The following is a 56,780-nucleotide window of genomic DNA, read 5'->3' as shown; positions in this document are numbered from 1 at the left end:
TCCGCGAACAGGTCGTCGAAAGTTTTCACGGTTCCAGGGTATCGGGTCGGCGGGGGTGGGGCTGTCCGCGGGGTGTGCGGGCGGGGTGGGGGTTCGGCGGTGCGGGGGTTCGGCGCGCGCGGTGGGCGAACTCGCCGATAAACGCCGGCTCGAGTGAGACACACCGCGAGCCGCTGTGTCTCGCTCGCCGTGGCGTTTATCGCGGGGCGGGCGCCGGCGGGGCGGGCGCTGCCGCGCCGCGCCGTCAGTGGCGGTGGCGGGCGGCCGAGGCGCGCAGCGACTGGATCGCACGGTCGGGGTCGTCGGCGCCGAACACCGCGGACCCCGCGACGAACGTGTCGGCCCCGGCCTCGGCGGCCTGGGCGATCGTCGATTCGCCGATGCCGCCGTCGACCTGCAACCAGACGCTCGATCCCCGGCGCTTCGCCTCGTCGGCGAGCGAGCGGAGCTTCGGCATGGTCTCGGGCATGAACGACTGCCCCCCGAAGCCCGGCTCGACGGTCATGATGAGGATCTGGTCGAACTCGTTCAGCGAATCGAAGAGGTTCTCGACCGGCGTCCCGGGCTTGACGGCCACCCCGGCGCGGGCGCCGATCGAGCGCAGCTGCCGGGCGAGGGCGACGGGTGAGGCCGCGGCCTCGAGGTGGAAGGTGACCGATGCCGCACCCAGCTCGGCGTACGCCGGAGCCCACCGGTCGGGGTCGTCGATCATCAGGTGCACGTCGAGCGGCACGGGGCTGGTCTCTTGGATGCGGCCCACCATCTGCGGTCCGAACGTGAGGTTCGGCACGAAGTGGTTGTCCATCACGTCGACGTGCACGAAGTCGGCGCCGGCGATGCGCGCGAGCTCGGCCTCCATGTTCACGAAGTCGGCGGCGAGGATGCTCGGGTTGATGCGCGGGGCGTCGGTAGGCACCCGACCATTATGGGCGCCTTCGCCGAACGCGTGAGTCGCCAGGAATTGTCGCTTCGCGCCGCTCGGAAGCGACAATCCTTGGCGACTCACGCCAGGGATGGGTCAGCGCTTGCGCAGCAGGGCGATCGACATCGCGTCGGTGCCGTGGCGGTGCGGCCACAGCTGGGCGCGCAGCGACCCGTCGGCCTGATCGGGCAGGTCGATCTCGTCGTCCGCGATCGCTCGGACCACCGCGCGGGCGTCGAGTTCTTCGGCCGCGTGGCCGAGTGCGCGCTTGACCTCGGCCAGCACGCCCGAGGTCTCGGCCAGGTGCGGCGAGCACGTGACATAGGCCACGACTCCCCCGGGCTTCAGCGCCTCGAAGGCCGCGAGCACGAGCTCCTGCTGCAGGGCGGTCAGGTCGGGCACGTCGGCCGGCGTCTTGCGCCAACGCGCTTCGGGGCGGCGCCGCAGGGCGCCGATGCCGGTGCACGGCGCGTCGACGAGGATGCGGTCGTACTCCCCCGGCATCCGGGCCGCGCGCTCGCGCCCGTCCTCTTCGCTCACCTCGACCTCGAGGGGCACGGATGCCACGGCCTGGCGAACCAGCCCCGCTCGAGCCGGGGTGATCTCGTTGGCGTCGAGCGTCGCCCCGTGGGCGAGGGCTTCGGCGGCGAGCAGCGCGGTCTTGCCGCCGGGGCCCGCGCACAGGTCGAGCCAGCGCTCGCCCTCGCGCACCGGAAGGGCGCGGCTGAGGGTGAGGGCGGCGAGCTGCGACCCTTCGTCCTGCACGCGGATCGTGCCGCCGGACGAACGGATGAGCCCCTCGGGGTCTCCCCCGCGGGTGGTGAAGGCGGTCGGGGCGTACGTGCCGGGTGTCGCGTCGTCGGGCACCTCGGCGAGGCCCGGCAGGGCGATCATCGCGACGCGCGGGGCGACGTTGTCGGCCTCGAGCAGCCCCTCGAGTTCGTCGGCGCGCCCCTCGGCGGTGAGGGCGCGGCGCAGGGCCCGCACGATCCACACCGGGTGCGAGGTGGTGAGCCCGATGCGCTCGTCGTCGCTGCGCGCGGCGGCCGAGATGGTCTGCATCCACTGCCCCGGATTGTCGCGTGAGACGCGGCGGAGCACCGCGTTGGCGAAGCCGGCGGCCCCTCGGCCCCCACCGTGCCGCCGCGCGAGCTCGACGGACTCGTTCACCGCGGCGTGCGAGGCGACGCGGGTCGACAGCAACTGGTGCACGCCCAGGCGGAGGGCGTCGAGGACGGCCGGGTCGATGCGGTCGACCGTGCGGTCGGCGGCCGCGGCGATGATGGCGTCGTAGGTGCCCCGGCGGCGAAGGGTGCCGTACGTCAGCTCGGTCGCGAGCCCGGCGTCCTTGGCATCCAGCTTCTGTCGGCCGATCGCGTGCGGCAGCAGCAGGTTGGCGTAGGCCTCGTCTGCTGAGACGGCGCGCAGCACCTCGTAGGCCACGGCACGGGCTCCCTGCACGGTCATGATCCGAGCTCCGGCTCGTCGGTGCGCAGGCCTCGGAACCAGTCGCTCGCGTTCATCGCTCCCTTTCCGGCGGGTTGCACGGTGTCGAGGCGCAGCGGCGTGGTCCCCGTGCCGACGACGACATCTTTTCCAGATGCCGCGACCCGGCCCGGCGGCACCGGCGGCGCATCGGAGGGGGCGGCGCGCAGCACCTTGAAGCGCGCTCCGTCGAAGGTGGTGTGCGCGCCGGGTTCGGGCGTGACCCCGGCGATCTGGTGCAGGAGGGTCTCGGCATCCCGGGTCAGGTCGAGGGCACCGTCGTCGAGGGTCAGCTTGGGGGCGAGGGTCGGCTCGCCCTGCTGCGGGGTCGCGACCGCCGAGCCGTCGGCGATGCCGTCGACCACGCCGGCCAGCAGCGGAGCGCCGATCTCGGCGAGGTCGTCGAGCACCGTGGCCGAGGTCGCCCCGGCGGGCACCTCGTAGCGCTCCTCGGCGAACACGTCTCCGGCGTCGAGCGCGGCGACGAGCTGGAACACGCTCGCGCCCGTGACCGCATCGCCCGCCATGAGCGCGCGCTGCACGGGAGCCGCACCGCGCCAGCGCGGGAGGAGCGAGAAGTGCAGATTGATCCAGCCGTGCGCGGGCGTCGACAGCAGCGGCTCGCGCACGAGTCCGCCGTACGCGACGATCACCCCGAGGTCGGGCTCGAGTTCCGCGATGCGGGCGGTCACCTCGGCGTCGAGACGGTCGGCCTTGAGGACCGGGATGCCGAGCTCTTCGGCGACCTGTGCAATCGGCGAGGGGGTCAGTAGGCGCTTGCGTCCCAGGGGTGCGTCGCTTCGGGTGATGACGGCGGTGATCTCGTGCGGACCTGCCGCCAGAGCGCGGAGCGACGGGACGGCGACGGCGGGTGTGCCGGCGAAGACGAGGCGCATGGGTCTCCTCAGACTCGGGGAAGCGGACGGGTGCGTGACCCGGTCACAGGTCGGGCTCGGGGATGTCGAGGCGGACTCTGAGCGTACTGCGCGGCCTGGGGCCGCGATCCTTGCGCGACTTGCGCGCGCGCAGGGCGTCGGCGATGACCCCGGCGCGCAGGGCCTCGGCCACGGCGCGACCGTGCGCGTAGTCGAAGCGCACCAGGGCGCGCGAGGTGGACGTGTCGGGGTCCGTCGACGTGTCGACGGGGCCGAGGATCGCCATCGGGTCGAGATCCAGGACGCTGTCCCGCAATGACTCCAGCAGGACATCGACGCTCCGGGCGTGTCCGTCGACGCTGGCGACGCGCACCGCCGGGGGCATTCGGAGGGGCGCGCGATCGACGAGTTCGGCACGGGCGTAGGCCGGCTGGGTCCAGGTCGCCAGAGCGCGCGCGACGGGACCTGCGACGCCCACGAGGTGAACCGGGGCGCCCGGGGCCGCCAGGGCGGCGGCGTTCGACCACCAGCGCAAGCAGTGCTCGCCGATGCGGAGGGCCTCGTTCTGCAGCATCCGGTCGCCGTCGAGCAGGATGACGGCGCGGTATCCGCCCCGGGCGAGGGGTTCGGCGCCCCGGGTGGCGATTACGAGCGCGGGGACGCCGTCGACCTCGGCGACGGGATGGGCGCCGTCGGCGACGATCACGCGCGTGTTCGGGAAGGCGCGACCGAGCTCGTCGGCCGTGCGCTCGCTTCCCGACGACGCCATGCGCAGTTTGGTCGACGAGCAGTGACCGCAGGCCCAGGCGTGGGCGCTACGACCGCACCAGGCGCAGACAGGCGTCGCGCCGGGACGGGCCGCCCGAAGGGGACCGGCGCAGTGCGGGCAGCGCGCGGGTCGACGGCAGTCGGCGCACACGAGCGAGGGAGCGTACCCCGGGCGGGCGACCTGCACCAGGACGGGACCGCTCTGCAACGCCTCGCGCGCGGCGGCGAACGCCGACGAGGGCACGCGCGACTGCCGCTGCTCGCCCTCGCGTGTGGCGCTCAGGACCACACGGGGGCTCGGCCGCCGCGTCTGCGGAATGTCGCGGACGTACCCGACGTCGACCAGGCGCTGCACGTCGGTCGTCCGCGTGTGTCCCGCGAAGAGCAGGGCGGAGCCCTCGATCTCTTGGCGCACGAGCGCGGCGTCGCGCGCGTGCACGCCCGGGGCGAGGGGCTCGGCCAGCAGGGTGTCGCCGTCGTCCCAGATCGCGACGAGACCGGTGTCGTGTGCGGGCGCGTAAACACCCGATCGGCGTCCGACGACGATGCAGGGCACCGGCGCGAGGGTGCGCAGGTACTGGGCGTAGCGTGCGGGACCGGACTGGTCGGAGTCGTCGCGCACGATGGCATCCGGGCTCACGAGCTCGCCCAGTGCGGCGAGGAGCTGTGCCTGGTCGCGGTAGTCGGGAACCACGAGGACGGCGCTGCGCCCGCGGGAGAGGGTGTGCACGGCGGCGGCGGCGAGAAGATCGGCCCACGCACCGCGTGGGAGCTCGGGATGCGGGTGGGGAGGGGCGTCGAGGGCGATCCGCTCCCCCGCGTCGAGAGCGGCCGCGAGACCCGCGTAGGGGGCGAGCAGGGCGGCGGCCCGTTCGGACGCCGCCGGGACGACCTCGTGCGCCGTGGGCGCGGGGGCCGCGGCCCAGGCCTTCTCGGCGCGCACCATGCGTTTGGGGACCGCCAGGCGCAGCACGTCGCTCACCGACCCCGCGGCCCGATCAGCGACGCGGCGCGCGAGGGCGTAGAGGCGTTCGGGCAGCACGGGCATGGGAGAGACGACCGCCTCGACCGCCGACAGCGGACGTTCGGTGCCGTCATCGGGCACGACCTCGATGACGAAGGCGTCCATCATGCGACCGGCCGAACGCAACGGCACCTTGACCCGCACGCCGGGTGCGATGTCGGCGACGAGCGGGTGCGGAACGGCGTAGTCGAACAGCCGATCGAGCTGCGGGACGGGCGACTCGAGCTGCACGCGCGCCACACGACGCTCGCTCACGTGATCCTCCCCAGGGTGCGGCGGCCGTCAGTGGCGCCGGGGCGCACTCCCCCACGCACTCTCAGAGCCCGGCAGCGGTACGCAGATCGTCGACGCGGTCGGTGCGCTCCCAGGTGAAGTCGGGCAGCTCTCGGCCGAAGTGGCCGTAGGTCGCCGTCTGCGCGTAGATCGGGCGCAGCAGGTCGAGCTGGTCGACGATCGCGGCCGGGCGCAGGTCGAACACGTCGCGGATCGCTTTGACGATCATGTCGTCGGCCACGTGCGCGGTGCCGAACGACTCGACGTACAGGCCGACCGGATTGGCCTTGCCGATCGCGTAGGCGATCTGCACCTCGAGGCGGTCCGCGAGACCCGCGGCGACGGCGTTCTTCGCGACCCAGCGCATGGCGTACGCGGCCGAGCGGTCGACCTTGGACGGGTCCTTGCCGCTGAACGCGCCGCCGCCGTGCCGCGAGGCGCCGCCGTAGGTGTCGATGATGATCTTGCGACCGGTGAGGCCGGCGTCGCCCTTGGGACCGCCGATGACGAAGGGGCCGGCCGGGTTGATGTAGTACTTCACGTCGGGCAGTTCGAGCCCCGTCTCGGCGAGCACCGGGTCGATGACCGCGGCCTGCACCTCGGCGCGCAGGTCTTCTTGCGAGATGTCGGGGTGGTGCTGCGTCGACAGCACGACGGAGTCGACCGTGCGGGGCACGTGCCCCTCGTAGCCAAGCGTGACCTGGGTCTTGCCGTCGGGACGCAGGAACGGCAGCGAGCCGTCTTTGCGTACGGATGCCAGGCGCTCGGCGATGCGGTGAGCGGTCCAGGCGGCCATGGGCATGAGCTGCGGGGTCTCGTTGGTCGCGAAACCGAACATGATGCCCTGGTCGCCCGCACCCTGCAGGTCGCGCGGGTCGACGGAGCCGCGCTCGCGCTGCTCGAACGCCTTGTTGACGCCCGCGGCGATGTCGGACGACTGCGCGCCGATCGACACGCTCACCCCGCACGACTCGCCGTCGAACCCGGTATCGCTCGAGGTGTAGCCGATGCGGTTGACCACGTCGCGCACGATCGCGGGGATCTCGACGTAGGCGCGGGTGGATACCTCGCCGGCGACGTGCACGAGACCGGTGGTGACCAGCGTCTCGACGGCCACGCGACCGGTGGGGTCGTCGGTGAGGATCGCGTCGAGGATGCTGTCGGAGATCTGGTCGCAGATCTTGTCGGGGTGTCCTTCGGTCACGGACTCGGACGTGAACAGGCGCAGGTCGGTCAAGACGACTCCGGGAGGATTGAGGGCTGGGGACGGGCACAAGTATGCCCCGGGCGGCGGTGGGCCGCCCGGGGCATCGTCACATCTGTGAACAGATCACGAAATGCGTCGGCTGTGGATCACTCCGCAGCGCGCAGGCGCAGCTTGTCTTCGTGGATCTCGTGCAGCGCGATCGTGAGGGGCTTGTCCTCGACGGTGGAGTCGACCAGCGGTCCCACGTTGTCGAAGAGGTTTCCCTCGTGCAGGTCGGAGTAGTAGTCGTTGATCTGGCGCGCGCGCTTGGACGCGTAGATCACGAGCTGGTACTTCGAGTCGACCTTGTCGAGCAGAGCGTCGATGGGCGGGTCGATGATGCCCTTGTCACGTCCGGCCATGGGGAACCTCCTGGTTCGGCGGGATGGGGTGGATGCGGCGCTCGAGCGCCGAAGCATCCTCTTATTCTAGCCGACGCCGGCGCGGCCTGTGCCGAGGGGCGTCGGGTGGGTCGGATCAGTGCTGCGCCGAGGCGAGCGCCACGACCTGGGCGGCCGCGTGAGCCACCTCGTCGTTCACGACGCGGTAGTCGAACTCGTTCTGCGCGGCGAGTTCGACGCGGGCCGTGCGCAGGCGTCGCGCGCGCTCCTCGGCATCCTCGGTCCCCCGTCCGACCAAGCGCTGGACGAGCTCGTCCCAGCTCGGGGGAAGCAGGAACACCAGGGTCGCCGACGGGTCGGCCGCGCGCACCTGGCGCGCGCCCTGGAGGTCGATCTCGAGCAGTGCCGTGCCGCCCTCGGCGAGCACGCGCTCGATGGGAGCGCGCGGGGTGCCGTAGCGGTTCTGGTTGTGCACGACGGCCCACTCCAGCAACTCCCCCGCCGCGACCAGACGGTCGAACTCGGCGTCGTCGACGAAGTAGTAGTGCTCCCCCTCGACCTCGCCGGGGCGGGGCGATCGGGTGGTCGCCGACACCGAGAGGTGGATCTCGGGGTAGTTCTCTTTGATGTGGGCGGCGACCGTCCCCTTGCCGACGGCGGTGGGGCCGGCGAGCACGATGAGGCGACTGCGACCCTCTCGGGGGCCCGGCTCCGGCCAGCGCGAGTCGAGGTACTGCCGCAGGGCGTCGCGCTGCCGCGTGCCGAGACCGCCGAGGCGTTTCACGGGAGAGATCGACAGGGAGGCGAGGATGCGATCGCGCTTACTCTCGCCGATCGCGGGGATCGCGGTGAGGAACTCGGTCACGCGCATCGCCCCGGCCGCCGACAGCGGGTCGGCGAGGCCGCGGCGCAGCAGTTCCTGCGGCGAGATCACGCGCGTCGACACGTCGCGCTTGAGCGCGGCGCGCTCTCGACGGGCCTCGACGGCGCGGCGCGAGGCGGCGGCACGGTCGACCTCGGGCGGACGGCGGGTTTCAGCCATTCGAAGACTCCCGGTAGAGCGCGGCACGCTCGTCGATACGGGCGGCGAGACGGTCGGGTCCGACCGCGAGGATGCTGCGGCTCTCGTTCGCGACGACGGCGGATGCCACGTAGCCGAACAACCGGCGGAGGTCGGCGGGCGCGGCCCCCTGCGCGCCGAAGCCGGGAGCGAGGATCGGCATGCCCGCCAGAGCCATGTCGCTCAACCCGAACGCCGAGCGGTCGACGGTCGCGCCGACCACGACGCCGATCGGACCGAGCGCCCCGGGGGCGCCGATGTTGGCCTGGTTGACGTCGTGCGCCACGCGCACGGCGACGAACTCGTGGTCGCCCACCGCGAGGGCGTCGTCGACGATCGCGCTCTGCAGAGCCCGGGCTTCGGGGTTGCTCGTCGCGGTCAGCACGAACGCGCCCTTGCCGTGGTGCACGGCCAGCGCCAGCGCCTCTCGCAGCGAGTCGGCGCCGAGATAGGGCGACAGGGTCACGGCATCCGCTTCGAGAGGAGAACCGGGCGCGAGCCAGGCGTGGGCGTAGCCCTCCATGGTCGTGCCGATGTCACCGCGCTTGGCGTCGGCGATCACGAGCAGGCCCGCGTCCCGCGCCGCGGCCATCACGTCTTCGAGCGCCGCGAAACCGCGGGAGCCGTAGCGCTCGTAGAACGCCACCTGCGGCTTGACCACGCCGACCCGGCCGTGGGCGGCCTCGACGGTGCGCAGGCCGAACTCCCGCGCGCCCTCGGCGGTGGCATCCAGCCCCCACGCCGACAGCAGTGCGGCGTGGGGGTCGATGCCGACGCACAGAGCGCCGTGCAGGCCGAGGGCGGCGGAGAGCCGCTGACCGAACGTCTCGCTCACAGGCGTCCCGCGCGATCCGAGGCGTGCTCCTGCAGGCTGCGCACCTCGAAGCCGTTCTTCATCGCTCCCAGGGCGCTCACCGCGGCGCCGAGAACGGCCATCGTGGTGAAGAGGGCCTTGTCGGCGGCCACGGCCGCGGCGCGGATCTCGTAGCCGTCGGCGCGCGCCGTGCCGCCCGAGGGCGTGTTGACGATCATGTCGATCTCCCCCGCGTTGATCAGGTCGACCACGTTCTGCTGGTCGGACCCCTGCGTCTCGGAGTACTTCTCGACGACCTTCACCCGGATGCCGTTGCGCGCCAGGATCTCGGCGGTGCCCTCGGTCGCGAGCAACGAGAAGCCGAGCTCCTGCAGACGGTGGGCGGGCAGGATCACGGCGCGCTTGTCGGCGTCGGCGACCGAGATGAACACGGTGCCCGAGATCGGCATGCCGCCGTAGGCGGCCTCCTGCGATTTCGCGAACGCGGTCGGGAAGTCGCGGTCTATGCCCATGACCTCACCGGTCGAACGCATCTCGGGTCCGAGGACCGAGTCGACCGTGTGCCCGTCGGCGGTGCGGAACCGCTTGAACGGCAGCACGGCCTCCTTGACGGCGACGGGGGCGTCGAGAGGCACGCGCGAGCCGTCCTGCTCGGGCAGCATGCCCTCGGCGATGAGCTCGGCGATCGTGTTTCCGGCCATGATGCGGCTGGCGGCCTTGGCGAGAGGGATGCCCAGGGCCTTCGACACGAACGGCACCGTGCGGCTCGCGCGCGGGTTCGCCTCGATGACGTAGAGGACTCCCGCCGAGATCGCGAACTGCACATTCAGCAGGCCGCGCACGCCCACGCCCTTCGCGATGGCGAGGGTCGCTTCGCGGACGCGGTCGACCTCGGTGCGACCGAGCGACACGGGCGGGAGGGTGCACGAGGAGTCACCGGAGTGGATGCCGGCTTCTTCGAGGTGCTCCATGACGCCGCCGATGTACAGGTCGGTGCCATCGAACAGCGCGTCGACGTCGAGCTCGATCGCGTCGTCGAGGAAGCGGTCGACGAGCAGCGGGAGCCCGGGTCCGATGATCGCCTGGTCGGCGACGCGCACGAAGTAGTCGCGCAGCGCGTCGGTCGAGTAGACGATCTCCATGCCGCGCCCGCCGAGCACGAAGCTCGGGCGCACCAGCACGGGGTAGCCGATCTCCTCGGCCACGGTCACGGCGCCCTCGACGTCGATCGCCGTGCCGTTGCGCGGGGCGACGAGACCGGCGTCGTCGAGCAGGCGCGAGAACAGTTCGCGCTCCTCGGCGAGGTCGATCGCCTCGGGACTCGTGCCGAGGATCGTATAGCCGGCGGCCTCGATGCCCTTGGCCAGGCCCAGCGGCGTCTGGCCGCCGAGCTGGCAGACGACACCGAGGATGGTGCCCGACTGGCTCTCGGCGTGCAGCACCTCGAGCACGTCCTCGAGCGTCAGCGGCTCGAAGTACAGGCGGTCGGAGGTGTCGTAGTCGGTCGACACGGTCTCGGGGTTGCAGTTGACCATGACGGTCTCGTAGCCGGCGTCCGACAGGGCGAACGAGGCGTGCACGCACGAGTAGTCGAACTCGACGCCCTGACCGATGCGGTTGGGCCCCGAGCCGATGATGACGACCTTCGTGCGGTCGGAGGGGGTGACCTCGGTCTCGGCGTCGTACGAGGAGTAGTGGTACGGCGTGAGGGCCGGGAACTCGCCCGCGCAGGTGTCGACGGTCTTGTAGACCGGGCGCACGTCGAGCGCGTAGCGGCTCTCACGCACCTCGGTCTCGTCGAGCCCGCGGATCTGCGCGATCTGCGCGTCGCTGAAACCGTGCTCCTTCGCGACGCGGAGGGTGTCGGCATCCAGGCTCTCGGCCGCGCCGATGAATTCCGCGACCTCGTTGATCAGCACCATCTGATCGATGAACCAGGGGTCGATCGCCGTGGCGTCGAACGCCTGCTCGGGCGTCGCGCCCTTGCGCAGCGCCTGCTGCAGCACGACGATACGGCCGTCGGTCGGGGTCTTCGCGATCTCGAGCAGTTCGTCGACCGAGCGTGACTCCTCGCCCCAGTGGAAGCTCGACCCGCGCTTCTCGAGCGAGCGCAGCGCCTTCTGCAGGGCCGTGGTGTAGTTGCGGCCGATCGCCATCGCCTCGCCGACCGACTTCATGGTGGTGGTCAGCGTGGTGTCGGCGGCGGGGAACTTCTCGAAGTTGAAGCGCGGCACCTTGACCACGACGTAGTCGAGCGTGGGCTCGAAGCTCGCCGGGGTCACCTTGGTGATGTCGTTCGGGATCTCGTCGAGGCGGTAGCCGATCGCGAGCTTCGCGGCGATCTTGGCGATCGGGAAGCCGGTGGCCTTCGACGCCAGCGCGCTCGAACGCGAGACGCGCGGGTTCATCTCGATGACGATGATGCGCCCCGTCTTCGGATCGACCGCGAACTGGATGTTGCAGCCACCCGTGTCGACGCCCACCGCGCGGATGATGTCGATGCCGATGTCGCGCAGCTTCTGGTACTCGCGGTCGGTCAGAGTCAGCGCGGGCGCCACCGTGATCGAGTCGCCGGTGTGCACGCCGACCGGGTCGACGTTCTCGATCGAGCAGACGACCACCGTGTTGTCGGCGGTGTCGCGCATGAGCTCGAGCTCGTACTCCTTCCACCCGAGGATCGACTCCTCGAGCAGCACCTCGTTCGTGGGCGAGTCGTGCAGGCCCGCCCCGCCGATGCGACGCAGGTCGGCCTCGTCGTACGCGAAGCCCGAACCCAGGCCGCCCATGGTGAACGACGGACGCACGACCAGCGGGTAGCCGAGCTTCTCGGCCCCGGCGAGCAACTCGTCCATCGAGTGGCAGATGACGGATGCCGCGACATCGGCGCCCGCTTCCAGCACGAGCTCCTTGAAGATCTGGCGATCCTCACCGCGGTTGATCGCGTCGAAGTCGGCGCCGATGAGCTCGACGTCGTACTTCTCGAGGATGCCGCGCTTGTGCAGCTGGATCGCCGCGTTCAGAGCGGTCTGTCCGCCGAGCGTGGGGAGAACGGCATCCGGCTTCTCTTTGGCGATGATCGATTCGATGACCTCGGGGGTGATCGGCTCGATGTAGGTCGCGTCGGCGAAGTCGGGGTCGGTCATGATCGTCGCCGGGTTGGAGTTGACGAGGATGACGCGCACGCCCTCTTCGCGCAGCACGCGGCACGCCTGGGTGCCGGAGTAGTCGAACTCGCAGGCCTGACCGATGACGATCGGGCCGGAGCCGATGACGAGGACGGAGTGGATGTCGTCGCGCTTAGGCATTCTTCTTCTCCTGGGTGGCGAGAACCATCTCGCGGAAGCGGTCGAACAGGTAGTTGGCGTCGTGCGGGCCGGAGGCGGCCTCGGGGTGGTACTGCACGCTGAACGCGGGGATGTCGAGGGCGCGCAGGCCCTCCACGACGTTGTCGTTCAGGCCGATGTGGCTGACCTCGACGCGGCCGAAGCCGGCGGGGCTGTCGACGACCTGGTCCAGTGGCGCCTCGACGGCGAAGCCGTGGTTCTGCGAGGTGATCTCGACGCGGCCGGTGGTCTTGTCGAGCACCGGCTGGTTGATGCCGCGGTGGCCGAAGGGCAGCTTGTAGGTGCCGAAGCCGAGGGCGCGGCCCAGCAGCTGGTTGCCGAAGCAGATGCCGAAGAAGGGCAGACCGTCGCCGAGCACGGCGCGCAGCAGTTCGACGTGCTGATCGGATGCCGCGGGGTCGCCTGGACCGTTCGAGTAGAACGCCGCGACGGGCTCGATCGCGCGGATCTCGTCGATCGTCGCGGACTGCGGGAACACGTGCACGTCGAACCCGCGCGCGGCGAGGTTCACGATCGTGGACTGCTTCACGCCCAGGTCGAGCACGGCGAGGTTGCCGATGCGCTCAGCGGTTGCGGGGGTCACCTCGACCTCGCTGACCGACACCTCGGCGGAGAGGTTGCGGCCCGCCATGCCCGGGGCTTCGAGCACCCGGCGCAGCTGCTCCTCGGCATCCAGATTCGCGGCCTCGCCCGAGAAGACGCCACCGCGCATGCTCCCGGAGGAACGGATGCGGCGGGTGACGGCGCGGGTGTCGATGCCGGAGATGCCGACGATCCCGTCTTCGACGAGCGCGTCGTCGAGCGAGCGGTTCGCGCGCCAGTTCGACACCATGCGCGAGGGGTCGCGCACGACGTAGCCGGCGACCCAGATACGACGCGACTCGGGGTCTTCGTCGTTCACGCCGGTGTTGCCGATGTGGGGCGCGGTCTGCAGCACGATCTGGCCCGCGTACGAGGGGTCGGTGATCGTCTCCTGGTAGCCGGTCATCCCGGTGGCGAAGACGACCTCGCCGAGGGTCTCGCCGCGAGCGCCGTAGGCGCGGCCGGTGTAGCGGGTGCCGTCTTCGAGCACGAGGACGGCCGGGTCGCGCGAGAGGCGCGAGGAAGGGATCAGGGCGGTCATGCGTCGCTTCCTGTCGAGGTGAGGGGGCGGATGGCGTCGGCCAGTGCTTTGGCCGAGGCCTCCTGAGGACGGAGGTAGGTGTCGACGATCGTGTCGTCGTCGATGCGCCAGCTGACGCGCGTCAGGCCGTCGCGCTCGACCACGCGATCGATGGCGACCGTGGCTTGAGCTGCGTCGACGAGGCGGTCGCGGGTGAGCGCGATGCGGGGCTGGCCCTGCAGGTCGAGGGCGACGCCGGCCGTGGTGACGGTGACGTCGACGCGGGAGCGGAAGCCGAGACCCTTGATGGCGAGACGCTCGAGCGGCTCGTCGTGTCGGGTCGTGGCGACGTAGAGCCCCGAGAACACCGCCGATTCGACGGCGTCCGCGGGCAGCTCCCCCACCGGGGCCGTGTAGCGCGCATCGCGCCGCGTTCGTCGCACCCAGGCCCACGCGAGCACGGCCAGCAGCACGAGGGCCACGCCGATCATCACGACGAGGGCGCCCTCGCGGCTCATGCGAGCACCCCGGGGGCGTCGAGCACGGCACCGTCGACGACGGTCGGGATGCCGGCGCGCACGGTCCAGCGCACCTCGCCGGGCAGCTCCCGGCCGAGGTAGGGCGAGTTGGTGCTGCGCCCGCGCAGGTCGTCGAGGCCGAACGTGCGCGAGGGGCGCGGGTCGTACAGCGTGAAGGTCGCCGGCTGCCCCGCGGCCACGGGGGTGCCGTGTCCGTCGAGGCGTCCGATGCGGGCCGGGTTCGCCGACATCACGCGGGCGACGTCGGCCCAGTCGAGCAGTCCCGTCTCGACCATGGCGTGGTGCACGACGCGCAGCGCGCTCTCGAGACCCACCATGCCATTCGCCGCGGCCGCCCACTCGCAGGCCTTCGCCTCGGTGGGGTGCGGGGCGTGGTCGGTGGCGACGATGTCGATCGTGCCGTCGGCCAGACCCTCGCGCACGGCCATCACGTCTTCTTCGCGTCGCAGCGGCGGGTTGACCTTGAACCGCGCGTCGTAGTCGCGCACGAGCTCGTCGGTCAGCAGCAGGTGGTGCGGGGTGACCTCGGCGGTGACGTTGACTCCGCGCTTCTTGGCCCAGCGGATGATGTCGACCGAGCCCGCGGTGCTCAGGTGGCACACGTGCAGGCGCGAGCCGACGTGCTCGGCCAGCAGCACGTCGCGCGCGATGATCGACTCCTCGGCGACGGCCGGCCAGCCGGTCAGGCCCAGCTCGGCCGAGACGGCGCCCTCGTTCATCTGCGCGCCCTCGGTGAGGCGCGGATCCTGCGCGTGCTGCGCGATGACGCCGTCGAACGCTTTCACGTACTCGAGGGCTCGCCGCATGATCAGCGGGTCGAAGACGCAGAAGCCGTCGTCGCTGAAGACGCGCACGCGGGCGCGGGAGTCGGCCATCGCGCCGAGCTCGGCGAGGCGCTCCCCCTTCTGCCCGACGGTCACGGCGCCGATCGGCTGCACGTGCACGTAGCCGGCCGCCTCGCCGAGCGCGAGCTCCTGCTCGACCACGCCCGCGGTGTCGGCGACCGGAGAGGTGTTCGGCATGGCGAAGACGGTGGTGAAGCCACCCGCGGCGGCCGCGCGGGAACCGGTGAGGATCGTCTCGGATGCCTCGTACCCGGGCTCGCGCAGGTGCACGTGCAGGTCGACCAGGCCGGGAAGGGCGAGGAGGCCGTCGGCATCCACGACCGTCGCACCGGCGTGCGAGAGGCCGGAGCCGGTCTCGGCGATGATCCCGTCGCGGACGAGGAGGTCGGTGGCATCCTGGCCCTCGACGCGCGCGCCGCGGACCAGAAGGGTCTGGGGGGTGGCGTGGCTCATCGGACGTCCTCTTTCTCGGTGTGGGGCCGCTCGCCCGCCAGCAGCAGGTAGAGGACGGCCATCCGCACGGAGACGCCGTTCGTGACCTGCTCGAGCACCGTCGAGCGAGGCGAATCGGCGGCTTCGGCGGAGATCTCCAGACCTCGGTTCATGGGGCCGGGGTGCAGGACAATGCTACCGTCCGGCAGAGCCTGCAAACGCCGTGCGTCAAGACCGTACCGGCGGGAATACTCCCGTTCAGTCGGGAAATACGCCGCCGACATCCGCTCGAGCTGGATGCGCAGCATCATCAGCGCGTCTGGACCGGCCGCGATCGCGTGATCGAGGTCGAAGTCGACCTCGACGGGCCAGCGGCTGACGTCCTGCGGGACCAGCGTCGGCGGAGCCACCAGCGTCACGTGCGCGCCGAGCGTGTGCAGCAGCCACACGTTCGAGCGCGCGACGCGCGAGTGCAGCACGTCACCGACGATCGTGACCCGGATGCCACCGAGGTCGCGGCCGCGGCTGTCGTCGCCGAACAGGCGCTTGCGGATCGTGAAGGCGTCGAGCAGGGACTGCGTCGGGTGCTCGTGGGTGCCGTCGCCCGCGTTCACCACGCCGGCGCTGATCCAGCCGGAGGTCGCCAGGGTCCGCGGGGCGCCGGACGCGCCGTGGCGGATGACCACGGCATCCGCCCCCATCGCCTGCAGCGTCTGAGCCGTGTCCTGCAGCGACTCGCCCTTGCTGACGCTCGAGCCCTTCGCCGAGAAGTTGATGACGTCGGCGGAGAGGCGCTTGGCGGCGGCCTCGAACGAGATGCGCGTGCGGGTGGAGTCCTCGAAGAAGAGGTTGACCACGGTCTTGCCCCGCAGCGTGGGGAGCTTCTTGACCTCGCGGCGCTGCGTGTCGGCCATGTCCTCGGCGACGTCGAGGATCTCGAGCGCGTCGGCGCGCGAGAGGTGCTGGGTGTCGAGAAGGTGCCTCATGACTCGATCGTCACCTCCTCGATGCCGTCGATCTCGGCGAGGCGCACGTTGACGCGTTCGTCGCGGGCGCTCGGCAGGTTCTTGCCCACGAAGTCGGGGCGGATCGGCAGCTCGCGGTGGCCGCGGTCGATCAGCGTCGCCAGGCGCACGGCGGCGGGGCGACCGATGTCCTGCAGCGCGTCGAGGGCGGCGCGGATGCTGCGACCCGAGAACAGTACGTCGTCGATGAGCACGACGACCTTGCCGTCGATGCCGCCGGCGGGGATCTCGGTGCGGCGCGGTGCCCGCGTGGGATTGCGGTGCAGATCGTCGCGGTACATCGTCACGTCGAGCGAGCCGACCGGCACAGCTGCGCCGCCGAAGTCGCTCACGAGGGGGCCGATCCTGTTCGCGAGCGTGACGCCGCGGGTCGGGATGCCGAGGAGGACGAGTCCTTCCGGTCCTTTGTTGGACTCCAGGATCTCGTGCGAGATGCGCGTCAAAGCGCGGGCGATATCGGCATCGTGCATGACGGTGCGCGTGTTCATCCGCCGCTCCCTTCTCCGCCTCACGGGACGGGGTTAAAGGTTGCTGTGGTTCGACGTTCAGTCTAGCTGCCGGAGCGGGCCGTCGCGTGGCGCGCAGACGGTGCGCTGCCGCCGAGCCCGACAGCACACGTACGTGTCGAGGTCGTACGTCCCGGCCTGCACGCTGTATGTCGCCTCGCGCGGTTCGGATGCTCTCGTGCGCGTGAGGGCCGTCGCCGCCGGAGGTCGCGAGAACTCACGTCCGTGGTGTCAGCTCGCAGCGACCTCGGCGGCGGCGCGCTCTCCGCTCGGGGTGGTGCGCACGCGGGACGAGCGGATCGGGTGACCGGTCGTCGTCAGGCACCGGCCCGAGGCGAGGTCCCACTTCCAGTCGTGCAGCGAACAGGTCAGCACGCCGTCCTCGATCTTGCCGGTCTTCGTCAGGTCGGCACGCAGGTGCGGGCAGCGACGCTGAACGGTCCAGCCGTCGATCTCGGCATCTTCGGTCTGATCCGACTGCTCGGCGTACCAGTTCTCGACGTACTCGATCCGGTCGCGCGACAGGCACTTCAGGAACGTCGTGAGGAACTCGTTGAACTTGCCCGAACGACCCACCTCGAACTGCATCGACAGGAAGATCGAGTTCGACCAGTCGATCTCGTGATCGCGGATGTTCGTCGACACGAGGTCGGCGGGGATCGTGTACCAGTAGATGCACTCCTCGCCGGCGTACTCTCGCAGCTTCGCCTTCGGGAAGTCCACGACCATGTCGAGCTCTCCGATGCGGAACCGCACCATGCCGCCCACGCCGTTGCGGATCGTTCGAGCGCGACGCAGCAGCGGCTCCCACCACTCCTTCAGCGCAGCGAGCATCTCGGCCGGCGGGATGATCTCCGCGCGCGTCGCTTCTTCGGCCCGAACCTCGGCCTGGCGACTGTCACGCTGCTCGGTCAGGTAGTTCCACTTGTCTCCGAAGACGCGTTCGATCTCGGCATCCGTGTACAGGGTCTGCGTGACGGTGACATCCGACCCCTGCACCTCCACCTCGGTGCCCGGGAGGAACAGGTAGCCCTTCTGGTCGGGACGCTGCTCCTTCATGTGCGCGAGGAACTCGCGCTGGTCGGTGAAGATCGAGTCGCCGTCCATGCCGGTGCCGTTGTAGCGGAACAGCTCTTCGCGCAGGAACATCGGCGGACCAGCCATCGGGAACACGTGCTCGGCGTCGACCTTGTCGATGTAGTACATCGCGCGCTTGTTCTGCGCGTCGCGCTTGAGCTGGGCGAAGTTCTGCTTCGCGTCCTGCGGCAGGTCGTAGACCATGGGCCACCAGATGGCCCCCGATACCTGAGTGAAGTATGCGTCGGGCTTGCCGAAGTCGAACAGCTTCTCGAGATCGAGCGGGTGCGAGTCGTTCTGGTTGAGGATCGAGGCCGTGCCGTCGTCGAGCGAGAGCGACGAGTCGCCGATCGGTCCGTCGGAGGGCGCGCGCAGCGGCGTCACCATGAGCTTCAGGTCACCGAACTGCAGGGGGACGCCGGCCTCAGTGCGCACGAGGTTGGTGTAGCCGAGCGCGATGAGGTCCTGCTCGAGGTCATCGGTGGGGTACTCGGGGAGCAACACCTTGATGTCCTTCGACACGTACCGCTCGAGCATCGCCGGATCGAAGTGATCGCGGTGGCGGTGCGAGATGTACAGGAAGTCCGCCTTGCCGAAGCGCTCCCAGTCCAGGGCGCGGTTGTCGGGGAACGGGAACCACGAGCCGAAGAAGCTCGGACCGATGACGGGGTCGCAGATGATGCTGCCGCCGCGCGTCTCGATGAACATTCCCGCGTGGCCGAGGCCGGTGATCTTCATGTCGCTCCTGTGTCGTTGGCGAACCACACGAGTCTACGCGGGGGCGACTGCGAGAGCCCGGGGAGTGCGGGGGTGTCGAGATGTCGTCGTCAAGCCGCCCGCGTCCATACCGTCGCGGAGTACCGTCCCCGGCGAACCGACGAAAGGATTCACGATGCCCCTGGTCATGATCGACACCATCCGCGGACAGTACGAAGAGACGCAACTGCGCACCCTCCTGGATGCCGTGCAGGATGCCGTCGTCGAAGCGTTCGACGTCCCGGACACGGACCGCTACCAGATCCTCACCCAGCACGAACCGTTCGAGCTCGTCGCCCTCGATACCGGCCTCGGGATCACTCGGAGCGAGCGCCTGGTCATCGTGCGACTCGCGTCGAAAGCGCGCACCGAGGACGCGAAGGTCACCCTGTACCGCGCTCTCGCTCGCAACCTGAAGGACCGCCTCGACATCGGCGGGGAGGACCTCGTCGTGAGCATCACCGAGAACGGCGACGCCGACTGGTCGTTCGGTCACGGCACCGCGCAGTTCCTGACGGGCGAGCTCGGCTGAGATCCCGGATGCCGCTCCCCCGGTATCCCGCGACACCTCGTCCGACCGCGGAGCGCGGACGCCGGCACCCCGTCGCACCCCATCACGGACCGAGCAATCCCCGGATGTCGTCCGCGTCGAGCGCTGCGGCGAAGGCATCGTCGTCGTCGATCACCGCGTCGAACAGAGCCGCCTTGCGGTGCTGCAGAGCTCGCACCTTCTCTTCGACCGTTCCCGCGGCGAGGAGGCGGTACACGAACACGCTCTTCGTCTGACCGATGCGGTGCACGCGATCGATCGCCTGACTCTCGGCGGCGGGATTCCACCACGGATCGAGCAGGAACACGTACTCGGCCTCGGTGAGGGTCAGACCGAAACCGCCGGCTTTGAGGCTGATGAGGAACACGGGAGCATCCCCCTCGCGGAACCCGTCGATCACCTCGCCTCGGCGAGCCGTGGACCCGTCGAGGTGCGCATACGCGAGACCCGCGGCATCGAGTCGCTCCGCAGCCAGATCGAGGAACGACGTGAACTGACTGAACACCAGAGCGCGGTGCCCCTCGGCCGCCACCTCCACGAGACGGTCGAGCAGCACGTCGAGCTTCGCCGACCCCAGGTGCGCATCGCGCTCGTCGACGAGACCCGGGGCCAGGGCCAGCATGCGCAGCAGGGTCAGCGAGCGGAAGACGATGAAGCGCTGCCTGTCGAGATCGTCGAGCAACCCGAGCACCTTCTGCCGCTCGCGTTGCAGCACACGGTCGTACAGCTCCTGGTGCGCGGGACCGAGGGGAACCGCGATCTCCTGCTCCTGCTTGGGAGGCAGATCGGATGCCACGACGTCCTTCGTGCGACGCAGCAGGAACGGCCGCACCCGACGGCGCAGACGATCCAGCGTCTTCTCACGGTGCGCGCTCGCCGCGGCTGCCGACAGTGCGGTGGGGGCGTCGGACGGCAGTTGCTCGATCGCCCGGGTGTAGTCCTCGCGGAACTGCCGGATCGAGGGGAAGAGCCCCGGAGCCGTGAGAGAGAGCAGCGCCCACAGGTCGTCGAGACCGTTCTCGATCGGCGTCCCGGTCGCGGCGAACACCGCGTCGGTCTGCAACGCCGCGATCGCGCGATGGATCCGCGTCGCGGGGTTCTTCACGAACTGCGCCTCGTCGAGAACGACGCCGGCCCAGTGCGGATCGGCGAACTCCGCGGCATCCGCCCGCACGACCCCGTAGGGGGCCACCACGATGTCGACGCCCCCCGCGATGTCGGTGATCGCGGATTGTCGGCGAACGGCCGTCGCCTCGACCATCGCGACCCGCAGGTCGGGTGCGAAGCGCGCCGCCTCGTCTCGCCACGTTGGCAGGACCGAGGTGGGCGCGACGACGAGCCAGGGGCGCTGCTCCCCCGCGGCCTTCGCATGGGCGATCAGGGCCAGAAATTGCAGGGTCTTGCCGAGACCCATATCGTCGGCGAGGATCCCGCCGAGCCGGTGCCGGTGCAGCAGGGCGAGCCACGACAGCCCCTCGCGCTGGTATGGGCGCAGCTCGGCGCGGAACCCGCTCGGCGTCGGCACCTCGGGCACCTCGGCCACATCGCGCAGCGCCCGCGCCAGTTCGCGCCACTCGACCGCGGCGTCTGACTGGTCGGCGAGGTCCTCGAACTCCGCCCACAGGGTGAGGTGCGTGCGCGGAAGCCGCGGACCGGTTTCCCACTCGTCGAGCGCCGCCGCCTCTTCAAGCAGGTCGCGAAGCCGCTGCAGGGCCGGATGCGCGAGCGAGAACCATGCGCCGTCCGAGAGCTTGATGCGCGTGCGCCCGCGCGAGAGCGCCGAGAACAACGTGCCGAACGGAATCGTGCGCCCCTCGATCGTCACGACGATGCCGAGGTCGAACCAGTCGCGATCGAGCGACTCGACCGCCGTGATCCGCAGCGACGGGTCACCCCTCAGCTCGCGGAACGTCGGCGCCGTGCCGGTCGTGCGCACCCGCACCTCGTCGAGCACGTCGATCGCGGGGAGCACCCGGGTCGCGAACACGGCGGCATCCGCATCGTGCAACGTCGCGCGGGGCGTCACGGGCAGATCGGATGCCGCCATCCACGCCGTCTCGAACCGCTCGCCGATCTGCGCCTCGGCGCGGGGGTCGCGCTCGGCGTCGTCGGCCGCGTCGTACGCGACGCGACGAGCACCCGGGTACACCCACTCGAGTCGATAGGCGACGTCGTCATCGGCGTAGGCCACCGCGACCTCGAGCGTCGGGCGATCGGGCGGCGCGGCCGGGACCCCCGCTCCCACCGACAGTGGCGCACGCCGTGCGAGTCGCGGATACACCTCGGCGACGAACTCGTCGGCCTCCGCGCGTGGCACGTCGACGCCCGCGGTGCCGAGGAGCGTCGGGAGGGGCGCGGGCAACGCCACGGGCGCGAGGATGATCGGCACAGGGTCGCGGTCGAGTTCGAACACGAACAGCCCCGACTCGCCGATCGCGCGCGCTCGCGTCGCGTCGACGGTGTCGCCTTGGAGCGTGAGGTCGGCCGAGATGCGCAACGCTCCCCCGCCGACGGCGTCAAGGGCGACCCGCGCGGTCGCCTCATCCGCGAGACGCACGCTCTGCTGGGGGTTCATCGACACGATCGGGATGCCGAGATCCGCCGCCGCATCCAGGTGCGGCCACAGCAGGGGCGAGGTCACGGCGTCGAGCGCGACCGTGTCGCCGGCCGGGGCGAAGGGGCCGGTGGTCCGGAACGCTTGGGCGAGGGCGAACAGTTCGGCGAACCACTGCACGTGCGCCGGGTCGAACCGCCCCGCCGATCGTCGTACGGTCTCCCACGTGGCGTCCGCCCGGATCCAGGCGTCGCGCGCCCCGCGAACGAGCGGACGGGCAGCGAGCTGCAGGTCGTCCTGCCGCTGTGCGAGCAGACGCGGCGTCACGGGAACGACCGCGCGGGCTTCCCACCGCGCGGGGTCGTACGCCTCGCGCTGGCGCAGCTCGATGCCCAGCGCGAGCGCCGCGTGCGGCTCGGCGCCGCCTACGGGGATCAGCTCACGCCACGACGTCACGCCGCGATCCTTCCCCGGACCTCCGACGTCGGCGCCCGCCCGCGCGGCGCGCACCGGCCCCCGCCACACGCACAAACTGTCTTGACGCGCGTGAACGCGCGCTTTTCGCTGTCTTCGGCCCCGACAGCGTCCATAGACGAAGAATCGCGACTTAGCCGAACTCTGCGACCCACCGCCAGTCTACCGATCCGCGCGCACACGGCATCCGCCCCGCCCGGGAAACGACGCGACGCGACCGCCGACCGGGAGTCGGGGCCGCGTCGGGACACGTCGACTCGGGTCAGGACGAGCGCGCGATCCGCGCCAGCACGCCGTGCACGAACGAACCGGAGTCGTCGGTCGAGAACTCCTTCGCGAGCTCCACCGCTTCGTCGATCGCGACGGCGGTGGGGACCTCGTCGTTGTAGAGGATCTCCCACGTCCCCATGCGCAGCAGCGCGCGGTCGACGGCGGGCATGCGCTGCAACGACCAGTCCTTCGCGAACGTGGTGATCTGCTCGTCGATCGCGTCGCGGTTGTCGATCACTCCGTCGACGATGTCGCGGGCGTAGAGCCACGAGGCCTCGCGGGCGGGTTCGGAGGCGGCGCGCTTGGCCTCAGTGGCGAGCATGATCGCGAGTTCTTCGCCGCGGACGTCTGCCTGGAAGAGGATGTCGAGGGCGCGCTTGCGCGCTTTTGTACGGGCGCTCAAGGTCAGCTGATGCGGCCGAGGTACTCGCCGGTGCGAGTGTCGACCTTGATCTTCGTGCCGGTCTCGAGGAACAGGGGAACCTGCATCTCGTAGCCGGTCTCGACGGTGGCGGGCTTGGTGCCGGCCGACGAACGGTCGCCCTGCAGGCCGGGCTCGGTGTAGGTCACCTCGAGGATGACGGACGGCGGCATCTCGACGTAGAGGGGGTTGCCGTTGTTGAGGGCGATCTGCACCTGCTGGTTCTCGAGCAGGAAGTTCGCGGCGTCGCCGACGGTGGCGGCGCCGACCGTGATCTGGTCGTAGTCGGCGACGTCCATGAACACGAAGCCGTCGCCGTCGTTGTACAGGTACGTAAAGTCGCGGCGATCGACGTTCTCGGTCTCGATCTTGGCGCCGGCGTTGAAGGTCTTGTCGACGACCTTGCCGCTCATGACGTTCTTCAGCTTCGTGCGGACGAACGCGCCGCCCTTTCCGGGCTTGACGTGCTGGAACTCCACGACGCTCCAGAGCTGACCGTCGATGTTCAGGACGACGCCGTTCTTGATGTCTGCGGTGGATGCCATGAGTGCCGATATTCCGTTTCGTGAGTCGAAGTGGGCGAGAGCCCGACGTCAGAGTCTACGCGATCCCCGCCGTCAGCCGTCTGCGCGACCCGAGATCACCTCGACGAGGAGGTCGACGGCGCGCGCGTATCCGGGCACTCCCTCTCCGATGACGTGCACCGCGGCGACGTCGTGGATGTACGAGAAGTGTCGGAAGCTCTCGCGCTCGAGGATGTTCGAGATGTGCACTTCGGCGACGGGGAGGTCGACGGATGCCAGCGCATCGCGCAACGACACGGAGGTGTGCGTCAGCCCTCCGGCGTTGATGACGATCCCGGCGCAGTCGAGCCGCGCGGCGTGGATCTCGTCGATCAGCACGCCCTCGTGGTTGCTCTGAACGGCGCGCACCTCGAGGCCGTGACGGGCCGCTGCCTCGCTCGTCACGCGCTCGACGTCGGCGAGGGTGTCGCGGCCGTAAATCTCGGGCTGCCGGGTGCCGAGCAGGTTGAGGTTCGGGCCGTTGACGAGCAGCAGGCGGCGGGGCGTGGTCATGCTCGGCACGTTATCAGCGCCGGCCCTGCGCGCTCAGTCCGATGTGCGCAGAGACCTGCTCATCGCGAGCTCGGCGCCGATGGGGCCGTAAAAGGTCTCACCCGTCGCGACGAATCCGGCGCGACGATATACGGCCTGGGCGCGGTGGTTGTCGACGTGCACGTCGAGCGACAGCGACTCGAAGCCCTGCTCGGCCGACCACCGCGCGGCGGCGTCGAGCAGAGCGTCGATCGCGCCGCTGCCCCGCGCTTCGGGCGCAACGTAGACGCCCACGACGTCGGCGCGGCCCTGGGGCAGCCTCCGCCCGGTGTGGTCGATCTCGCCCGCGCGACGCACGAGCACGGTCACCGACCCGACCCACGTGTCGCCGTCCTCGGCCACGAACATCGCCGTCGAGCCGCCGGAGGCTCCGCCGGCGGCGCGTTCGTGCCAGAACTCGGGGTCGCGCTCGAGCTCCTGCTCGCGGGTGGTGAGGAAAGCGATGGATGCCACCGGGTCGCTTACCGCGCGCAGCCGCAGTTCGCGCACGCGTGCGCCTTCGTCCGCGCGCACCCGGCGCACGCCGATGGTCACTTCCGCACCCCGACCGTGGGTGCAGGGCGTGGGGCGCGTCCCACCCGCGTCCGGTTGCGGTTGACGACCGGAGCGTTGTCGACGGGTGTCCCCCGTCGGGCGGTGCTCACGCACCGACCTCCTGGTACGCCGCGAACAGCAGCGACTCGTCGGGCGCCTGCAGCACCGTCGGGCGGGCGAGGTCGTCGAGCACGATGAAGCGCAGCATGCTGCCGCGGCTCTTCTTGTCGCGCTGCATGGTCGCCTTGAGCGTCTGGAACGCCCCGGCGCGGTAGGTCGTCGGAAGGCCGAGCGACTCGAGCACCGTGCGGTGGCGCTGGGCGACGTCGTCGGACAGGCGGCCCGCGAGGCGCGACAGCTCGGCCGCGAACACCATGCCGACCGAGATCGCCGCGCCGTGGCGCCAGCGGTAGCGCTCGGCGTGCTCGATCGCGTGGCCGAGCGTGTGGCCGTAGTTCAGCACCTCGCGCAGCCCGGCCTCGCGCAGGTCCTCGCCGACGACGCGCGCCTTCATGTCGATCGCGAGCTCGACGCAGCGGCGGAAGCCGTCTCCGCGCGGATCGACGATCCCCTCGGGGTCGGCCTCGATGAGGTCGAGGATCTCGGGATGCCAGATGAAGCCCGCCTTCACCACCTCGGCGAACCCGGCGGTCGCCTCGTTCTTCGACAGCGTGTCGAGCAGGTCGAGGTCGCACACCACGGCGACCGGGGGCCAGAACGCGCCGACGAGGTTCTTTCCCTCGGCGGTGTTGATGCCGGTCTTGCCGCCCACCGCGGCATCCACCATTCCGAGCACGGTCGTGGGAACCTGCACGAGTGCGACGCCGCGCAGCCAGGTCGCCGCGACGAAGCCCGCGAGGTCGGTGACCGCTCCCCCGCCGAAACCGACGACGACGTCGGTACGGGTGAAGTCGGCCTGGCCCATGACCTGCCAGCAGAAGGCCGCGACCTCGACGCGTTTTCCGGCCTCGGCGTCGGGGATCTCGGCGAGCAGCACCTGCCGGTCTCCCATCAGCTGCGCCCGCAGCTCCTCGGCTTGCTTCGCGAGGGTCGGCGGGTGCACGACGAGCACCTTCTGCGCCCCCGCGGGAAGCGTCTCGCCGAGCGAGGCGAGCAGGCCCCGACCGATCGTGATGTCGTAGCCGGGGTCACCGGCGACGCTGATGGTGGTGGTGTCGGTCATGCCGTCTCTCCGGCCGGCACACGGCGTGCCCAGGCCACGATGTCGTCCACGACCCGCGAGAGGGGGCCGGACGAGGTGTCGAATGCGATGTCGGCCGTCTGCTCGTAGACGGGTCGGCGCTCGTCGAAGATGCGCTGCCAGCGCGCGACGGGGTCTTCTCCGCCGAGCAACGGTCGCTCGTCGCCGTGGATCCGGGATGCCACGACATGCGGCGCCACCGTCAGCAGCACGACGTGATGCTCGCGCAGGCGTTCGCGCGTCAGCGGGTCGAGCACTGCTCCCCCGCCGAGCGCCACGACACCGCCGCGGGCCAGGGCCTCGACGACCGCGTCGCGCTCCAGGGCGCGGAAGTGCGGTTCGCCGTGGGCGACGAACAGTGCCGGGATCGGACCGTGGTCGCGCACGACGAGCTTGTCGGTGTCGGTGAACGGCGTTCCGAGCGCGCGCGCCACGCGACGGCCCACGCTCGTCTTTCCCGCCCCCATCGGCCCGATGAGCACGACGGCGGGACCCGCGGACGCGGTCTCGGAAGCGGCGTCAGGCGAGGTCATGCGCGAGGAGCGCCGCGTCGGACGCGTCGGTCGTGCGCAGCGTCTCGGGCAGGTTCGCGAGGTAGGTCTCGACGTTGCGGCGGGTCTCGACGATGTTGTCGCCGCCGAACTTCTCGAGGACGGCGTCGGCGAGGGTGATCGCGACCATGGCCTCGGCCACGACGCCGGCGGCGGGGACCGCGCAGACGTCGGAGCGCTGGTGATGCGCGGCGGCGGTGTCGCCCGTGGCGACGTCGACCGTGCGCAGGGCCTTGGGGATCGTCGCGATCGGCTTCATGCCGGCGCGCACGCGCAGCACGGTGCCGGTCGACATGCCGCCCTCGGTGCCGCCCGCGCGATCGGACGACCGCGTGATCCCGTCGCCCGTGACGAAGAGCTCGTCGTGCGCCTGCGATCCGCGGCGGGTCGTGGTGAGGAAGCCGTCGCCGACCTCGACGCCCTTGATCGCCTGGATGCTCATGAGGGCCTGAGCGAGCTTGGCATCCAGTCGACGATCCCACTGCACGTGGGAGCCGAGTCCGGGCGGGACGCCGTAGGCGAGGACCTCGACGACGCCGCCGAGCGTGTCGCCGGCCTTCTTCGCGTCGTCGACCTCGGCGACCATCGCGGCACTCGTCTCGGCGTGGAAGCAGCGCAGCGGATCGGCGTCGAGACGGTCGACGTCGTCGGGCGTCGGGAACTCCGCGTCGTCGGGGACGCGGACGGGACCGATCGAGAGCGTGTGGCTGACCAGACGGATGCCGAGTTCGTTCAGGAACGACCGCGCGACGGCGCCGAGGGCGACGCGGGCGGCGGTCTCGCGGGCCGAGGCCCGCTCGAGGATCGGTCGGGCCTCGTCGAAGCCGTACTTCTGCATGCCGACGAGGTCGGCGTGACCGGGACGCGGGCGCGTGAGAGCGGCTCCGCGGCCGCGCGAGCGGTCGGAGAGCTCGACGGGCTCGGGGCTCATCACCTCGGTCCACTTGGGCCACTCGGTGTTGCCGATGCGCAACGCGATGGGGCTGCCGATCGTGAAGCCGTGCACGATGCCGGTCGACAGTGACAGCTCGTCTTCTTCGAACTTCATGCGCGAGCCCCGGCCGTAGCCCAGGCGACGACGCGCGAGTTCGGCGCGGATCTGAGCCGAAGAGATGGGGACGCCGGCCGGCATCCCTTCCATGAGGGCGATCAGCTCGGGGCCGTGGGACTCGCCGGCGGTGAGAACGCGAAGCATGGTCCTAGTCTCCCATGAGCGCGGTGCGCATTGCGGCCAGCACCTCGGCCTCGCGCTCGACGGCGACCCCGGGGTCTCCCCCGACGAAGACGCGCACTTGCAGCAGGGCCTGGTGCAGAAGCATCGCGAGACCGTCGTGCGCCTCCCCTTCCGCGCGCTCCCACGCCCGGGCGAGTGGGGTCGGCCAGCCCCCGTAGACGACGTCGACGAGCGGACCCGAGACGGATGCCAGATCGTCGGCGACGCGGCCGAGGTCGGTGCCCCCGGGCAGAGCCGCGATGGTGGCGTCGACGGGTGCCAGGGGCGGTTGATCCAGAGCGGCGACCCGGATCGCCACGCCCAGGGCGTCGCCGAGAGCGGCGATCGGCGCGGCGGCGTCGGGACGGCGGGCGCGCACCTCGACGGTCCGGGCACCGGCGCGGGCGGCCGCGACGACCGCGGAGGTCGCGGTGGCCCCCGCACCGAGCACGCGGATGGCGTCGGGCTCCCGCACCCCGAACTCGTCCAGTGCCCGCGCGAGGCCGCCCACGTCGGTGTTGAAGCCGCGGGGTCCATCCTCGCTCAGCAGGAAGGTGTTGACGGCGCCGGTGAGGCGCGCATCGTCGTCGAGCGAGATCGCGTCGCGCGCGGCGGCGTGCTTGAGCGGCATAGTGAGCGAGAGGCCGCGCCAGTCGGCATCCAGGCTCCGCCAGGCACTCTCGAAGCCCGCCTCGTCCACCTGCCTGCGCCCGTACTCCCAATCGAGCTCGAGGACGTTGTACGCGGACGCGTGCAGCCGGGGCGACCGCGAGTGCGCGATCGGGTCGCCCCAGACGGCGAGGCGGCGTGGGGCGGTCAGCATCCGCCGTTCGGGTTCTCGCGGCACCACTGCTGGAACTGCGCGACCGCCTTCTCCTGATCGGCGTAGGTGGTCGAGAACACCGTCTCACCCGTCGACAGGTTCACGGTCGTGAAGTAGTACCAGGGTCCGTCGACCGGATGCATTGCGGCATCGATCGCGAGGTCTCCGGCATTGGCGATCGGTCCGACCGGCAGCCCGGGGTACTTGTACGTGTTGTACGGGTTGTCGCCGTTCAGGGCGTTCGCGCTCGACGACGACGATCCGGCGTCGAGTTCGTTCGCGCCGTACTGCGCGGTGGAGTCCATCTGCAGCAGACCGTGCGTCTCGGTGTTGTCGGGCTGCAAGCGATTCTCGATCACGCGCGAGACCTTGTAGAAGTCTTCGCTGCTGCGCGCCTCGCGCTCGATGATCGAGGCGATCGTCAGGATGCGCTCCCGGTCGTCGGGTGCGACACCGGCCTTGTCGAGCGACTCGATCGTGCGCTTGACCATGCGGTCGATGACCTGCTGGGCGGTGACGCCGTCATCGAAGTCGTAGGTGGCGGGGAAGATCCAGCCTTCGAGGGTCGAAGCCGTCACCCCGTAGGTCGAGGGCGTCGCCACCGCCGCATCGAGATCGCCGCGCGGGATGCTCGTCTGCTCGGAGATGATGTCGAGCGACTGCTTCAGCGTCAGGCCCTCGCGCAGCTGCACGGAGTTGTCGAGCCTGTTCGCCGGATCCTTCAGGGCGGCCAGCACCGCCTCCGAGGTCATCTGCTGCTGCAGTTTGTAGACGCCGGGCTGGAACGTGAACCCGACGGCGTTGTCGACCATGTACTTGTAGAGCGAGTTGGAGGCCTTCGTCACCCCCGCCTCGAAGAGCTTGGGCGAGACGGACTGCCCCGTGTCGCCGGCCACGATCGTCACGCGGGCCTCACCGGTGGCTTGGCCCGCCTCGTACTCGAGCGACTCCCCGTTGCCGAGGAACGCCTGCACGCGGTCACCGTAGGTGTTCCACAGCGCGATACCGCCGCCGGCGACACCGCCGACGAGGATCAGCACGATCGCCAGGGCGATCCAGCGACCGACGGACCGGTGCCGCTTCGGGGGTTTCTGCGGCGCCCACCCGATCTGCTGCGTGGTGGTCTCGCCGGTGAACAGGTCTTCGAGGGAGCCGGATGCCGCGCCCGAGCCGGACGCTGCGGAGGCGGCCGCGCCGGCGCCGGCACCGACGAGGACGGGCTCGCGATCGCGCGACGGCTCCGCGCGGCGGGCGTTCGCTCCGGAGCGCGGGGCCTCGGCGGCGAGCGGGGCGTCGGCGGCGCGCGGGGCCTCGGCGGCGCGCGGGGTGTCAGCCCGGCGGGCGGCGGCTTGCCACGCGGCCGACCGGGTGTCGCGGGCCGGCTGTGCGTCGGCGGGGGTTCCGGCTACGGCGGGGGCGCCCGTGCGACGGGGGCCGGGAACGGTGTCGCCGCCGCGGCGCGGACCGGGAGCGTCCTCGGATCGGCGGGCCGCGGGGGCCGCGCGCTCGGACGGGATCGAGGAGGCGGCGGCTCGGGGCGACGACGAAGGCTCGATCCGGCGCGCAGCCTGCTGCTCGTCGGCCGCGCGGGGGGCCGGCGCGGGCGCGGCTGCGGCGGGGAGGGATCCGGTCGGGCGAGGCGCCTCGGCAGACGGGGTGGTGTTCTCGTCCGCTGCGCGAGCGGCCTGCTCCGACCCGATGATCGGGGTCGCTTCCGTCGAGGCCCGGCGGGCCTCTCGAGCTGCTCGGCGCGACGGAGGCGCGGCATCCGTCTGCGGTGCGGACTCCTGCGAGCTGCGGGCGCCGGTGCGGGGGTCGGGCAGGCGACCGTAGAGATCCGCGAACGGATCGTTCTCGGGGGGCTGGTTCTCGGGCATGTCAGGCGGGCTCCTGTCCCGGTGTGACGGTGGGTCCGGCCGGCTCGCCAGACTGTCGCTCCACGTCGAGCGCCTGCTGCAGAAGGACCACAGCGGCGACTTGGTCCACAATGCTACGAGAATCCCGCTGGGAACGCCCTGCTTCTCTCAACACGCCGTGCGCCGAGACCGTACTCAGCCGTTCGTCGACCAGTCGCACGGGCATGGGGAGCGCCTTCGCCAGAGCAGCCGCGAACGTCCGTGCGTCGGTGGTCGATGCCGTGTCCTCCCCGCGCAGGTTGAGGGGCAGCCCGACCAGGATCTCGAAGGCCTCGTACTCCGCCGCGAGAGCCGCGATCCGGCGGATCGGCTCCCCCTTGCGGGGTACGGTCTCGACCGGAACGGCCAGCACCCCGTCCGGATCCGACCGTGCCACGCCCACGCGGGCACGCCCGACGTCGATACCGAACCGGATGCCGCGCCGGAACACCGTCACGCGGTGGTCGCCCGCACGTCCGACACGATGCCGTCGAGCGCCTGCGGCAGAGCCGTGGCATCCGTCCCGCCGCCCTGGGCGACATCGGGACGTCCGCCGCCGCCGCCGCCGAGCACGCCCGCGGCGTTCTTCGCCAGGGCACCGGCGGCGAGACCCCGCTCGCGCGCGGCGTCGTTGGTGACGACGACGACCGTCGCACGGCCACCCGCGACGCTCGCGAGAGCGACGACCGCCGGGTCGGTGCCCAGGCGGTCGCGCACCTGCAGGGCGAGCGAGCGCACGTCGTCGGCCGACGCGCCCTCGCCCAGGCTCTGTGCGACGACGCGCACGGTACCGACGGCGACGGCCGACTCGACCAGCTGCGGAAGGCGGCCGGTCAGGGCCTGCGCCTCGAAGGCGGCGATCTTCTTCTCGGCGGCCTTGAGGTTGGCGGCCAGCTCGGCGATGCGCGTGGGCAGCTGCTCGCGCGGGGTCTTCAGGCTCGTGCTGAGCTGCGAGACGATCGCGCGCTCGGCGGCCAGGTCGCGGAAGGCGTCGAGGCCGACGAGGGCCTCCACGCGGCGGTTCGAGGCGCCGACCGACTGCTCGCCGACGAGGTTGACCAGGCCGATCTCGGCGCTGCGGGCGACGTGGGTGCCACCGCACAGCTCGCGCGACCAGGGGCCGCCGATGTCGACCATGCGCACGGTGTCGCCGTACTTCTCGCCGAACAGCGCCATGGCGCCGGCGGCCTTCGCCTCGTCGAGCGACATCACGCGCGTGGTGACCTCGAGATTGTCGCGGACGGCGTTGTTGGCGATGTCCTCGATCTCGGTGCGGGTCTCGGGCGACAGGGCCGAGCCCCAGCTGAAGTCGAAGCGCATGTAGCCGGCGCGGTTGAGTGAACCGGTCTGCGTCGCGGTCTTGCCGAGCGTGTCGCGGATCGCCGCGTGCACGAGGTGCGTCGCGGTGTGCGCCTGCTGGGCGGCGTGGCGGTTGAGCGCGTCGACGACCGTCGTCGCGGGCGCGCCGACCGATACCTCGCCGGTGGTGACCTCGACGGTGTGGCTGACCAGGCCCGGAACGGGGCGCTGCACGTCGAGCACCTCGAGCTCGTAGCCGGGGCCGACGATGACGCCCTTGTCGGCGACCTGGCCGCCCGACTCGGCGTACAGGGCGGTCTCGGCGAGGATGACCTCGGCGATCTGGCCCTCCGACGCGCGGTCGGTGCCCTGGCCCTGCACGAGGATGCCGAGGATCTTCGACTCCGTCTGCATCTCGGTGTAGCCGGTGAACACGGTCTCACCGAGCGCGCGGAACTCGCGGTACGCGCTCTGGTCGGCGATCGCCCCCTTGCGGGCGCGAGCGTCGGCCTTGGCGCGCGTGCGCTGCTCCTGCATGAGGGTGTCGAAGGCCGCACGATCGACCGACAGCCCGGCCTCTTCGGCGATCTCGAGGGTGAGGTCGATCGGGAAGCCGTAGGTGTCGTGCAGCAGGAACGCCTCGGAGCCCGACAGGGTGGTACCGCCGCCGTTCTTGGCCTCGACGACGGACTGGTCGAGGATCGCGGAACCGGCGGCCAGCGTGCGCAGGAACGTCTGCTCCTCGGCGATCGCGTAGGCCGAGAGGCGCGCGTAGTCGGCCTCGACCTCGGGGTAGGACTCCATCATCGCGTCGCGCGAGGCGGCGAACAGCTCGGGGAAGGTCGCGCCCTCGACGCCCAGCAGACGCATCGAGCGGATCGCGCGGCGCATGATGCGGCGGAGGATGTAGCCGCGGCCCTCGTTCGAGGGGGTCACGCCGTCGGCGAGCAGCATGAGCGAGGAGCGCACGTGGTCGGCGACGATGCGCAGGCGCACGTCGTCGTCGTGCGACTCCTGGCCGTACGACTTGCCCGCGAGCTTCGCGGCCAGGTCGAGCACGGGGCGCACCTGGTCGGTCTCGTACATGTTGTCGACGCCCTGCTTGATGAACGCGATGCGCTCGAGGCCCATGCCGGTGTCGATGTTCTTGGCGGGGAGTTCGCCGACGATGTCGAAGTCGTACTTCGAGCGCACGTTGGTGATCTCGTATTGCATGAACACGAGGTTCCAGATCTCGACGTAGCGGTCGTCGTCGGTCGCGGGACCGCCGTCGATGCCGTACGCCGGGCCGCGGTCGAAGAAGATCTCCGAGCAGGGGCCGGCGGGGCCCGGCAGGCCGGTCGACCAGTAGTTCGTGTCCTTGCCGAGGCGCTGGATGCGCTCGTCGGGCAGGGTGCTGAGTTTCAGCCAGAGGTCGCGGGCCTCGTCGTCCTCTTCGTAGACGGTGACCCACAGGTCCTTCGGGTCGAAGGCGAGTCCGCCCTCCGACTCGGGCGCGGTGAGCAGCTCCCACGCGAAGCGGATGGCGTCTTCCTTGAAGTAGTCGCCGAACGACCAGTTGCCGAGCATCTGGAAGAAGGTGCCGTGACGCGGGGTCTTGCCGACCTCTTCGATGTCGTTGGTGCGGATGCACTTCTGCACGTCGGCCGCGCGCGGGTACGGCGGCGGGACGACACCGCTGAGGTACGGGATGAAGGGCACCATGCCCGCCACGGTGAACAGCAGGGCCGGGTCGTCGGTGACGAGCGAGGCCGAGGGGACGATCGTGTGGTTCTTCTTCTCGAAGAAGTCGAGGAAGCGCTGGGCGATCTCGGCGGTTTTCATGGCGGGTCTTTCCGTACGCATGCGGATCCGCCCCACGTGCCGGGGGCGGGAGGCCGGAGGGGGTCAGTCGGAGGAGGAAACGGCCTTCTTGGCCGCGGCTGCGGCGGATTCCACCGCGTCGCCGGTCTTGTCGACAGCGGAGGAGGCGACGCCCTTGGCGTCGTCGATGATCTCGGAGAGACGGTTCTCCTGCTGGTGGTAGGCGTCGCTCATGTGGTCGGTGAATTCACCGATGCGCGAGTCGAGCTGCGCGAGCAGCTCCTGACCGCGGGGGTCCTTGTTGACGAGATGGGCGGCGACGAAACCGCCGGCGATACCCAGCGCGAACCAGACGAGGCTTTTCACGATCACCACTTCTTCCTCGATACGACGCCGCGATCACGGCATCCCCCATCGTAGGCGAGGGGCCCCGCGCCACGCACAAGGCAGACCTTTGTATGCCGCGTCTCCGGCGTCCATCCCGCCGACGGCCCCATCGCGCACCCGCGCCGGCACCGTCCGGGACGGCCGCATCGACTCCCCCGCGGCCGGTTGTCGCGTATGGTCGGCGGCTCGGCGGAGCATGCGCCATCTCGGGCACACGAATCAACGCCGTGCGCGTTCGATTGCCGCGTATGGTCGGCGGCTCGGCGGAGCATGCGCCATCTGGGGCAGACGAATCAACGCCGTGCGCGTTCGGTTGCCGCGTATGGTCGGCGGCTCGGCGGAGCATGCGCCATTTCGGGCACACGACTTCACGGCGTGCGCATTCGATCGCCGCAAACGGTCATCGGGGCCGGGTAAGGCCCGCCGTCTGGGGCGAACGAATCCAGCGCGAGCAGAGCGCGCCCCGGGAACGGCGACGGGCCGCGCGAGAGCGCGACCCGGGAACGGCGAAGGGCCGCGCGAGAGCGCGACCCGAAAACGACGAAGGGCCGCGCGAGAGCGCGACCCGAAAACGACGAAGGGCGCCGGGAGAACCCGACGCCCTTCGTGTGCTCGCTGGGATCAGCGGGCGGCGTAGTACTCGACGACGAGCTGCACGTCACACGTGACGGGCACCTCGGCGCGCTTGGGGCGACGCACGAGCTTCGCCTGCAGCGTGGAGAGGTCGACCTCGAGGTAGCCCGGAACGGGGGGCAGCACTTCGGCGTGCCCACCGGCGGCGGCGACCTGGAAGGGCTCGAGGCCCTCGCTCTTGGTCTTGACGTGGATCAGCTGACCCGGCTTCACGCGGAACGACGGGCGGTCCACGAGCTGGCCGTCGACCATGATGTGGCGGTGCACGACGAGCTGGCGAGCCTGCGCGGTGGTGCGGGCGAAGCCCGAACGCACGACGAGGGCGTCTAGACGCATCTCGAGCAGCTCGACCAGGTTCTCACCGGTCAGGCCGTCGGTGCGGCGGGCCTCGTTGAACGCGATGCGCAGCTGCTTCTCGCGGATGCCGTACTGCTCGCGCAGACGCTGCTTCTCACGGAGACGGACGGCGTAGTCGCTGTCGGCCTTGCGCTTGGTGCGGCCGTGCTCGCCGGGAGCGTAGGGACGCTTCTCGAGGTAGCGGGCGGCCTTGGGGGTGAGTGCGACGCCGAGGGCGCGCGACAGACGCACCTTGCGGCGGTCCTGAGACTTCGTGGTCACGAAGTTCTCCTTCCGATGACGTGGCCGCGCCTTTCACGGCTCACGGGCGTATCGCCCCCTTCCGCCCGATCCGAAGCGCACGCCGGGGCGCACCGGAAGGTGATCACAGGAAGGAGGGGATGCCCGAAAACCCTGTTTCGAGCCGGTTCATGTTATCAGAGCGGGCCGGGCGCATTCCGGATGCGCTGTCAGCGACCCTCGAGGATGCGGCGGATCTTCTCGAGGCGCGCCGACACGTCGCGTTCGGCCCCGTGACTGGTGGGTTCGTAGTACCGCTTGCCGACGAGCTCGTCGGGGAGGTACTGCTGCGTGACGATGCCGATGTCGCTGTCGTGCGCGTACTTGTAGCCCTTGCCGTGGCCGAGGCGTTTGGCTCCGGGATAGTGCGCGTCGCGCAGGTGCATCGGCACGCGACCGAAGCCGCCGGCGCGTACGTCGGCGATCGCGGCGTTGATGGCGTTGTAGGCGGCGTTCGACTTCGCGGTCGTGGCCAGGTACACCGTCGCCTCGGCGAGGGGGATGCGTCCCTCGGGCATGCCGATGAACGCGACCGCGTCGGCCGCGGCGACCGCGATCTGCAGGGCCTGCGGGTCGGCCATGCCGATGTCTTCGGCGGCCGAGATGACGAGGCGCCGCGCGATGAAGCGGGGGTCCTCCCCCGCCTCGATCATGCGTGCGAGGTAGTGGATTGCGGCATCCGGATCCGACCCCCGCACCGACTTGATGAAGGCGCTGATGACGTCGTAGTGCTCGTCTCCCTGCCGGTCGTAGCGCAGAAGGGCGCGGTCGACGGCCTGGGCGATGTGGTCGGCGGTGATGACGGGCAGTTCGTCGCCCTCGCCGGTGAATGGACCGGGGTCCTGTTCGTCGTCTCCATCTTCGTCATCGTCTTCGTCGCGGGCCGCAGGAGTCGGGGCCCCCGCGTCGTCCCCCGCGACCGAGGCCGCGGCTTCGAGGGCGGTGAGAGCGCGTCGCGCATCGCCGGAGGCCAGACGCACCAGGGCCGCCCGGGCGTCGTCGTCGAGCACCACCCGACCCGCCAGACCGCGTGGGTCGGCCACGGCCCGGTCGACGAGAGCGCCGAGGTCGTCGTCGCCGAGCGGGCGGAGGGTGAGCAGGAGAGATCGCGAGAGCAAGGGAGAGATGACCGAGAACGACGGGTTCTCGGTGGTGGCGGCGATCAACACGACCCAGCCGTTCTCGACACCCGGCAGCAGGGCGTCCTGCTGCGCCTTGGTGAACCGGTGGATCTCGTCGAGGAAGAGGATGGTCGACTGGCCGTACAGATCTCGCTGCGTCAGCGCTTCTTGCATGACCTCGCGCACGTCTTTGACGCCCGCCGTGATGGCCGAGAGCTCGACGAAACGCCGCCCGGACGACCGGGCGATCGCCTGCGCCAGCGTGGTCTTGCCGGTGCCGGGCGGACCCCACAGGATGACCGAGGCGGCCGAGACGGATGCCGAGGAGTCTGTCGTCGCGAGAGTGACCAGCGGCGACCCGGGTCGCAGCAGATGCCCTTGGCCGGCCACCTCGTCAAGGCTCACCGGCCGCATGCGCACCGCCAGCGGCGTCTGGCCCTGGAAGAGCGCGGAGGAAGGGGTCACCCCTCCAGGCTAACCGGGGCCTCCGACACGGGGACCTCCCGTGCCCCGCCGCGATCCGAGACGCCCCGACCGCTGTTTGTAGGATCGAGGGGCCCGGACGGGCGGAGGAGGTCGATGTGGCGGCGCGTGGGAAAGACCGGCGGACCCGAGAGCAGCGCGAGCGTGCGCGCGCCTATCAGGCTCGACAGGAGCTCCACGACCGTCAGGGACGCCGCCGCACCCGTGACAACCTCGTCGGCCTGATCGTCGGGCTCCTCGTGATCGCCGGGGCGATCGCCCTGCAGACGGCGTACTTCGTGACCGGCCCCGGGGCGCCGACCCCCGAACCGTCGTCGACGGTCAGCCCCGAGACCCCCGTCCCGACCGAGATCCCGGTCCCGCTGCCCTCGGAGTCGACCGCACCCTGAGCGATCCTCCCGCGCCGCCGGATCGGCGGCGCGGCGGGGCGGGAACGACGATCCTGTGTCGGAGCGGTCGCGCGTACTAGGCTCGGAGGGTCCTTCTCCCCCAGGCGGTTCTGCCGCGATGAGGTGCTACCCGTGACTTCCGCTCCCACTCCCGAAACCTCCGACCCGCGCGACGACGCGAGCACCGCCGAGGTCGATCCCACCGCCACGGCCCCGGTCGAGGCGGAATCCGACGCTCCCGACGCCGTTCCGGCGAAGGACTCCTCCGCTTCCGACGCCGACGCGTCGTCCGACGACCCGTCGCTCGACGAGCAGTCGACGGATGCCGCTGACCCCGCGTCCCCCGCCGAGCCCACCGCTGAGGAGCCCGCTGCCGAAGCGTCGGCCGAAGACGAAGAGGCCGCCACGTCCGAGGGCGACGCCGCTCCCGACGAGCAGTCCGTCGCCGCGCAGCCCGCCGCCCCGCGTCCCGGCGTCCGACTCCCCGGACCCCCTCCCGGCAAGACCGCGTCCACCTCGGCCACCCAGCCCTGGGGCCGCGTCGACGACGAGGGAACCGTCTCGGTCCGCGAGGGCGACGACTGGCGCGTCGTGGGTCAGTACCCCGATGGCACGCCGGCCGAGGCACTGGCCTACTTCCAGCGCAAGTTCTCGGACCTCGCCGGTGAGGTCACGCTGATCGAGACGCGCCACCGTCGCGGAGGCGCGTCGGCGTCGGATCTGCGTTCGACGGCGAAGACCCTTCGCGGCAAGCTCGAGGGCGCGGCCGCGGTGGGCGACCTCGCCGCTCTCATCGCCCGTGTCGACGCCCTCACCGCAGAGCTCGCCGAAGCGAGTGAGACCGAGGCCGTCGCCGCCAAGCAGGCCACTGAAGAGGCCGTGCGCGAGCGCACCGCGATCGTCGAAGAGGCCGAGGCCCTCGCCGCCCGCGACCCGCAGACGGTCCAGTGGAAGCAGATGACCGCCGACATGACGGCGCTGTTCGACCGGTGGCAGGCCCACCAGCAGAACGGTCCCCGCCTGTCGAAGTCGACCGCGCAGCAGCTGTGGCGCCGCTTCCGCGACGCGCGTGCCACGGTCGATCGTCACCGCCGCGAGTTCTTCTCGTCGCTCGACGAGACCCACAAGTCGGCCCGCGAGGCCAAGACGCGTCTCGTCGAGCGCGCCGAGGCCCTCGCCCCGCGTGGCGAAGACGGGATCGGGGCGTACCGCGACCTCCTCGACGCGTGGAAGGCCTCGGGCCGCGCCGGCCGCAAGGTCGATGACGCCCTTTGGGCTCGGTTCAAGGCCGCCGGCGACGTGCTCTACGGAGCCCGCATCGAGCGCGAGTCCGCCGACGCCGAGGCCTCGAAGGAGAAGATCGAGCAGAAACGCGCCCTCCTAGAGCAGGCCGCGCCGATCGTCGACGAGAAGAACCTCGCCACGGCCCGTCAGAAGCTGACTGCCATCCAGCGTCAGTGGGACGAGATCGGACGCATCTTCCCGCGCGACAAGGAGCGCGTCCTCGACGACGAGCTCCGCAAGATCGAGCAGAGCGTGCGCACCCGCGAAGACGCCGACTGGAAGCGCAACGACCCCGAGCAGAAGGCCCGCGCCAACGACATGACGCGTCAGCTCACCGACGCGATCGACAAGCTTGAGGCCGAGCTGGCCGAGGCCGAGTCGCGCGGCGACAAGCGTGCTGCCGCGCAGGCGTCGGAGGCGCTCGAAGCGCGTCGCACCTGGCTGCGCGCCCTCGGCGGCTGATCGGGTTCTCCACAGTTCGACGGTTCGACCGTCACGGGCGACACCGCTCCGTCACACTGACGGGATGGTGTCGCCCTTTCTGTTCTTCCCCGGGGAGCGTCTCGCGTTGACCGAGCTCAGCGCGGCGTGCCTCGACGGCCTGCTGGTGCCGCTCGGCGAGGGTTTCATGCCGGCCGACGCGGTCGAGACGGTCTGGATGCGGGCACGGAGCCTGTCTCCTCTGCTCGGCGAACGGTGGGCCGGGGTGCGGCTGACGGCGGCGTGGGTGCACGGCGGCACGGCGACCGAGCCGAGACGGCATCACCTCCAGCGGGTGGGGCCGACGCGGACGCGCGCGGGTGACGCGACCCGGGCGGTGTTCCACGACGTGAGACTCCCGGCCGCCGACACGACGCTCGTGGCGGGCGTTCACCTCAGCACACCGGGGCGAACGCTCGCCGACCTCGCGCGTTCCGGAGACGAGGATGAGCGTGCCGCGGCGATCGAGTGGGCGGCATCCGATGTCGAGTCGCGACACGAGGCCCAGGCATGGCTGGCCCGGCACTCGACGTTCCCGTACGGGAGGAGGGGCGCCGCACTGCTGGCCGACGTCGCGGCGCAGAGGTGATCCGTCTCCCGTGCTACGACGAGGTGACGCGGTACACGTCGTAGACCGCGTCGATGCGCCGCACGGCGTTGAGCACACGGTCGAGGTGCACGGTATCGCCCATCTCGAACACGAACTTGCTGAGCGCGAGGCGATCGTTCGTGGTCGAAACGGTCGCCGAGAGGATGTTCACGTGGTGCTCGCTCAGCACGCGCGTGACGTCGCTCAACAGCCCCGAGCGGTCGAGGGCCTCGACCTGGATCTGCACCAGGAAGACGCTCTTCGTCGTCGGCGCCCACTCGACGTCGATGAGACGATCGGGCTCCTCCTTGAGGGACTTCACGTTCGTGCAGTCGCCGCGGTGGACCGACACCCCGCTGCCGCGCGTGACGAAACCGACGATCTCGTCGCCCGGAACGGGGGTGCAGCACTTGGCCAGCTTGACGAGGATGTCGGGGGCCCCACGCACGAGGACGCCGGAGTCGCCGCCACGCGGAGCACGGCTGCGGCCGACGGGGATGTCGATGGGTCCGGTGCTGGTCTCTTCGACGTTGACGAGAGCGGTGACCTTCTCGATGACCGATTGCGTGGAGACGTGCCCCTCGCCGACCGCGGCGTAGAGTGCGGAGACGTCCTCGTAGTGGAAGAGTCGGGCGACCTCGGTGAACGAATCCTGGTTCATGAGGCGCTGCAGGGGCAGGTTCTGCCGACGCATGGCGCGGGCGATCGAGTCCTTGCCCTGCTCGATGGCCTCCTCGCGGCGTTCCTTCGTGAACCACCCGCGGATCTTGTTGCGCGCGCGGGTGCTCTTGACGAAACCGAGCCAGTCCTGGCTGGGGCCGGCATCGGGGTTCTTCGAGGTGAACACCTCGACGACGTCGCCGCTCTGCAGGGTCGACTCGAGCGGCACCAGGCGGCCGTTGACCTTGGCGCCCATCGTGCGGTGACCGATCTCGGTGTGCACGGCGTATGCGAAGTCGACAGGGGTCGCGCCGGTGGGAAGGCCCACCACGCGTCCCTTCGGGGTGAAGACGTAGACCTCTTTCGCGCCGATCTCGAAGCGGAGCGAGTCGAGGAACTCCCCCGGGTCGGCGGTCTCGGCCTGCCAGTCGGAGATGTGAGCGATCCACGCCATGTCGGCGTCGACGGCCTTGGCGTCGGCCTTCCCACCCGCCATCCGCTCCTTGTACTTCCAATGCGCGGCGACGCCGAACTCCGCCTGCTGGTGCATCTCGTGCGTGCGGATCTGGATCTCGACCGTGCGCCCACCGGGGCCGATCACGGTGGTGTGCAGCGACTGGTACAGGTTGAACTTGGGCGTGGCGATGTAGTCCTTGAAACGCCCCGGCAGCGGTGTCCACCGCGCGTGGATCGCACCGAGCACGGCGTAGCAATCGCGCACGGTGCCGACCAGGATTCGGATGCCGATGAGGTCGTAGATGTCGTCGAACTCGCGCCCGCGGACCACCATCTTCTGGTACACGGAGTACAGCTGCTTGGGTCTGCCCATCACCCGGCCGCGAACGCGGAGTTCGCGTAGGTCGGCGTCGACGGCGTCGATGACGTTCTGCACATACTGCTCGCGCTGAGGCGTGCGCTGCTTGACGAGGCTGTCGATCTCGGCGTAGAGCTTGGGATGCATCACCGCGAACGACAGGTCCTCGAGTTCGCTCTTGATCGCCTGGATGCCGAGGCGATGCGCGAGAGGTGCGTAGATCTCGAGGGTTTCCGTGGCCTTCTTCGCGGCCTTGTGCGGCGGCACGAATCCCCAGGTACGCGCGTTGTGCAGTCGGTCGGCGAGCTTGATGAGCAGCACGCGGATGTCTTTCGACATCGCCACGATCATCTTGCGGACCGTCTCGGCCTGCGCGCTGTCGCCGTACTTGACCTTGTCGAGCTTGGTGACGCCGTCGACGAGCATCGCGACCTCGTCGCCGAAGTCGGCGGCGAGCTCGTCGAGCGGATAGCCCGTGTCTTCGACGGTGTCGTGCAGCAGCGCGGCAGCGATCGCCTTGGGGCCGAGGCCGAGCTCGGCCAGGATCTGCGCGACCGCCAGGGGGTGCGTGATGTACGGCTCGCCGCTCTGCCGCTTCTGCCCGTCGTGCGCCTTGTCGGCCACGGCATAGGCGCGCTCGATGATCGCGAGGTCGCCCTTGGGGTGATGCGTGCGGACCGTGCGGAGCAGCTTGTCGACGTCGTCGCGTCGGGCCGCGCGCGAGAAGATCCGCGGAACCAGCCGTCGCAGAGAGGACGGCGGCGGCGCGGAGGAAGCGGTCTCGGTCATCGCCACCCCTTCCTCACGGCCAGTAGATCGATTCTATGCCTCGCGGCGGGGGTCCCAGGTGCGGGCCCGAGGGGCGGGAGCCCCGGCCGTCAGGCCGGGACGCCCGCCTTCTCACGGGCCGACACGACGCGGGCGTCGCGCAGAGCGATCGGCTTCTCCTTCTCGCGCAGCAGTGCGTACATCGGCACGGCGACGAACAGCGTCGAGTACGCGGCGACGATCGTGCCGACGAAGATCGACAGCGAAATATCGCTGAGCGTGCGCGCACCGAGCGGCACACCGATGAAGAGGATCGCGCCCACCGGCAGGATGGCGACCACCGTGGTGTTGATCGAGCGGATCAGCGTCTGGTTGGCGGCGAGGTTCACCGACTCCGAGAAGGTGCGTCCGGAGATCTCGCCGTCCTCCCTGGTGTTCTCTCTCACCTTGTCGAAGACGACCGTCGTGTCGTACAGCGCGTAGGACAAAATCGTGAGGAAGCCGATGACGGCAGCCGGCGAGATCTCGAATCCGAAGACGGCGTAGACGCCGATCGTGATCACGAGGACGTCGACGAGGCCGATGATCGCGGCGACCGACATCTTCCACGTGCGGAAGTAGAGCGCGAGAATGAGGAACGTCAGCGCGAGGAAGATCGACAGCCCCCAGAGCGACTGGCGCGTGACGTCATTGCCCCAGGTCGGTCCGATGAACGAGTTGGTGATCTCGGATGCCGGCACCTTATAGGCGGTCGCGAGGGCTGCGGAGACAGCCTGCGTCTGGTCGTTGTCTAACTGGTCGGTCTGCACGCGGACCGACTGGTCGCTGATCGTGGTGACGCGGGTCGTCGCGTCCGGAACCACCGACGTCACGGCCTGCGTCGCAAGGCCCTGATCGAACGTTGACGGGTTCGAGACCGTGAACTGCGAGCCGCCCGTGAACTCGATCGAGAACTGCACGGGGCGGATGAACGGCACGAGGGCCGCACCGATGACCAGAACCGCGGCGATGATGAACCAGAGGCGACGACGCTGCACGAAGGGGAAGGACGTCTTCCCCGAGTAGAGGTCGTTACCGAGCTGCGACATGGAGCGCATCAGTCGTCTCCCTCCTTCGTGGAGCGGCTATCGCCGCGGCTGGCGGCGGCCAGCTCGGCCTGCTTGCGTTCGGCGATCGTCTGTCGACGCTGCGCCTCACCGCGCGACTTCTTCACCCGGCCCGCCTCGACCACGGGGGCGCGGAACTGCGCGCGTCCGCGGTAGACGGCGCCGAGCGCGTTCGGGTCCATGCCCGACAGGGGGTGACCCGAGCCGAAGAAACGCGTGCGAGCGAGCAGCTGCATCACCGGGTGGGTGAACAGGATGAAGATCAGAATGTCGATGGCCGTCGTGAGACCCAGCGTGAACGCGAAGCCCTTCACCGTGGCATCCGCGAGGATGTACAGCACCACCGCCGCGAGGATGTTGATCGACTTCGAGATGTAGATCGTGCGCTTGGCGCGCGACCATCCGTCTTCGACCGCCGCGGTGATCGACTTGCCGTCGCGCAGTTCGTCTCGTATTCGCTCGAAGTAGACGATGAACGAGTCCGCCGTGAAGCCGATGGTGACGATGAGACCGGCGACACCCGCGAGCGAGAGTCGGAAGCCGGCACGCCACGCGAGGATGCACAGGGCGAGATAGGTCAGGACGGCCATCACGCCGAGCGAGGCGATGATCACCGTGCCGAGCGCTCGATAGACGATCAGCGAGTAGATCGCTACCAGCCCGAGGCCGATGAGACCGGCGATGAAACCGACCTGCAGCTGCTGCGAACCGAGCGTCGCCGACACGGTGTCGGAGCTGACCACCTGGAAGCTCAGCGGCAGAGCGCCGTACTTCAGCTGGTCGGCGAGGGCCTTGGACGACTCCTGCGTGAACGATCCCGTGATGCTGGGGCGACCGTCGACGATGATGCCGTTCATCGACGGCGCCGACAGGACGGACCCGTCGAGCACGAACGCGAACTGGTTCAGCGGCGGCTGCGCCCCATAGAGGCGCTGGCTGATCTCGGCGAACTTCTGCGTGCCCTGGTCGTTGAAGACAAGGTTGACCGCCCACTGCCCGGTGTTCTGCTCCTGGCCGTTGGTGGCGTTCGAGATGTCGGTGCCGTCGAGCTCGACGGGGCCGAGGATGTACTTCTGGCCGTCGTTCGTCCCGCACGTGATCATCGGCTGGTCGGCCGGGGCCTGCGCCGGGTTGCTCGGCGGGTTCGCGCAGTCGTACGCGAGGAACTGCGCCTGCAGGGCCGGGGTGATGTACGCCGGGTCGCTCGCGTTGGTCGGCGACGCGGTGGGCGTCGACGGCAGGTTCGGGTCGGGCGTCGGGTAGGGCGTGGTCACGCCGTCCTGACCCACGAACGTGGTCGCCGGCGAACCGGTGAACAGCACCGGGCGCAACTGCAGCTGAGCCGAGCTCTGGATGCGCTGTCGCGTGGCCTCGTCGGCCTGGCCGGGGATCTGCACGACGATGTTGCGGCCACCCTCGGTGGCCACATCGGCTTCACCCACGCCTGAGGCGTCGACGCGCTGGCGGATGATCGTGACGGCCTGCGCCAGCTGTTCGCTGTCGGGCGCGGCGCGGTCGGTGGTCTGGGCTTGCAGGATGATCTGCGTGCCGCCCTGGAGGTCGAGCGCGAGCTCGGGGGTCCAGGAGCTGGCGTGGAACACGTACACACCCAGCGCGTTGATGCCGAAGAGCACGCCGGTGATGGCGAGCAATCCGGTCAAAACGCGCCAGGCGTGACGGACGGGAGTCGAGGGCGCCACGGAGTCGGCTTTCTGTGCGGCGGTGAACGAAAAGGCGGGAGGGGGCGATCAGACCGCGGGGCGGTCCTTGTCGTCACGCTCGGCGTCGGCGGCGTGCTGGCGGGCGGCACGCTGGTCGTCGCTGATCGAGGTGATGTCACCGTCGGCGACGCCGGCGATGTACTCGGCCTCGGTCTCTTCGGCTTCGATGTACTCGTCTTCGGTCACGGTGCCCGCAGCCGAGTCGACGATGCGGAGGATGGCCTGGCTGTGCACCTTGATGACGACGCCGGGAGCGATCTCGACGTGCGCGGGCTTGTCGAGGTCTTCGCCGTCGTACTCGACGATCGTGCCGTAGAGGCCGCCCTGCAGCAGCACCTCGGCACCGGGAACCGTCTCGCGGGCCTTCTGCTCGAGCTCGGCCTTCTGCTTCTTCATGCGACGGCGGGAGCTCAGGAACATGAAGACGAGCAGGCCCGCGAACAGAATGAGCAGGAGGAAACTGGAGTCCATGGAGGCGGTGCACCTTTCAGATCAGGCGCGCCGTGCGGCACTGCCTAGCGTGGGTCGGGGAATCCCTCGCCGAGTATAGGTCATGACCCCTGGCTGAACCGGAGCATGCCGTCCGGGTGAGGGGCTCCGAGGTGGTCGTAGGCCTCCGGAGTCGCCACGCGTCCGCGGGGAGTGCGGCCCATGAATCCGATGCGCACGAGGTAGGGCTCGACGACCGATTCGATGGTCTCGGGCTCTTCTCCCACGGCCACGGCGAGGGTGCTGAGCCCCACCGGTCCCCCACGGAAGCGGCGGACGAGGGCGTCGAGGACGGCTCGGTCGAGGCGGTCGAGCCCGATGGCATCCACGTCGTAGAGATCCAGCGCGGCGCCCACCGTCCGCACGTCGGCGTGACCCTCGTCGGTGCCGGTTGACGGACCGTTCACGACGAGATAGTCCCGGACACGCCGGAGCAGACGGTTCGCGATACGGGGCGTTCCCCGGGAGCGCCGGGCGATCTCGGAGCGCGCCGTGCCCGGGAGGCCGACATCGAGCATGGATGCCGAGCGTGAGACCACCCGCTCGAGCTCTTCAGGCTCGTAGTACTCGAGGTGCGCGGTGAAACCGAAGCGGTCGCGCAGGGGGTTCGGCAGGAGGCCCGCGCGTGTCGTGGCGCCCACCAGGGTGAAGGGGGCCAGGTCGAGGGGGATGCTGGTCGCTCCCGCACCCTTGCCGACCATGATGTCGATGCGGAAGTCCTCCATTGCGAGGTACAGCATCTCTTCGGCCGATCGCGCCATGCGGTGGATCTCGTCGATGAAGAGCACCTCCCCCGGTGTGAGCGACGACAGCAGGGCCGCGAGGTCGCCCGCGTGCTGGATCGCCGGCCCGCTCGACAGGCGCAGCGGTCGCCCGCTCTCGTGGGCGACGATCATCGCGAGGGTGGTCTTGCCGAGCCCGGGAGGACCGGAGAGCAGGATGTGGTCGGGAGAGCGCTGCTGGATGCGCGCGGCGTCGAGCAGGAGCTGCAGCTGGCCGCGGACTTTCTGCTGACCGACGAACTCGGCGAGGGAGGTGGGGCGCAGGGCCCCCTCGATCGCGAGTTCGACCTCGTCGTCGGGCGTCCCGGCGTCTCGGACGTCAGCCACTCACGCTCTCCTTGCGGGCCGGGCCCAGCAGGGCGAGCGTGAGTCGGAGCAACGACTGGACCGAGGCGCGGTCGGCCTCGGAGGCGGATTCGGCGACGGATGCCACGGCCTCGGCCGCCGTCCGTTCCGTCCAGCCCAGGCCCACGAGGGCCTGCGTGACCTGCAGGGGCACCTGGCCGTGCGCCGAGGCGGTGGCGGGAGCCGCGGAGGGCGCCACCTGGAGCTTGCCGGCGAGCTGCACCACGATGAGCTTGGCCGTCTTGGGGCCGATGCCAGAGACGCGCCGGAACGGGGCGTCGTCATCGTCGGCCACGGCCTGGGCGATTTGCGGCACCGTGAGCGAGGACAGCACCCCGAGTGCGGACTTCGGACCGACGCCGGTCACACTGATCAGCTGGGTGAAGACGGTCAGCTCTTCGCGAGCCTCGAAGCCGTAGAGCGACAGGGCGTCCTCGCGCACGATGAGATTCGTGTGCAGGTGGATGTCGTCGCCGACGTGCACTGTGCGCGCGAGCTGGGCGGTGACCGCGACGGAGAAGCCGACTCCTCCGACCACGATGACCAGTGAGTCGTCGGCGACGTGAGCCGCCGTGCCGTGCAGCGAGGAGATCATCAAGCCAGCCTACGCGCCTGTTCGTACATGTGTTCGAGCGACACGCTTCGGCGGGGTCCGCTTCTTCTCGGCATCCCTCCAGGCCTTCTGAGCGGGGGTCAGCGCGTCATCGGCCGAGGCAGCGGCCGCTCCCCCGCGCCAGGCGTGACAGAGGGCGATCGCGAGGGCGTCGGCGGCATCCGCCGGCTGGGGAAGCGCGTCGAGGCGCAGCACGCGGGCGACCATCGTCTGCACCTGCAGCTTGTCGGCGGAGCCGTACCCGGTGATCGCGGCCTTGACCTCGCTGGGGGTGTGCGTCGCGGCCGTCAATCCGTGTTCGGCCGCGAGCAGCAGCGCGATACCGCTGGCCTGGGCCGTGCCCATCACCGAGTGGAGGTTGTTCTGCGCGAAGACGCGCTCGACGGCCACGACGTGGGGCTGATGGGTGACCAGCACGTCGCGGATGCCGGCGGCGATCGCCGCGAGACGCTTCTCGATCGGGTCGGTGGGTGCGGAACGGGCGACGCCCACGTGGACGAGTGAGGCCGTGCGGTTCGGCGAGACGTCGACGACACCGAGGCCGCACCGGGTCAGGCCGGGGTCGATGCCGAGGACGCGGAGGGAACGAGACACGGCCCCCACGCTAAGCGCAGGGGCCGTGTCGAGATCGAGGGCGCGCCCTTACTCGTCGTTCTCGAGCTCGGCCTGCACCTCGGCGCTCATGTCGAAGTTGGTGTAGACGTTCTGGACGTCGTCGCTGTCTTCGAGAGCGTCGATCAAGCGGAACACCTTGCGAGCGGTGTCGGCGTCGACCTCGACCTTGAGCGAGGGCACGAACTCGACGTCGGCTGAGTCGTACTCGATGCCGGCATCCTGCAGGGCGGAGCGCACCGACACCAGGTCGGATGCCTCGGTGATGACGCCGAAGCCGTCGCCGTGCGGCTCGACCTCTTCGGCGCCCGCCTCGAGGACGGCGAGCATGACGTCGTCTTCGGTGGTGCCCTCGGAGGGGACCACGATGACGCCCTTGCGGCTGAAGTTGTAGGCGACGCTGCCCGGGTCGGCGAGGGTGCCGCCGTTACGGCTGAGGGCGGTGCGCACCTCGGCCGCGGCGCGATTCTTGTTGTCGGTCAGACACTCGATGAGGAAGGCGACGCCGTTGGGGCCGTATCCCTCGTACATGATCGACGAGTACTCGACGGCTTCGCCGCCGATACCGGCACCGCGCTTGATCGCGCGATCGATGTTGTCTTTGGGGACCGAGGTCTTCTTCGCCTTGAGGACGGCGTCGAAGAGGGTGGGGTTGCCCTGGAGGTCGGCTCCACCGAGCTTCGCCGCGACCTCGATGTTCTTGATGAGCTTGGCCCACGACTTGGCGCGACGGGAGTCGATGACCGCCTTCTTGTGCTTGGTCGTGGCCCATTTGGAGTGTCCGGACATAGCTTCCAGTCTAGAGCGCGGGGGCGCTCATCCCGCGTCTGCGCGCGACGTGGCTCAGGAATCGGCGGTGGAAGCGCGTCTCCCCCGTCGATTCGGGGTGGAATGCGGTGCCCATCAGCACGCCCTGCTCGATCGCCACGACGCGCCCATCGGGGAGGGACGCCAGTGGCTCGGCATCCGGTCCCCATTCGACGACCGCGGGCGCCCGTATGAATGCCGCGTGCACCGGCGGCTCGCCCAGGACGGGCACGTCGAGCTCGGTCTCGAACGACGCGGTCTGGCTGCCGAAGGCGTTGCGCGCGACGCGCGCGTCGATGCCGCCGAACGTCTGCTGGCCCGTGATCGCGCCGTCGATGCGGTCGGCGAGCAGGATGAGCCCCGCGCACGTGCCGTACATGGGCATGCCGTCGGCGATCGCCGCGCTGATGGGGTCGAAGAGACCGAAGGCGCGCGCGAGCTTGTCGATCACGCTCGACTCGCCGCCGGGGAGGACCAGGCCCTCCACGGCGGCGAGCTCGTCGGGTCGACGCACGGGCTGCGCGTCGGCGCCGAGCCCGCGCAGCACGGCGAGGTGCTCGCGCACGTCGCCCTGCAGCGCGAGCACTCCGACGCGAGGGGTGTTACCAGCCACGCTCGGCCAGGCGGTGCGGGGCGGGCAGGTCGGCGACGTTGATGCCGACCATCGCCTCGCCGAGTCCGCGCGACGCCTCGGCCACGACCTTGGGGTCGTCGTGGAAGGTCGTCGCCTTCACGATCGCCGCGGCGCGCTGTGCGGGGTTGCCTGACTTGAAGATGCCGGAGCCCACGAACACGCCGTCGGCGCCGAGCTGCATCATCATGGCGGCGTCGGCCGGGGTGGCCACTCCCCCGGCGGTGAAGAGCACGACGGGCAGCTCGCCGGTCTCGGCGATCTCGGCGACGAGGTCGTAGGGCGCCTGCAGCTCCTTCGCGGCGACGTAGAGCTCGTCCTTCGTCTTGGCGCGCAGGGCGTTGATCTCGCTGCGGATCGTGCGGATGTGCTTGGTCGCCTCCGAGACGTCACCCGTGCCGGCCTCGCCCTTGGAGCGGATCATCGCCGCACCCTCGGTGATGCGGCGCAGGGCCTCGCCGAGGTTGGTCGCCCCGCAGACGAAGGGGACGGTGAAGTTCCACTTGTCGATGTGGTTGACGTAGTCGGCGGGCGAGAGCACCTCGGACTCGTCGATGTAGTCGACGCCGAGCTCCTGCAGGATCTGCGCCTCCACGAAGTGGCCGATGCGGGCCTTCGCCATGACGGGGATCGAGACAGAGGCGATGATGTCGTCGATCAGGTCGGGGTCGCTCATGCGCGCGACGCCGCCCTGGGCGCGGATGTCGGCGGGCACGCGCTCGAGCGCCATGACGGCGACGGCGCCGGCGTCTTCGGCGATGCGGGCCTGCTCGGCGGTGACGACGTCCATGATCACGCCGCCCTTGAGCATCTCGGCGAGACCGCGCTTGACGCGGGAGGTTCCGGTGTCGGTCATGTCCACTCCGTTCCGCGCCGTGCGGCGCGTGGTTCCGCGCTTCGGGGCGCGATCATTGGCTTAGGCCAAACCGTAGCACGGCTCAGGACATAGGCTGTTCGTGACCCAGGGGGGCCTATGACCATCGACATCACCGGGCGTTCGGCATCGGCCATCGCCGCTGATCTGCGCGAGCGCATCGAGCGCGGCGAGCTCCCTCCGGGCACGCTGCTGCCCTCCGTGCGAGCAGTCGCCGCCGACCTCGGCGTCAACCGCAACACCGTCGTCGCCGCCTACCGGCAACTCGCCCAGGCCGGACTGGTCGAGGCCCGCGGTCGAAGCGGCACGCGCGTTGCGGACCGCACGGCCGTCGCCCAGGAGGGGTACGCGCCCGACACGGTGCTGCGCGACGTGGGCACCGGCAACCCCGACCCCGCACTCATCCCCGACCCGACGGCCGCCCTGGCCCGCTCAGCCCGACCGGTCCTCTACGGCGAGCCGGTCATCGACCCGGGGCTGGAGGCGTGGGCCCGCGGCTGGATGTCCGACCACCTCCCGCACGACGACCTGCTGATCACGGTGACGAGCGGCGCGAGCGATGCGATCGAGCGCCTGCTCGCCCAAGCCTTGCAACGCGACGACGCTGTGGCGCTCGAAGATCCGTGCTTCCTGTCGGCCCTACACACCGTCCGCACCGGCGGGTATCGCGCGGTTCCGGTGGCGGTGGATGCCGAGGGCATGACCGTCGACGGGTTGCGCGCGGCCCTGAAGGCTGGCGTTCGCGCGGTGATCTGCACGCCTCGCGCGCACAACCCCACGGGGGCCAGTCTCAGCGCCGAACGCGCCGCGGCGCTACGCGACGTCCTCGCGGAGTACCCCTACGTCCTTGTGATCGAGGACGACCACTTCTCACTGCTGTCCCGCGCTTCCCTGCACTCCGTCATCGGACCCGCGCAGCGCCGCTGGGCGCGTATCCGCTCGATGTCGAAGTTCCTCGGACCCGACACGTGCCTCGCGGTCACGGCATCCGATCCCGACACCGCCGACGGCCTCGCCGTACGCCTCACGCCGGGCACCACCTGGGTGAGCCACATCCTGCAGCGCATGACCCTCGCCCTCGTCACCGACGACGCCGTGCGCGTCGGCATCGAGGCGGCCGCCGAGCACTACGCCGCGCGCAACGCGGCGTTCGCGGCCGCCCTCACCGAGCGGGGGCTGCCGGTGTCCCCGGGTGACGGTCTCAACCTGTGGGTGCCGCTGCCGGTTCCCGCCGCGGTGGTGCGCGAAGAGCTCATGCGCCGCGGCTGGCTGGTGCGCGAGGGGGATCCGTTCTTCCTCTCCCCCGACCCTGCCGGCGCGTTCCTGCGCTTGACCGTCCACGACCTCGACGCGACCTCGACCGAAGCCCTCGCCGACGACCTCGCGCGTGCGGCGGGCGTGCTTCGCGGATCAGGACGAAGTGGGAGGATCGACGCATGAAGGTTCTCTCGATCCAGTCGGCCGTCGCGTTCGGACACGTCGGCAACTCCGCCGCCGTCTTCCCCCTGCAGCGCATCGGCGTCGAGGTGCTGCCGGTGTACACCGTGAACTTCTCCAACCACACCGGTTACGGCGCGTGGCGCGGTCCGCTCATCGCCCCGGACGACGTCGCCGCCGTTATTCAGGGCATCGAGGACCGCGGCGTCTTCCCCGAGATCGACGTGGTGCTCTCGGGATACCAGGGCGGCGAGGGCATCGCCGACGTCATCATCGACGCGGTCGCGCGGGTGAAGAGGGCGAACCCGGATGCCGTGTACGCCTGCGACCCCGTCATGGGCAACGCCAAATCGGGGTGCTTCGTGGCACCCGCGATCCCGGTGCTGCTGCGCGAGCGCGTCGTGCCGGTCGCCGACATCCTGACCCCGAACCAGTTCGAGCTCGGCTTCCTGACCGACACCGAGCCCGGCAGCATCGACTCGACGCTCGAGTCCGCCGACATGCTGCGCGCCCGCGGCCCGCGGACGGTGCTCGTCACGAGCGTCGAGCGCCCCGACCGCGAGCCCGACACCATCGAGATGATGGTCGTCGACGATGCCGGGGCCTGGATCGTGCAGACGCCCCTGATCCCCATGAAGGCGAACGGTTCGGGGGACGTCACGGCGGCGCTGTTCACGGCGCACTACCGCCGCACCGGCGACGCCGCCGATGCGCTTGCGCGCACGGCATCCAGCGTCTTCGACCTGCTCTCGAACACGTTCGAGGCCGGCTCGCGCGAACTCCGACTCGTCGAGTCGCAGGAGGCGTACGCGCACCCGCGCCTGCAGTTCGCCGTCCGTCAGGTGCGCTGAGCCGAGGCGCGAGCGCCGGACCTGAGGCTCAGCCGCCGTAGACCTCTTGGTAGGCGGCGAGCCACTGCTCGCCGTCCGCGGGGCACATGAAGGTCGCGCCGAACACCATGACGCTGGCGATGGGCTTCTCGGCCTGCGTGCGCGCGGCGCCCTGGAGGTCGCTCGGAATGAGCTGGGCGAACAGCGGCGAGGTAGCCACGTGCGTGCTCATGGTCGTGGCGTCGATCTGGTGACGGTTCAGGATCGCCGTCTCGCACGCGTCGCCCGCCAGGGCGAGGGCGAGGCTCTCGTCGGTCGCCGTCCACGTCGACCCCTGCTGCTCGACGTAGGCGCGCTGCTCGGCGATGAACTCCTTCTGGGCGGGCGTCACCGCGACCAGGGGGGAACCGTCCATCGGGAGCTGCTGCTCGCGAAAGTACTCCTCGCGCTCGGCGAAGACGTCGCCGACGGCGTCGGGGTCGACCGTGGTCGACTCTTCGGGCGCGGGACTCTGCGCCGCGTCCGGAGCGGAGGTCGGCCGCCCCTCGGCGCCGTCCGGCCCCAGGGGGCTCGGCAGCGGGATGCACGCCGTGGTCGCGAGGAGCACGGCAGCGAGAGTGAGGGAGAGAACCAGAGGGCGAGTCCGAGCGTTCATACCGTCACGCTAGCGAGAACGCCCGGCCCGGGAGTGGGGCTTGTGGATAACCCGTTTCACGCTTCCCAGGCGTCGGCGACCGCCCGGCGCACGTCGCCGAGCAGCTGCGGCAGGGCCTTGGTCTTCGCGATGATGGGGAAGAAATTGGCATCCGACGCCCACCGGGGAACGATGTGCTGATGCAGGTGCGCGTCGACACCCGCCCCCGCGATCGCTCCCTGGTTCATGCCGAGGTTGAAGCCGTCGCAGTTCGACACCGCGCGCAGCACCCGCATGCCGCGCTGGGTGAGCGCGCCGATCTCGGCGACCTCTTCGTCGGTGGCCTGGTCGTAGGTCGCGATGTGGCGGTACGGGCACACCAGCAGGTGACCGGAGTTGTACGGGAACAGGTTCAGCAGCACGTACGCCGTTTTCCCCCGCGCGACGATCAGCCCGTCCTCGTCGCTCTTGTCGGGCGCGGCGCAGAACGGACAGGTCTTCTCCATCGGCTCGCGCCCGGCCGAGATGTAGGCCATGCGGTGCGGCGTCCACAGGCGCTGGAACTCGTCGGGCACGCCGGGAAGGGTCGCGGCGTCGACGAGTTCCGCATCGGTCGTGTGCGATCCGGACCCGTCGACGGCGCGCGTCGTAGCGGAATCCGACGACGAGCCCGCCCCGACGGCATCCGGATCGCTCATCACGCCAGGTCCTCCGCGGTGTTCACGAGGGTGCGCTGGGCGATCGCGCCCGTGATGCGCGCGACGGCCTCATCGACCGGGATGCCGTTGAGCTGCGTGCCGTCGCGGAAGCGGAACGAGACCGTGCCGTTTGAGCGGTCCTGCTCTCCAGCGATCAGCATGAGCGGCACCTTCTGCGTGGTGTGCGTGCGGATCTTCTTCTGCATGCGGTCATCGCTGTGGTCGGCCTCGGCGCGCACGCCCTTGGTCTTGAGGTCGGCGACGATGCCCTGCAGGTAGTCGCCGTACTCGGCGGCCACGGGAACGGCCACGACCTGCACGGGGGCGAGCCACACCGGGAACGCGCCGGCGTAGTGCTCGAGCAGGATCGCGAAAAAGCGCTCGACCGAGCCGAAGAGGGCGCGGTGGATCATCACGGGGCGGTGCTTCTCGCCGTCGGGCCCGGTGTACTCGAGCGCGAAGCGCTCGGGCTGGTTGAAGTCGAGCTGGATGGTCGACATCTGCCAGGTGCGCCCGATCGCGTCGCGCGCCTGCACCGAGATCTTCGGGCCGTAGAAGGCCGCCCCGCCCGGGTCGGGCACGAGCTCGAGGCCCGACGCCTCGGCGACCTCGCGCAGCGTCTCGGTCGCCTCGGTCCAGAGGGTGTCGTCGCCGATGAACTTCGGGTTGCCCTCCTCCTTCGTCGACAGCTCGAGGTAGAAGTCGTTCAGGCCGTAGTCGCGCAGCGTCTGCAGCACGAAGTCGAGGCTGTGCGTCAGCTCGCCCTTGACCTGGTCGGCCGTGACGTAGATGTGCGTGTCGTCCTGGGTCATGCCGCGCACGCGCGTGAGGCCCGAGAGGGTTCCGCTCTTCTCGTAGCGGTAGACCGATCCGAACTCGCTCAGGCGCAGCGGCAGCTCGCGGTAGCTGCGCCCGCGCGAGCGGAAGATCAGGTTGTGGAACGGGCAGTTCATGGGCTTGAGGTAGTACTCCTGGCCCTCGCGCGAGACGTGCCCATCGGCATCCGTCACCTCGTCGAGCACCATCGGGGGGTACATGCCGTCGGCGTACCACTGCAGGTGGCCGCTCGTCATGAACAGGTCGCCCTTGGTGATGTGCGGGGTGTTGACGACTTCGTAGCCGCTGGCGAGCAGGCGCTCGCGCATGTAGCGCTCGATCTCGTAGCGGATGATGCCGCCCTTGGGATGGAACACCGACAGCCCCGGGCCGATCTCGTCGGGGAACGAGAACAGGTCGAGCTCTTTGCCGAGCTTGCGGTGGTCGCGCTTCGCGGCCTCTTCGAGGCGGTGCTGGTAGGCGCGCAGCTCGTCTTTCGTCGGCCACGCGGTGCCGTAGATGCGCTGCAGCTGGGGGTTCTTCTCGCTGCCGCGCCAGTAGGCGCCGGCGATGCGGGTGAGGTCCCACCCGTTGCCGATGAGGCGCGTGCCGGGCACGTGGGGTCCGCGGCACAGGTCTTTCCACGCGGTCTCGCCGTCGCGGGTGACGTTGTCGTAGATCGTCAGCTCGCCGGCGCCGACCTCGACGGACGCGCCCTCCGCGGCCTCGGCCGAGCCGCCCTTGAGCCCGATGAGCTCGAGCTTGAACGGCTCGTCGGCGAGCTCGGCGCGAGCCTCGTCGTCGGTGACGACACGACGCACGAAGCGCTGGTTCTCGCGGACGATGCGCTCCATCTCCTTCTTGATGACCTTGAGGTCGTCAGGGGTGAAGGGCTCGTCGACCTGGAAGTCGTAGTAGAAGCCGTCGGTGACGGGCGGGCCGATGCCCAGATTGGCCTGGGGCTTGACACGCTGCACGGCCTGCGCGAGGACGTGTGCGGTCGAGTGGCGCAGGATCGAGAGGCCGTCGGCGCTGTCGATCGTGACCGGCTCCACCTGGTCGTCGGCCGTCACGGTCGTGGCCAGGTCTTTCAACTCCCCGTTGACGCGCAGAGCGACGACCGAACGGTCGGGGAAGAGGGCGAAGCCATCGGCGGGGAAATCAGTCACAGAACATCTCCTGAAGGGGTCGTTTCCAGGCTACCGGGCGGGCGTGGTCTCGACGGCACGCAACGTGCCCCATAGTGGAGCGGTGACTTTGGCCATCATCGGCGGCGTGCTCTGGGTCCTCGGGATCATCGCGCTGCTCACCGGCGTCTTCCCCGCCGACGCCGCTCTCGCCGTCGCCGACCGCGTCTGGCCCATCCTGCTGTTCGTCGTGGCCGTGACGATCGTCGCCGAACTCGCCTCGAAGGCGGGGCTGTTCGACGTCGTGGCCGCGCGGTTGGCGAAGCTCGCCCGCGGGCGCACGGCGCTGTTGTGGGTGCTGGTCGTGGCTTTGGCCACCGTCGCCACGGCGTTCCTCTCCCTCGACACCACCGCTGTTCTGTTGACCCCCGTGGTGGTGGCGATGGCGGTGGCGCGAAAGCTCAACCCGCTCCCCTTCGCGTTCGTCACCGTCGTGCTCGCGAACACCGCGTCTCTGGTGCTGCCGGTGTCGAACCTGACCAACCTGCTCGCATCCGATGCGCTGGGCGGGGGCCACGACCCCATCGCCTTCCTCGCGCTCCTCGGGCCGTCGGCGCTCATCGCGATCGTGGTCTCGGTCGTCGTGCTGACGGTCGTGTTCCTCCGCCGGCTGCCGAAGACCTACCCCGATGCGACTGCCCCGGACGTGTCCGACCGCGTCCTCCTGCGCATCTCCGCGGTAGTGACGGTTGCATTGCTGCCCCTGCTGGTCGTCGGGCTCGAACCGTGGATGCCTGCCACGGCCGCCGCGGTGGTGCTCATCGCGGCGTTCGCCTGGCGCGCGCCGCGGGCTCTCGGCATCCGTCTGGTGCCCTGGTCGCTGCTGGTCTTCGCGGGGGGCCTGTTCCTCGCCGTCGGGGCGCTCGAGGCCCTGGGGATCGGGCGCATCACCTCGGTGCTCGCCGGTTCCGGAGACGACCTGGTGTCGCTGTGGCAGCTGGCGGGTGTCGGAGCCCTCGCCGCGAACGGCATCAACAACCTCCCCGCCTACCTCGCCCTCGAGTCGGTGGCGGGCTCCCCCGCGCGCCTCGCGGCGCTGCTGATCGGCGTGAACGCCGGGCCGATCGTCACGCCGTGGGCGTCACTGGCCACCCTCCTCTGGCACGACCGCCTGGTCGCCGCGGGAATCGAGGTGCGGTGGAGCCGGTTCATCCTGCTCGGCGCGATCATCGCGCCGCTGATCCTGTTCCTCGGGGTCCTGCCGCTCGTCTGGTGAGTGTCAGTCCTCGTACGTTCGCGACCAGGCCTTGTGGGGCTCGATGAACCACACGGCCACGCCCGTTCGCAGACCGTACGCCTCGCCGGTGTACAGCCGCGAGATCCGGTCGACGTAGGGCAGGGCCTCGTCGCCGTCGATCCGTTCGACGGCCACCCCGCGCACGAACGCCATCGAGTAACTGTTGTCGGCGGCGGTGACCGAGACGGCCACGCGCGGGTCGCGCTGCAGGTTGCGGTCCTTCAGGGTGTCGACCTCGGTGAACAGCATGAGGCGGTCCCCGTCGACTCCGACCCAGAGCGGGATCGAGTGCGGCGACCCGTCGCGCATGAGCGTCGCGAGGTGCGCGACGGCGTCGGTCTCGAAGTACGGCTTGGTGCGGGTCCAGTCGCTCATGCTGGGTGCAACCCCCGGGGTGGCGGCATCCATTCCCCGTTCAGGACCGGACGGAATGCGGGGCCTGATCGTTCGGCACCTCGCTGAAGACCATTTCCTCGCGGCGGCTGCTCTCGCGCGGAACGAATTCGTCCGGCTCAGTGACGACGTACAGGCCGCGGCCCGAGTTCGCGTTGTAGGTCAGCGCGTGCAGCCACGCGGTGCT

Annotated in this window: 53 protein-coding genes (2 of these 53 running past the window's edge); 7 read left to right on the top strand and 46 right to left on the bottom strand. The window is 70.3% G+C overall.

Going from position 1 to position 56,780, the window contains the following annotated elements:
* The 16 genes from QBE02_RS03015 to QBE02_RS02940 all read right to left on the bottom strand — a co-directional run.
* Positions 1-29: the start of a phosphoribosyl-ATP diphosphatase gene (locus tag QBE02_RS03015; protein ID WP_056231808.1), read on the bottom strand. 235 nt of this gene lie to the left of the window's left edge; only the first 29 of its 264 coding nucleotides appear in the window; it begins with the start codon at positions 27-29; its stop codon lies beyond the left edge, outside the window.
* A 215-nt stretch (positions 30-244) separates the two neighbouring features.
* The gene (rpe, locus tag QBE02_RS03010; RefSeq protein WP_279367073.1) at positions 245-916 is read right to left on the bottom strand and encodes a ribulose-phosphate 3-epimerase; all 672 of its coding nucleotides are present in this window, start codon (positions 914-916) and stop codon (positions 245-247) included.
* 102 nt (positions 917-1,018) lie between these two features.
* Positions 1,019-2,389, bottom strand: coding sequence for an RsmB/NOP family class I SAM-dependent RNA methyltransferase (locus tag QBE02_RS03005; protein ID WP_279367072.1), 1,371 nt, complete (start codon positions 2,387-2,389; stop codon positions 1,019-1,021).
* Complete coding sequence (gene fmt / locus QBE02_RS03000; RefSeq protein WP_279367071.1) at positions 2,386-3,303, bottom strand: methionyl-tRNA formyltransferase; 918 nt, start codon at positions 3,301-3,303, stop codon at positions 2,386-2,388. Before fmt ends, QBE02_RS03005 begins: the two co-directional genes overlap by 4 nt.
* 43 nt (positions 3,304-3,346) lie before the next feature.
* Positions 3,347-5,329, bottom strand: coding sequence for a primosomal protein N' (locus QBE02_RS02995; protein ID WP_279367070.1), 1,983 nt, complete (start codon positions 5,327-5,329; stop codon positions 3,347-3,349).
* 61 nt (positions 5,330-5,390) lie between these two features.
* Positions 5,391-6,584: a methionine adenosyltransferase gene (metK, locus tag QBE02_RS02990; RefSeq protein WP_279367069.1), complete on the bottom strand. Its 1,194-nt coding sequence runs from the start codon at positions 6,582-6,584 to the stop codon at positions 5,391-5,393.
* Positions 6,585-6,700: 116 nt separating this feature from the next.
* Positions 6,701-6,955, bottom strand: a complete 255-nt coding sequence (rpoZ, locus tag QBE02_RS02985) for a DNA-directed RNA polymerase subunit omega (protein ID WP_055837405.1) — start codon at positions 6,953-6,955, stop codon at positions 6,701-6,703.
* 115 nt (positions 6,956-7,070) lie between these two features.
* A complete protein-coding gene (gmk, locus tag QBE02_RS02980; RefSeq protein ID WP_279367068.1) occupies positions 7,071-7,976 on the bottom strand; it encodes a guanylate kinase in 906 nt (301 codons plus the stop codon).
* A complete protein-coding gene (pyrF, locus tag QBE02_RS02975) occupies positions 7,969-8,829 on the bottom strand; it encodes an orotidine-5'-phosphate decarboxylase (protein ID WP_279367067.1) in 861 nt (286 codons plus the stop codon). The genes gmk and pyrF overlap by 8 nt, the downstream gene beginning before the upstream one ends.
* Entirely contained in the window at positions 8,826-12,113 is a 3,288-nt protein-coding gene (carB, locus tag QBE02_RS02970) for a carbamoyl-phosphate synthase large subunit (RefSeq protein WP_279367066.1), read from the bottom strand. The genes pyrF and carB overlap by 4 nt, the downstream gene beginning before the upstream one ends.
* Entirely contained in the window at positions 12,106-13,275 is a 1,170-nt protein-coding gene (gene carA, locus QBE02_RS02965) for a glutamine-hydrolyzing carbamoyl-phosphate synthase small subunit (protein ID WP_279367065.1), read from the bottom strand. The genes carB and carA overlap by 8 nt, the downstream gene beginning before the upstream one ends.
* A complete protein-coding gene (locus QBE02_RS02960; RefSeq protein ID WP_279367064.1) occupies positions 13,272-13,772 on the bottom strand; it encodes a hypothetical protein in 501 nt (166 codons plus the stop codon). Before QBE02_RS02960 ends, carA begins: the two co-directional genes overlap by 4 nt.
* Positions 13,769-15,091 (bottom strand): dihydroorotase, encoded by a 1,323-nt coding sequence (locus tag QBE02_RS02955; protein ID WP_279367063.1) that lies wholly within the window; start codon positions 15,089-15,091, stop codon positions 13,769-13,771. The genes QBE02_RS02960 and QBE02_RS02955 overlap by 4 nt, the downstream gene beginning before the upstream one ends.
* Positions 15,088-16,056 (bottom strand): aspartate carbamoyltransferase catalytic subunit, encoded by a 969-nt coding sequence (locus tag QBE02_RS02950; RefSeq protein WP_279367062.1) that lies wholly within the window; start codon positions 16,054-16,056, stop codon positions 15,088-15,090. Before QBE02_RS02950 ends, QBE02_RS02955 begins: the two co-directional genes overlap by 4 nt.
* Positions 16,053-16,583, bottom strand: coding sequence for a bifunctional pyr operon transcriptional regulator/uracil phosphoribosyltransferase PyrR (pyrR, locus tag QBE02_RS02945; RefSeq protein ID WP_056231760.1), 531 nt, complete (start codon positions 16,581-16,583; stop codon positions 16,053-16,055). The genes QBE02_RS02950 and pyrR overlap by 4 nt, the downstream gene beginning before the upstream one ends.
* A 249-nt stretch (positions 16,584-16,832) precedes the next feature.
* A complete protein-coding gene (locus QBE02_RS02940) occupies positions 16,833-18,416 on the bottom strand; it encodes a Rieske 2Fe-2S domain-containing protein (RefSeq protein ID WP_279367061.1) in 1,584 nt (527 codons plus the stop codon).
* 154 nt (positions 18,417-18,570) lie between these two features.
* Here QBE02_RS02940 and QBE02_RS02935 point away from each other — a divergent pair, with 154 nt between their 5' ends.
* Positions 18,571-18,966: a tautomerase family protein gene (locus QBE02_RS02935; protein WP_279367060.1), complete on the top strand. Its 396-nt coding sequence runs from the start codon at positions 18,571-18,573 to the stop codon at positions 18,964-18,966.
* An 82-nt stretch (positions 18,967-19,048) separates the two neighbouring features.
* Here QBE02_RS02935 and QBE02_RS02930 read toward each other — a convergent pair whose 3' ends face one another.
* The 15 genes from QBE02_RS02930 to QBE02_RS02860 all read right to left on the bottom strand — a co-directional run bounded on the left by QBE02_RS02930 (position 19,049) and on the right by QBE02_RS02860 (position 36,379).
* Positions 19,049-21,994 carry a DEAD/DEAH box helicase gene (locus tag QBE02_RS02930; protein WP_279367059.1) on the bottom strand — a complete coding sequence of 982 codons (2,946 nt, stop codon included), beginning with the start codon at positions 21,992-21,994 and terminating at the stop codon, positions 19,049-19,051.
* A 280-nt stretch (positions 21,995-22,274) separates the two neighbouring features.
* Entirely contained in the window at positions 22,275-22,685 is a 411-nt protein-coding gene (gene nusB, locus QBE02_RS02925; protein WP_056231746.1) for a transcription antitermination factor NusB, read from the bottom strand.
* Positions 22,686-22,687: 2 nt separating this feature from the next.
* Positions 22,688-23,248 (bottom strand): elongation factor P, encoded by a 561-nt coding sequence (gene efp / locus QBE02_RS02920; RefSeq protein WP_056231743.1) that lies wholly within the window; start codon positions 23,246-23,248, stop codon positions 22,688-22,690.
* A gap of 72 nt (positions 23,249-23,320) precedes the next feature.
* Positions 23,321-23,779 carry a type II 3-dehydroquinate dehydratase gene (locus QBE02_RS02915; protein WP_279367058.1) on the bottom strand — a complete coding sequence of 153 codons (459 nt, stop codon included), beginning with the start codon at positions 23,777-23,779 and terminating at the stop codon, positions 23,321-23,323.
* A gap of 33 nt (positions 23,780-23,812) precedes the next feature.
* On the bottom strand, positions 23,813-24,352 hold the full coding sequence (locus QBE02_RS02910; protein WP_279367057.1) for a GNAT family N-acetyltransferase: 540 nt from the start codon (positions 24,350-24,352) through the stop codon (positions 23,813-23,815).
* A gap of 106 nt (positions 24,353-24,458) precedes the next feature.
* Complete coding sequence (gene aroB / locus QBE02_RS02905) at positions 24,459-25,535, bottom strand: 3-dehydroquinate synthase (protein ID WP_279367056.1); 1,077 nt, start codon at positions 25,533-25,535, stop codon at positions 24,459-24,461.
* Positions 25,532-26,086 carry a shikimate kinase gene (locus QBE02_RS02900; protein ID WP_279367055.1) on the bottom strand — a complete coding sequence of 185 codons (555 nt, stop codon included), beginning with the start codon at positions 26,084-26,086 and terminating at the stop codon, positions 25,532-25,534. Before QBE02_RS02900 ends, aroB begins: the two co-directional genes overlap by 4 nt.
* On the bottom strand, positions 26,073-27,299 hold the full coding sequence (gene aroC, locus QBE02_RS02895) for a chorismate synthase (RefSeq protein ID WP_279367054.1): 1,227 nt from the start codon (positions 27,297-27,299) through the stop codon (positions 26,073-26,075). Before aroC ends, QBE02_RS02900 begins: the two co-directional genes overlap by 14 nt.
* A 4-nt stretch (positions 27,300-27,303) precedes the next feature.
* Positions 27,304-28,140, bottom strand: a complete 837-nt coding sequence (locus QBE02_RS02890) for a shikimate dehydrogenase (protein ID WP_279367053.1) — start codon at positions 28,138-28,140, stop codon at positions 27,304-27,306.
* Complete coding sequence (gene mltG / locus QBE02_RS02885) at positions 28,134-30,017, bottom strand: endolytic transglycosylase MltG (RefSeq protein ID WP_279367052.1); 1,884 nt, start codon at positions 30,015-30,017, stop codon at positions 28,134-28,136. The genes QBE02_RS02890 and mltG overlap by 7 nt, the downstream gene beginning before the upstream one ends.
* A 1-nt stretch (position 30,018) precedes the next feature.
* Complete coding sequence (gene ruvX / locus QBE02_RS02880; protein WP_279367051.1) at positions 30,019-30,492, bottom strand: Holliday junction resolvase RuvX; 474 nt, start codon at positions 30,490-30,492, stop codon at positions 30,019-30,021.
* Complete coding sequence (gene alaS, locus QBE02_RS02875; RefSeq protein ID WP_279367050.1) at positions 30,489-33,158, bottom strand: alanine--tRNA ligase; 2,670 nt, start codon at positions 33,156-33,158, stop codon at positions 30,489-30,491. Before alaS ends, ruvX begins: the two co-directional genes overlap by 4 nt.
* Positions 33,159-33,221: 63 nt before the next feature.
* Entirely contained in the window at positions 33,222-33,509 is a 288-nt protein-coding gene (locus tag QBE02_RS02870) for an ATPase (protein WP_074695157.1), read from the bottom strand.
* 636 nt (positions 33,510-34,145) lie between these two features.
* Positions 34,146-34,775: a 30S ribosomal protein S4 gene (gene rpsD, locus QBE02_RS02865; protein ID WP_056231683.1), complete on the bottom strand. Its 630-nt coding sequence runs from the start codon at positions 34,773-34,775 to the stop codon at positions 34,146-34,148.
* Between the two features lie 188 nt (positions 34,776-34,963).
* Entirely contained in the window at positions 34,964-36,379 is a 1,416-nt protein-coding gene (locus tag QBE02_RS02860) for a replication-associated recombination protein A (RefSeq protein ID WP_279367049.1), read from the bottom strand.
* A gap of 116 nt (positions 36,380-36,495) precedes the next feature.
* Between QBE02_RS02860 and QBE02_RS02855 the strand changes: the two genes are divergently transcribed.
* The 3 genes from QBE02_RS02855 (at position 36,496) to QBE02_RS02845 (ending at position 39,139) form a co-directional block, all read left to right on the top strand.
* Positions 36,496-36,786, top strand: a complete 291-nt coding sequence (locus QBE02_RS02855; protein WP_279367048.1) for a dioxygenase — start codon at positions 36,496-36,498, stop codon at positions 36,784-36,786.
* A gap of 132 nt (positions 36,787-36,918) precedes the next feature.
* Positions 36,919-38,532, top strand: coding sequence for a DUF349 domain-containing protein (locus tag QBE02_RS02850; protein WP_279367047.1), 1,614 nt, complete (start codon positions 36,919-36,921; stop codon positions 38,530-38,532).
* 64 nt (positions 38,533-38,596) lie between these two features.
* Positions 38,597-39,139, top strand: a complete 543-nt coding sequence (locus QBE02_RS02845) for a type IV toxin-antitoxin system AbiEi family antitoxin (RefSeq protein WP_279367046.1) — start codon at positions 38,597-38,599, stop codon at positions 39,137-39,139.
* A gap of 13 nt (positions 39,140-39,152) precedes the next feature.
* On the opposite strand, the gene QBE02_RS02840 is transcribed toward QBE02_RS02845, so the two are convergent.
* The 10 genes from QBE02_RS02840 to pdxS form a co-directional block, all read right to left on the bottom strand.
* Positions 39,153-41,402 carry a RelA/SpoT family protein gene (locus QBE02_RS02840; protein ID WP_056231672.1) on the bottom strand — a complete coding sequence of 750 codons (2,250 nt, stop codon included), beginning with the start codon at positions 41,400-41,402 and terminating at the stop codon, positions 39,153-39,155.
* A gap of 89 nt (positions 41,403-41,491) precedes the next feature.
* Positions 41,492-42,478: a protein translocase subunit SecF gene (secF, locus tag QBE02_RS02835; protein WP_056231669.1), complete on the bottom strand. Its 987-nt coding sequence runs from the start codon at positions 42,476-42,478 to the stop codon at positions 41,492-41,494.
* Positions 42,478-44,187: a protein translocase subunit SecD gene (gene secD / locus QBE02_RS02830; RefSeq protein ID WP_279367045.1), complete on the bottom strand. Its 1,710-nt coding sequence runs from the start codon at positions 44,185-44,187 to the stop codon at positions 42,478-42,480. Before secD ends, secF begins: the two co-directional genes overlap by 1 nt.
* 48 nt (positions 44,188-44,235) lie before the next feature.
* Positions 44,236-44,679 (bottom strand): preprotein translocase subunit YajC, encoded by a 444-nt coding sequence (locus tag QBE02_RS02825; RefSeq protein WP_056231662.1) that lies wholly within the window; start codon positions 44,677-44,679, stop codon positions 44,236-44,238.
* An 80-nt stretch (positions 44,680-44,759) separates the two neighbouring features.
* Entirely contained in the window at positions 44,760-45,806 is a 1,047-nt protein-coding gene (ruvB, locus tag QBE02_RS02820; protein ID WP_056231660.1) for a Holliday junction branch migration DNA helicase RuvB, read from the bottom strand.
* Positions 45,799-46,419 carry a Holliday junction branch migration protein RuvA gene (gene ruvA / locus QBE02_RS02815; RefSeq protein WP_279367044.1) on the bottom strand — a complete coding sequence of 207 codons (621 nt, stop codon included), beginning with the start codon at positions 46,417-46,419 and terminating at the stop codon, positions 45,799-45,801. The genes ruvB and ruvA overlap by 8 nt, the downstream gene beginning before the upstream one ends.
* Before the next feature lie 9 nt (positions 46,420-46,428).
* The gene (ruvC, locus tag QBE02_RS02810; protein WP_279367043.1) at positions 46,429-47,031 is read right to left on the bottom strand and encodes a crossover junction endodeoxyribonuclease RuvC; all 603 of its coding nucleotides are present in this window, start codon (positions 47,029-47,031) and stop codon (positions 46,429-46,431) included.
* A gap of 48 nt (positions 47,032-47,079) precedes the next feature.
* Positions 47,080-47,838 carry a YebC/PmpR family DNA-binding transcriptional regulator gene (locus QBE02_RS02805; protein ID WP_056231653.1) on the bottom strand — a complete coding sequence of 253 codons (759 nt, stop codon included), beginning with the start codon at positions 47,836-47,838 and terminating at the stop codon, positions 47,080-47,082.
* A gap of 10 nt (positions 47,839-47,848) precedes the next feature.
* Positions 47,849-48,469: a pyridoxal 5'-phosphate synthase glutaminase subunit PdxT gene (pdxT, locus tag QBE02_RS02800; RefSeq protein ID WP_279367042.1), complete on the bottom strand. Its 621-nt coding sequence runs from the start codon at positions 48,467-48,469 to the stop codon at positions 47,849-47,851.
* Entirely contained in the window at positions 48,459-49,343 is an 885-nt protein-coding gene (gene pdxS / locus QBE02_RS02795) for a pyridoxal 5'-phosphate synthase lyase subunit PdxS (RefSeq protein ID WP_186316626.1), read from the bottom strand. Before pdxS ends, pdxT begins: the two co-directional genes overlap by 11 nt.
* A gap of 117 nt (positions 49,344-49,460) precedes the next feature.
* On the opposite strand from pdxS, the gene QBE02_RS02790 reads away from it, so the two are divergent.
* The gene (locus QBE02_RS02790) at positions 49,461-50,801 is read left to right on the top strand and encodes an aminotransferase class I/II-fold pyridoxal phosphate-dependent enzyme (protein WP_279367041.1); all 1,341 of its coding nucleotides are present in this window, start codon (positions 49,461-49,463) and stop codon (positions 50,799-50,801) included.
* Entirely contained in the window at positions 50,798-51,649 is an 852-nt protein-coding gene (gene pdxY / locus QBE02_RS02785) for a pyridoxal kinase PdxY (protein WP_279367040.1), read from the top strand. The genes QBE02_RS02790 and pdxY overlap by 4 nt, the downstream gene beginning before the upstream one ends.
* Positions 51,650-51,677: 28 nt before the next feature.
* Here pdxY and QBE02_RS02780 read toward each other — a convergent pair whose 3' ends face one another.
* From QBE02_RS02780 to thrS, 3 genes are read right to left on the bottom strand one after another with little or no spacing between them, the layout of a single operon-like run.
* Positions 51,678-52,283 (bottom strand): hypothetical protein, encoded by a 606-nt coding sequence (locus tag QBE02_RS02780; protein ID WP_279367039.1) that lies wholly within the window; start codon positions 52,281-52,283, stop codon positions 51,678-51,680.
* 56 nt (positions 52,284-52,339) lie between these two features.
* Positions 52,340-52,960 (bottom strand): HIT family protein, encoded by a 621-nt coding sequence (locus QBE02_RS02775; protein WP_279367038.1) that lies wholly within the window; start codon positions 52,958-52,960, stop codon positions 52,340-52,342.
* Positions 52,960-54,945, bottom strand: coding sequence for a threonine--tRNA ligase (gene thrS / locus QBE02_RS02770; RefSeq protein WP_279367037.1), 1,986 nt, complete (start codon positions 54,943-54,945; stop codon positions 52,960-52,962). Before thrS ends, QBE02_RS02775 begins: the two co-directional genes overlap by 1 nt.
* A gap of 82 nt (positions 54,946-55,027) precedes the next feature.
* On the opposite strand from thrS, the gene QBE02_RS02765 reads away from it, so the two are divergent.
* Positions 55,028-56,179, top strand: coding sequence for an SLC13 family permease (locus tag QBE02_RS02765; RefSeq protein ID WP_143017853.1), 1,152 nt, complete (start codon positions 55,028-55,030; stop codon positions 56,177-56,179).
* A gap of 3 nt (positions 56,180-56,182) precedes the next feature.
* On the opposite strand, the gene QBE02_RS02760 is transcribed toward QBE02_RS02765, so the two are convergent.
* The gene (locus QBE02_RS02760; protein ID WP_279367036.1) at positions 56,183-56,575 is read right to left on the bottom strand and encodes a TIGR03618 family F420-dependent PPOX class oxidoreductase; all 393 of its coding nucleotides are present in this window, start codon (positions 56,573-56,575) and stop codon (positions 56,183-56,185) included.
* A 40-nt stretch (positions 56,576-56,615) separates the two neighbouring features.
* Positions 56,616-56,780: the 3' portion of an ATP-dependent DNA ligase gene (locus tag QBE02_RS02755; RefSeq protein ID WP_279367035.1), read on the bottom strand. The gene runs 219 nt beyond the window's last position; only the last 165 of its 384 coding nucleotides appear in the window; its start codon lies beyond the right edge, outside the window; the stop codon is at positions 56,616-56,618.

Source organism: Microbacterium testaceum (genome assembly GCF_029761935.1).
GTDB classification, from domain to species: Bacteria; Actinomycetota; Actinomycetes; order Actinomycetales; family Microbacteriaceae; genus Microbacterium; species Microbacterium testaceum_A.
Note: the sequence above shows the minus strand (reverse complement) of the source record. Positions and strands in the feature narration are given on the sequence as shown.

What these genes read in the sequence shown, in the direction of transcription:
- QBE02_RS03005 (WP_279367072.1), bottom strand. Translation starts at nt 2,389, where the DNA reads ATGACCGTGCAGGGAGCCCGTGCCGTGGCCTACGAGGTGCTGCGCGCC.
- fmt (WP_279367071.1), bottom strand. Translation starts at nt 3,303, where the DNA reads ATGCGCCTCGTCTTCGCCGGCACACCCGCCGTCGCCGTCCCGTCGCTC.
- rpoZ (WP_055837405.1), bottom strand. Translation starts at nt 6,955, where the DNA reads ATGGCCGGACGTGACAAGGGCATCATCGACCCGCCCATCGACGCTCTG.
- gmk (WP_279367068.1), bottom strand. Translation starts at nt 7,976, where the DNA reads ATGGCTGAAACCCGCCGTCCGCCCGAGGTCGACCGTGCCGCCGCCTCG.
- carB (WP_279367066.1), bottom strand. Translation starts at nt 12,113, where the DNA reads ATGCCTAAGCGCGACGACATCCACTCCGTCCTCGTCATCGGCTCCGGC.
- carA (WP_279367065.1), bottom strand. Translation starts at nt 13,275, where the DNA reads ATGACCGCCCTGATCCCTTCCTCGCGCCTCTCGCGCGACCCGGCCGTC.
- QBE02_RS02960 (WP_279367064.1), bottom strand. Translation starts at nt 13,772, where the DNA reads ATGAGCCGCGAGGGCGCCCTCGTCGTGATGATCGGCGTGGCCCTCGTG.
- QBE02_RS02955 (WP_279367063.1), bottom strand. Translation starts at nt 15,091, where the DNA reads ATGAGCCACGCCACCCCCCAGACCCTTCTGGTCCGCGGCGCGCGCGTC.
- QBE02_RS02950 (WP_279367062.1), bottom strand. Translation starts at nt 16,056, where the DNA reads ATGAGGCACCTTCTCGACACCCAGCACCTCTCGCGCGCCGACGCGCTC.
- pyrR (WP_056231760.1), bottom strand. Translation starts at nt 16,583, where the DNA reads ATGAACACGCGCACCGTCATGCACGATGCCGATATCGCCCGCGCTTTG.
- QBE02_RS02940 (WP_279367061.1), bottom strand. Translation starts at nt 18,416, where the DNA reads ATGAAGATCACCGGCCTCGGCCACGCGGGAATGTTCATCGAGACGCGC.
- QBE02_RS02935 (WP_279367060.1), top strand. Translation starts at nt 18,571, where the DNA reads ATGCCCCTGGTCATGATCGACACCATCCGCGGACAGTACGAAGAGACG.
- efp (WP_056231743.1), bottom strand. Translation starts at nt 23,248, where the DNA reads ATGGCATCCACCGCAGACATCAAGAACGGCGTCGTCCTGAACATCGAC.
- QBE02_RS02915 (WP_279367058.1), bottom strand. Translation starts at nt 23,779, where the DNA reads ATGACCACGCCCCGCCGCCTGCTGCTCGTCAACGGCCCGAACCTCAAC.
- aroB (WP_279367056.1), bottom strand. Translation starts at nt 25,535, where the DNA reads ATGACCGACACCACCACCATCAGCGTCGCCGGTGACCCCGGCTACGAC.
- QBE02_RS02900 (WP_279367055.1), bottom strand. Translation starts at nt 26,086, where the DNA reads ATGACCTCGCCTGACGCCGCTTCCGAGACCGCGTCCGCGGGTCCCGCC.
- aroC (WP_279367054.1), bottom strand. Translation starts at nt 27,299, where the DNA reads ATGCTTCGCGTTCTCACCGCCGGCGAGTCCCACGGCCCCGAGCTGATC.
- QBE02_RS02890 (WP_279367053.1), bottom strand. Translation starts at nt 28,140, where the DNA reads ATGCTGACCGCCCCACGCCGCCTCGCCGTCTGGGGCGACCCGATCGCG.
- mltG (WP_279367052.1), bottom strand. Translation starts at nt 30,017, where the DNA reads ATGCCCGAGAACCAGCCCCCCGAGAACGATCCGTTCGCGGATCTCTAC.
- alaS (WP_279367050.1), bottom strand. Translation starts at nt 33,158, where the DNA reads ATGAAAACCGCCGAGATCGCCCAGCGCTTCCTCGACTTCTTCGAGAAG.
- QBE02_RS02845 (WP_279367046.1), top strand. Translation starts at nt 38,597, where the DNA reads ATGGTGTCGCCCTTTCTGTTCTTCCCCGGGGAGCGTCTCGCGTTGACC.
- QBE02_RS02840 (WP_056231672.1), bottom strand. Translation starts at nt 41,402, where the DNA reads ATGACCGAGACCGCTTCCTCCGCGCCGCCGCCGTCCTCTCTGCGACGG.
- secF (WP_056231669.1), bottom strand. Translation starts at nt 42,478, where the DNA reads ATGCGCTCCATGTCGCAGCTCGGTAACGACCTCTACTCGGGGAAGACG.
- QBE02_RS02825 (WP_056231662.1), bottom strand. Translation starts at nt 44,679, where the DNA reads ATGGACTCCAGTTTCCTCCTGCTCATTCTGTTCGCGGGCCTGCTCGTC.
- ruvA (WP_279367044.1), bottom strand. Translation starts at nt 46,419, where the DNA reads ATGATCTCCTCGCTGCACGGCACGGCGGCTCACGTCGCCGACGACTCA.
- QBE02_RS02805 (WP_056231653.1), bottom strand. Translation starts at nt 47,838, where the DNA reads ATGTCCGGACACTCCAAATGGGCCACGACCAAGCACAAGAAGGCGGTC.
- pdxS (WP_186316626.1), bottom strand. Translation starts at nt 49,343, where the DNA reads ATGACCGACACCGGAACCTCCCGCGTCAAGCGCGGTCTCGCCGAGATG.
- QBE02_RS02790 (WP_279367041.1), top strand. Translation starts at nt 49,461, where the DNA reads ATGACCATCGACATCACCGGGCGTTCGGCATCGGCCATCGCCGCTGAT.
- pdxY (WP_279367040.1), top strand. Translation starts at nt 50,798, where the DNA reads ATGAAGGTTCTCTCGATCCAGTCGGCCGTCGCGTTCGGACACGTCGGC.
- QBE02_RS02780 (WP_279367039.1), bottom strand. Translation starts at nt 52,283, where the DNA reads ATGAACGCTCGGACTCGCCCTCTGGTTCTCTCCCTCACTCTCGCTGCC.
- QBE02_RS02775 (WP_279367038.1), bottom strand. Translation starts at nt 52,960, where the DNA reads ATGAGCGATCCGGATGCCGTCGGGGCGGGCTCGTCGTCGGATTCCGCT.
- QBE02_RS02760 (WP_279367036.1), bottom strand. Translation starts at nt 56,575, where the DNA reads ATGAGCGACTGGACCCGCACCAAGCCGTACTTCGAGACCGACGCCGTC.